Source organism: Hyalangium ruber (genome assembly GCF_034259325.1).
In the GTDB taxonomy this organism is placed as follows: Bacteria; Myxococcota; Myxococcia; order Myxococcales; family Myxococcaceae; genus Hyalangium_A; species Hyalangium_A rubrum.
In genome coordinates this window covers 1-57,507 of sequence record NZ_JAXIVS010000019.1, presented here as the reverse complement: position 1 = coordinate 57,507, position 57,507 = coordinate 1, and the positions used below count along the sequence as shown (strand labels likewise).

Genomic DNA, 57,507 nt, shown 5'->3' with positions numbered 1-57,507 from the left:
ATCTTCCTGGGGGCCGTGCTGTGCGCCCTGGTGAATGGCGACACCCTGTTCACCGGCGTGGGCGTTGCCACGGGCAACACCCTGGCGGCGGTGCTGGGCGCACTGTTGCTGCGGCGGCTGGGCGTCTCGGTCTCGCTGAGGCGCCTGCAGGACGTCGTCGCGCTCATCGTGGGCGGCGCCCTGCTGTGTACGCAGGTCAGCGCCTTGATAGGCACCGCGAGCACCTGCCTGCTGGGCTCGGTGCCGTGGGAGCAGTTCTGGAGGACGGCGGGGGTGTGGTGGGGTGGGGACGCGCTGGGCGTCATCGTCGTGGCGCCCGTGCTGCTGCTGCGGCCGGTGCGGCCCCTGGAGCGGCGCTGGGAGGCCGTGGCCCTCGCGGTGGCCATCCTCCTGGTCTGCGCGGAGGTGTTCCTCGACGGGGCGGTGCGCCTGCCCTTCGCGTACCTGGAGACGCTCTTCTTCTTCCCGCTGGTCGTGTGGGCGGCGCTGCGTTTCAGCACCCGGGGCACGGCGTTCACCACCCTGCTCATCACCGTGCTGTCCGTGCTGGCCACGGTGAGCGGGCTGGGCCCTTTCGCCCAGGAGTCCCTGCCGACGGCGCTGCTGCTCGTGCAGCTCATCGTCGCCATCAACGCCGTCACCGGTCTGCTGCTGGCGGCCGTGAGCGCCGAGCGCCACAGCGCCCTGGCGCGGTTGGAGTTGCTGGCCACCGCCGTACGCGGGGTGAGCGAAGGCGTCGTCATCAGCGAGGTGTCGCCCGAGGGCCCTCGCGTCGCCTTCGCCAACGAGGCCTTCCGCTCCATGGTGGGGCGCCCGCTCGAGGCCCTGGTGGGGCGCTCGCCCAGCGAGCATTTCGGCAAGCTGGACCCGGAGACGCACGAGCGCCTGGATGCGTCCCTGCGCGAGGCGGGGCCCTTCCGCGGCGAGGTGCTGCTCACGCGCCCCGATGGCACCTGGGTGCGCAGCGAGCTGCAGCACTCTCCGGTGCGGGATGGGGGCGGGGCGGTGACCCACCTGGTCTCCATCCACCGCGACGTCACGGCCACCGAGGAGCTGCGGGCGCGCCTGCTGGCCGCAGAGCGCGTGGCCACGGTGGGCATGCTCGCCGCCGGGGTGGGCCATGAAATCAACAACCCGCTGGCCTACCTGGGGCTGAACCTGGAGACGGCGTTGCGGGGCTTAAGCCGGGACATGGGGCTCAAGGCGGAGACGGTGGCCAGTCTGCGCGGCGCGCAGGAGGCCACCGAGCGCATCCGGCGCATCGTCCAGGACCTGCGCATGTTCAGCCGGGAGGGAAGCGAGGAGCACGCCCGGGTGGATCTGCGCGAGGTGGTGAAGCCCGCGCTGCGGATGACGCGGCACCTGCTCCGGGAGCGGGCGCGGCTGGTCGAGTCCTACGAGGCGGTGCCCCACGTGCTGGGCAGCGAGGCGCGGCTGGGGCAGGTGCTCGTCAACCTGCTGGTCAACGCGATGCAGGCCATTCCGGAGGGAAGTCCGGAGCGCAACGAGGTGCGGGTGTTCGTCGACACGGCGCCGGACGGCAGGGCCCGGGTGCGGGTGGAGGACACCGGCCTGGGCATCCTCCCCGAGGTGCTGCCTCATATCTTCGAGCCGTTCTTCACCACGAAGTCCCACGCAGAAGGGACCGGGCTGGGGTTGTCCATCAGCCAGCAGATCGTCCGGTCCCATGGAGGGGAGGTCCTCGTGAGCAGCGAATCGGGAAAGGGTTCCGTCTTCACCGTCCTGTTGCCGGCCGCCTCAGCCCCGGTGGCGGGGGCGCTCCCCCACTACGCACTGCCGTCGCCCGTCGAAGGGGCGCGCCGGGGGCGCATCCTCATCATCGACGACGAGCCGCGGCTGGCCCTGTCCATGCGGCTGCTGCTCTCGCCCCACCATGACGTGGTCGTCACCACGCGCGGCAGCGAGGCGCTGGGCATGGTGTCCTCGGGGCAGCGCTTCGACGCCGTCGTGTGCGACTTGCAGATGCCGGACATGACGGGGATGGATGTCTACGCCCGGCTGAGCACCGAGGTGCCGGAGCTGGCCCGGCGGCTGGTGTTCATCTCCGGCGGGGCCTGTACGCCGACGGCGCTCAACTTCATCCGCCACGTGCGCAACCCCGTGCTGGAGAAGCCGGTACACCCCTCGCTGCTGCTGTCCACCATCGATGAGGCGCTGGCCCCCGTGCCCTTCGTCTCACATGGCGACAAGCCGCCGGTGTGACGGGGCCGACCCACGGCGGTCGGCCGTGGACATCACACGCGCAGCCACTTGCGGGCCGTGGGGCCCGCGAAGCGCATCACCCCGGCGACGAGGAAGAAGCGCACGGTGCGGCCGATGACGGCGGCCAGCAGGAAGCGGTCCAGCGGCACGGCCACCATGCCGCTGCCGATCGCCACCACCTTGAACGGGGTGGGCAGCACCGAGCACAGCAGCGCCAGCGCCCAGAAGTTCTGACCCAGCAGCTCGCCCAGCGTCGAGTCGATGCCGAAGCGCTGCACGCGCATGTTGAGGTCGATCTCCAGGAAGCTGACGGCCCCCGCGTTGATGAGGGTGCCCAGCCAGTAGCCGAAGAAGCCGCCGAAGAGGCTGGCCACCGTGCCCAGCACGGCGTAGCGCACCCACTTCTGGGGCTGGGCCAGCACCATGGGCACCAGCAGCGCGAAGGGCGGCACCGGGAAGAACGAGCCGTCGACGAAGGCCACCACCAGCATCGCCGCCACGGCGTGCTTCGTGGAGGCCAGGGCCTCTACCCGCAGGTAGAGTCGGCGGTACCAGGAGAGCTTCACGGGCTTGGCGGTGGCGGCCGCCGGGGCAGGGGACATGTCCGACATGTGGTCGCGCACCCTAGCGGAACCACAGCCGGTTTCCACCGCCCTGCGGGCCGGTGAGCGCCCGCCTGATTGGGATGCGACCAGCGCAACCCATCCTTATGAACAAAGGGAACGGAGAGGGTGCGCACCATGACGACAGTCCAGGAACGTGTAGCCCAGGCCGCGGATTCGCTGAAGGTCTTCCCGCTGCCCTCGGCGGTGCTCTTCCCTCACTCCGCCATCCCCCTGCACATCTTCGAGCCACGCTACCGGGACCTGATACGCGATGCGCTGGAGGGAGACAAGGTGATGGCGCTCGCCCAGCTCGAGCCGGGCTGGGAGTCGCGCTACGGGGCGCGGCCCCTCATGCAGCCGCTCATGTGCGCCGGCCTCATCGTCTGGCACGACGAGCTGCCGGACGGGCGCTACAACATCCTGCTCCAGGGGGTGTGCCGCGCGCGGCTGCTCTCCGAGCTGCCGCCGGACCGCCTGTACCGCGAGGCGCGCGTCGAGCTGTTGCCGGACCCGACGTACCACGGCCCGGAGGAGGAGCAGCTGCGGCAGGCCGTCTTCGAGCTGGTAGGCCGGGTGCCGCCCTCCTTCTCCGAGGGGTTGGTGCCTGCGGTGGCTCGTGCCAACGGGGGCGCGCTGGCCGACGTGGTGGCCGCCGCCATCATCCCCGAGCCGGAGCGGCGCCAGGCGTTGCTGGCCGAGCTGGACGTGCGCCAGCGCCTGCAGGAGGTGACCGATGAGGTGGGTGAGCTCATCGCCCGCCTCCAGCCGCTGCGGCCCGCGGGCCCGCTGAACTGAGGGCAGGGGCGCCCAAGGGGCTTGCGTCCTCCCCGTCCCAGGCATTTGCTGCGCCTGGACATGACACCGGCCTTTCGGCGCATGGAGCGCGCCGGGGCCTGAAGGGGACCTTTCACCCATGCGGCTCGTCAAGGTAGGGCTGGCCAGCGCCAATACGACCGTGGGCGCCTTCTCGCGCAACGTGGACCGGGCGCTCACGCTGGCGCGGAAGATGGCGGCCGAGGACGTCACCGTCGCCCTCTTCCAGGAGCAGCTCATCGGCGGCTACCCGGCCGAGGATCTGGTCCAGTGGCAGGGCTTCATCGACCACCAGTGGCCCCAGCTGGAGCGCTTCGCCCAGGAGACGGCCTCGCTGTCCACCGTCTTCGTGGTGGGCGTGGCGGTGGCCCACCAGGGCCTGCGCCTCAACTGCGCGGCGGTGGTGGCGGGCGGCAAGGTGCTGGGCCTGGTGCCCAAGGAGAAGCTGCCCACCTACAGCGTCTTCTACGAGGTGCGCACCTACGCGCGCGGCTATCCGGGCATGGCCGAGGTCCACCGGGGCGTGCCGCTGGGCGACTACCTGTTCCGCTTCGACTTCGGCACCCTGGCCCCAGAGGTGTGCGAGGACATCTGGAGCGCGGACGGGCCACAGCGGCGGCGCACCTACTCGGGCGGCGAGCTGGTGGTGAACCTGTCCGCCTCGCCGTTCCGCCTGGGCTTCGTGGACACGCGCCGGGAGCTCATCGCCACGCGCGCCGCGGACCACCAATGCACCATCGCCTACGCCAACGCGCTGGGCAGCAATGACGGCATCATCTTCGACGGCGGCGGCTTCCTGAACCAGAACGGCCGGCACGTGGTCGAGACGCCGCGCTTCCAGGAGGGCTACACCGCCGCGGTGGTGGACCTGGACCGAACCATGCGCCTGCGCACGGAGAACACCACCTGGCGCAGCGACCGCGAGGCGTGGCTGGCCGGCGGCGGCAAGCTGGTGCCCACGCTGGATTGCACGGCCTCCTTCCGCAGCCAGCGCGAGAAGCTCACCTACCCGGTGCCTGCGCACCGCAGCTTCTTCCTGCCCGGGCCGGATCAGCGCCGCAGCGCCCGCGAGGCGCTGTGCGAGGATCTGCTGGACGCGCTGGCGCTGGGCGTGGGCGACTACTTCGAGAAGACGCGCGCCTTCAAGGTGCTGGGCATTGCGCTGTCGGGCGGCCGTGACTCGCTGCTGACGCTGCTCATCGCCCACCGCTATGCCAAGCGCGTGCGGCCGGAGAACCCGGGCTCGCTGCTGCAGGCCTTCTACATGCCCAGCCGCTACTCCAGCGACACCACGCGCGAGGCGGCGGAGACGATCGCCCGCGAGCTGGGCGTGCCCTTCCAGGTGGTGCCCATCGAGGAGGCCTTCGACCGGGAGCTGGCCGTCGTGAAGCAGATGCTGGGCGACAAGGCCGTCACCCCCATCACCGAGCAGAACATCCAGGCGCGCCTGCGCGCACAGCGCATGTGGAACTGGTCCAACTCGTGCGGCGGCCTGTTCCTGCAGACGGGCAACATGAGCGAGAAGGCGGTGGGCTACACCACCATCGGCGGCGACCTCATGGGTGCCCTGGCCGTCATCGCCAACGTGCCGAAGACGGTGGTCATGTACCTGCTGGACTACCTGCAGGAGAAGACGGGCTACGAGGGCATTCGCAAGGTGCTGTCCAAGCCCGCGGGGCCGGAGCTGGCGCACAATCAGGTGGGCGAGGAGGAGCTGATGCCCTTCCCCATCCTGGATGCGTGCTTCTACCTCTTCGCCGGCGAGAAGCTCCTGCCCGCGGAGCTGGTGCAGGCCCTCTCCGCCATGTTCCCCGAGGTGGAGACCGCGCGGCTCCAGGGCTACGTGGAGAAGTTCGTCCGCCTCTTCCTGCAGTCCATCTACAAGTGGGTGCAGTCGCCGCTGTCGCTGCACATCGGCAACCTGGACCTCGACCGCGAGCGCGCGATGCAGATCCCCGTGGTCACCGGTTCGGAGTGGACGCGCGGGTAGGGCCAGCTCGGCCGACCGGCTGCTCACCGTCCAAGGGCGCTGGCGCTGGCTTCTTCCTGGCGCGAACCTTGCCGGAGGTGTCTGCGGGGCCAACCTTCATGTCGGTCAATCGACAACGGAGGGTTGGATGAAGACGAAGATTCTGGTTGGAGCAGTCGCGGCGCTCCTCTACGGCGGTGTGGCGCTTGCGGGTGGCAACAAGGACTGCCCACCGGGCTACGAGAAGAAAGACACGCAGGCGAGCATGGACACGGGCTCGCAGGCGGTGGAGGACCAGAGCCTGACAGTCATCGAGACCGAGCCGGTCGACTCATCCATCGGAGGGAGTGGACAGGCGGGCATCGATGAAGACGTGAGCGCCCGCAGCGAGGCCACCCTGGATGCCAACAAGGACTTCCACGGGGACGTCGGTGTCGGCGGCAGCGGACAGGCCGGCGAAGACATCATGCTGCGCTGCGAGCCGGTGAAGCGCGATGCCACGGGCGGTAGTGGCTGGAACGACAACTACGGCTCCGACATCGGCGGCAGTGGCGTGCAGAGCGAGCCGCTCCGTGAGCCGGAGATCACCCCGCCGGCCGAGCCGGTGATTCCTCCCGCCGCCCCGAGCGGTGCCTTCGCCCCCATCGAGGAGCGCGAAGAGGTGAAGGAGGACAAGACGAACATGCGCGGCCTCACCGTGATGGTGGGCGGCGGTGTGGAAGGCTACACCGGTGCGCTGGCTCCGGAGATCAACCCCGGTCCCTCGTACGGTGTGACGGCCGCCATCAAGCCCTCGAAGGTGCTGGGCATCGAGCTGGGCTACAGCGGCGCGGTGAACAACCTGGATAGCACGGCGCTGGGTGCCGACAGCGGTCCGGACCTGGTCCGTAACGGTGGCCAGGCGGCGCTGACCTTCGGTCTGACGGCCACTCCGGTGCAGCCGTACGTGCTGGGCGGCATCGGCTTCAGCGACTACAACTTCCGCGGTGCCGCTGCCTCGGGCTTCGGGGATGACCTGGTTGGTAACGTGCCGGTGGGCGCCGGTCTGCGCACCCACGTGGGCGACTTCACCCTCGACCTGCGCGGTAACTACAACTTCCTGTTCGACCAGGAGTTCGCGGGTGTGGATGACGGTCTGAACGAGAACGGCCGGTACAGCGGCACGCTGAACATCGGCGGTACGTTCTAGTCCGAGCACGAGCGAAACAGACGGCACGGCACCCTGGAAGCACGCGGGGTGCCGCGCCGTTTTCGCGTGCCGGGCGCGCTCGGCTCAGGTGGGTTCAGCCGGGGCGGGAGGGGAAGGGGGCGGATGGATGCGCACGCGCTTCACCTTCCGGGGAGAGGCCTCGAGCACCTCCAGCACGGTGCCGTCTTCCAGGCTCAGGCGCGTCTTCGCGGCGGGGATGGCGCCAGCCAGCGACATGCACAACCCCGCCACCGTGGACCAGCTCTCGCTCTCGGGCAGCTCCAGGCCCACCGCGCGGTTCACGTCCCGGATGGTCAGAATGGCATCGACCACCACGGTGCCGTCCGCCTCGCGGCGCAGTTGCTCGGGAGGTGTCTCGTGCTCACTGAAGATCTCCCCGACCAGCTCCTCCACGAGGTCCTCGATGGTGGCCAGGCCGGACATGCCTCCCTGCTCGTCCACCACGATGGCCAGGTGCATGCGCCGCGCTTGCAACTGGCGCAGCAGATCCAGCGCCCGCGTCGTCTCCGGGACGAAGTAGGCGGGGCGCAGCAGGTCCTCCAGGACGATCAGCTGCTTCTCGAAGGCCATGCCCAGCAGATCCTTGGCGATGACATAGCCGACGATGTTGTCCACCGTGCCCTCGTAGACGGGCATGCGCGAGTGCCCCTCTTCCAGGAGCATCTGCTGAATCTCCTGCGTGGAGGCGTGGCGGCGCAGCGCGATGACGCGCGAGCGGGGCACCATGACATCCACCGCCGTGAGCTCCGCCATCTCGAAGGCGCGCGAGGCGATGTCTCCGGTGCGCGGGTCCACCGTCCCCGTCTTGGCGGCCTCCTCCACCAGTTGTTGGAGCTCATCGGCGGACAGGCGCGACTCGGTGAAGGTGGTCCGGTCTCCGAACAGGCGCAGCACGACGTTGGAGCTGAAGGTGAGAAACCACACCACGGGCTTCATCAGCCGGGAGAGGCCCCGCAGCGGCTGGGCGATGAGCAGCGCGTAGCGCTCGGCGTACCGCAGCGCCAGGGACTTGGGCACCAGCTCGCCCAGCACCAGGGACAGGAAGGAGACGAACCCGACGACCAGCGCGAAGGCCACCTCCTCGGCATGTTGGGGGTTGACGCCCACCTGTTCCAGCACCGCCGCGAACCGCAGGGCGATGGAGGCGCCACCGAAGGCGGCCGCCGTGGCGCTGATGACGGTGATGCCAATCTGCACGGTGGCCAGGAACCGCTCCGGGTTGTCCCGGAGCGCCAGCACGGCGCGCGCGGCCCCGCTGCCCGCGTCCACCAGCTCCTGCAGCCGCGTCTTCCGGATGGAGAGCAAGGCGATCTCCGCGCCCGCGAAGATGCCGTTGGCGAGGACCAGCACCAGGATGAGGATCAATTCTGAAGCGATGACCGCGACTCCTTCTCCATAGGGGGGCAAGCGTACATGCGCCGTCTGGGACAACCGGTATCTACCGCGCGCCGGCCGGAGGCAGCATGGAAAAGGGAACACTCGGGTAGGGAATACGGCGCGAGCGTCCAGGGCGCGTTAAGGTGAAGCTTCTTCCTTTTTCCCAGGAGGCCCGTGGATGGGCTTGCAGGTGGACGACGTGAAGGTAGGGACCGGCGCCGAGGCGAAGGCCGGCAAGACGGTCACGGTGCATTACGTGGGCACGCTCACCAATGGCTCCAAGTTCGACAGCAGCCGGGACCGCCGACAGGGGTTCTCCTTCGAGCTGGGCGCGGGTGAGGTCATCCAGGGGTGGGACCAGGGCGTGGCGGGCATGAAGGTGGGCGGGTTGCGCAAGCTCACCATTCCGCCGGAGCTGGGGTACGGCGCGCGCGGCTTTCCGCCCGTCATCCCTCCCAACTCCACGCTCATCTTCGAGGTGGAATTGTTGGACGTGAAGTAGGCGAGAGCGAGGCCAGACATGGCGACGATCGAGATCAGCAAGGACAACTTCAAGGACACCGTGGGCAAGCAGGGCATCGTCATGCTCGATTGGTGGGCGTCGTGGTGCGGGCCGTGCCGGGCCTTCGCCCCCATCTATGAGCAGACGGCCGGCAAGCACGCGGACATCACCTTCGGGAAGATCGACACCGACGCCCAGCAGGAGCTGGCCGGGGCGTTCGAGATTCGCTCCATCCCCACGCTGATGGTGTTCCGGGATGGCATCCTCCTGTTCGAGCAGGCCGGGGCGTTGCCGGCCGCCGCGCTCGAGGACCTCATCTCCAAGGTGCGGGCGCTGGACATGGAGGATGTGCGCAAGCAGGTGGAAGCACAGCGCGCGGCGCAGGAGCCGCCCAAGGCCTGACGACGTGCTCCGGGCGGTCCTCTTCGACATGGATGGGGTGCTCCTCAAGAGCGAGGAGGCCTGGGCGCACGTGGTGGCGGCCGCGGGAGAGCATTTCCGCGGCCGCGCCGTGAGCCGGGAGGAGTTCCAGCCCACCTTCGGCCAGGGCACCGAGGCGGACGTGCGCGTCTTCGGCCTGCGGTGTACTCCGGCCGAGCTGGACCGCTTCTATGTGGAGCACTTCCCGCGCTACGCGCAGTCCGTGTGGGTGAATCCCGAGGCGCGGCCGTTGTTGGAGACGCTGGGGGCGCGGGGCCTGCGGCGCGCGGTGGTGACGAACACCGTGTCCCCGCTGGCCGCCACGTTGCTGGAGGCGGCGCGCTTGACTGACTGCTTCGAGTCCGTGGCATGCGCGGACCTCGTGGCGCGCTCGAAGCCCGCGCCGGATCTGGTGCTGTACGCGCTGGAGAAGCTGGGCGTGGCCGCCGGCGAGGCGCTGATGGTGGGCGACTCGCGCTACGACCGGGGCGCGGCCGGGGCCGCGGGCGTGCGCTTCGTGGGGCTGGGGCTGGACGGGGATGCGCGCATCGAGCGGCTGAGCGAGCTGATGGCCCAGCTCACGGTTCCTGCTGGAGCTTATTGAGGTAGGCGACGAGCGCGTCCACCTGCGCGTTGGAGAGCAGCTCCTCGGGGAAGGCGGGCATGGTGCCCACGCCCTTGCGGATCTGCAGGTGCATGGCGGCGCCCGGCAGTGGCTTGTTGTTGAGGGCCGGGCCCAGGCCCGCCGCGCCTCCCGGGTGGCAGTGGTGGCAGTGCTCCATGAAGAGCCGCTCGCCCTGTTGCTCCTGCTCGGTGAGCTGCAGAGGGGGGCCGAAGGGAACGCCGCGTCGTGCCTGGCCACAGGCGGTGCCCAGGGCTACTACGGCGAGCAGCGCGGCGGGGCCGCCGAGGTGTCTCATGTGCCCTCCGGAGCGCGGGTGACGCGCCAGAGCACGCCGGTCTCCTTATAAGGATGGATGTTGCCCTCCCCGTCCAGGGTCATCACCCCGAAGTCGACGATGTAGAGCGCTCGGCCGCTGGGGTCGAAGCGGGCATCCATGGGGCGCTCGAGGCCCGCTCGGCCCAGGCGCGAGGCGGGGCCTCCGCTGCCCTTGTCCAGGTTGGCCGCGAAGTCGTGGATGGTGCCGGTGGCCACGTCCACGCGCACCACCTTGAAGCCCACCGGGCCGAACACCTTGCCCGTGTTGGGCGTCATGTCGCCGAACTGGGCGATGAAGGCGTGGCCCACGTGGCCGAACTCCGGGCTGCGTGAGAAGTCGAAGCGGTTGGAGGAGGAGTGAACTCCGAGGCGCGCCGTTGGCTTGGGCGGGGCGCTCGTCGGAGGAAGCTGGAGCAGGGCCCTCGGCGCGTTCTGCTGGCCGGGAGGCTTGTGCCACTCCTGGCTCACCGCCCGGTCTCCGGAGAAGTCGGGCCAGCCGTACCAGGTGTCGGGCGTCACCTCCCAGAGCAGGTCGGGCGCGCCGTAGAGCGGACGGCTGCCGCGCATGTCGTAGCCGTTGTCGGTGGCGTACAGCCGGCCACTCGGAGAGAACGCGAGCCCGTAGGGGTTGCGGAAGCCCCACGCCACCAGCTCCGGCGCGGTGGCGCCTGGGGGCAGGCGGAAGATGGCGCCGGAGCAGGGCACCTGGCCGGCGATGGTCTGGCCGCGCTCCGTCGGGGTGCCGAAGGGGACGTAGGCGCCAGTGGTGGCCTTGTCGTCCGGGTCCGGCGTGAGCGGGTTGTCGCTGGTGTAATTGGTGCCGTTGAGGGTGATGTCCTGGCAGGGGATGTCGTGGAACTTCGGGTGGCGGCCGAGCCAACCCATGTGCGCATTGTCCGGCCCCACCACGCCCGCGTTCGTCGCCGTGCCCACGCTGAAGTACAGAGCTCCGTCCGGGCCGATGGCGGGCCCGTTGGTGTGGTGGTCTCCCAGGCTCGGCAGGCCCGAGAGGAGCGGAGTGAGCTGCCCGTCCGGCGTCACCCGGACGATGCGGCCTCCGTCCTTCTGTCCGCCCTCGGCGATGTAGAAGGCGCCCTGGTGGAAGGTGACGCCGGTCCAGGGCGGGTGGTCTCCGCGCGCCACCACGGTGCGCTGGCCGTCCTTCTCGATGCGGACGAGCCGGGCCTCGGTGAAGTCCTCGCCGTAGCTGTAGCCGGCCTCGATGACGTGCGGGGTGCCCGCGTCATCGAAGGCCACTCCGGTGGGGTAGGTGAGGCCAGTGGTCACCACCTCCAAGCGGTAGCCGGGTGGGAGCGCCACGTCCGCGGGTTCCATGCGGCGGGGTGGCTTGAACTGGGTTTCGCCGCCACCTCGCGAGGAGATGAGGCCGTAGCAGCCGGCCAGCGGGAGCAGGGCAGCGGACACCACGGCCAGCCGGGTGAAAGCGGAGGAACGCATAGGAGCGCGGGCGCCTCGAAGACGGGAGGAAAGGCGGGCCCGACGCTAGAGAGGGGGCGCTGGGTGGACAAGGCACCCGAGCGCGAGGGTTGTCTCCGAGACGGCGCGCCGGACCGAGGTGTCCGACGGCGGGCACTTCTTCAGAACGCCGCGCCCAGGCGCAGGAGGTTGATCTGGAAGTCCAGCGCGGGCGCTACGTCCTCGCGCTCCGAGGCGTAGCCCGCGATCTCGGGCCCCAGCATCATCCCCGTGTACGCGCCCTTGGGGTTGTTGAAGCCCAGGCCCGCGCTCAGTCCCAAGCCGACGCTCCCGTAGAGCGGGCCGAGGACGAATTGCCAGCCCGCCTCCACTCCCGCCTTGAGCTGGAAGGCCGTGCCGCCCTGATGCTGGATGGCGTCGGCCTCGTAGAAGTAGTCGACGTCATTGATCAGCACCCCGATGAGCTTGGGCTGCACGAAGAAGCCGGAGAGCAGCCCGCGCGACGAGTAGGTTGGCCCTCCCGAGAGCGAGACCGCCGTGAAGGAGCTTCCGACATTCTTGTCGCGCTCCATCAGCCCGCGCGACACGTTCAGCTCCAGCGCCAGCCCGCGCTGCTCATCGAGCGGGAAGCTCACGCCCGCGGCGACGACGACCTGCTGGCCTTCGCCCGCGAGCAGGGTCAACCCCAGCGGCCGGATCCAAACGGCACGGCGCGGGGACTTTGAGGCGGAGGGCTCGACAGGCGCGGTGGGCGCGGGCTCCACCTGCGCCGAGGTCGAGAGCAGCACGGTGACGAGCAGGGCGGAGAGGTTCATGGCGCGGAGGCCCGAGCATAGGCCATTTCCACGGAAGCACTGGAGCCTCGGGCCTCTCCGGGCGGGAGCGCCTGCCCCGGAGGCGCTCCGGACAAACCTGTCAGACATCATACAAGTTTGGCCGGAGCGTCGCCGGGCCTCGGGTCGGGGCAGCAGGGGTTTAGACGGCCAGGTTCTTCAGGCGCACGTTGAGGTGGGTGCTGCCCGTGCCCAGCGTGCTCGCGTCATCCGTGGGGATGACGTAGCCCTGATCCGCGCCCACCAGCTTGCGGTAGTAGTCGACGATCCCCGGGTCCTGGACGTTGGACGTGGTGGTCTTCTTGATGCCGTACGTCTGGCCGTTCGCGTCCTTCGCCTTGATGGCGTCCGGGGCGGACGCCAGGAGGTTGTCCAACGTGCCGGACTTCCGGCCGCCGCCCTCTGGCTCGATGGTCATGCTGGCGTTGAGGCCTTCGATGTAGCTCACGTCGTAGTAGGTCTGGTTGCCGCCGCCGTTGAACTTCACCTCGCCCAACGTCGCCGCCGCGCCATCGCCCGAGGTGCTGCGGAAGTTGCCCGACCAGCCCTGCGGGAACGCCACCGTCTGCGTCTTGCCCGGCTCGATGGTCAGCGGATCCATCGGCTTCTCGCCCGCGTTCGGCGTGAACTGGATCGTCATCGGCTTGGTGCCGTCGTTGGTGAAGGTCATCGTGTTGCCCTCCTTCTTGGCGTCGCCGGGCGAGCCGATCGCCTGGGCCTGGGAGACCGGAGCGCCCGGCTCGGCGGGAGCAGGCTGAGCGGCCGGGGTGGGCTGCTCGCCCGGGGTTCCCTGCATGGCCGGGGCAGGCTGCTCACCCGGGACGCTCGGAGCGTTCTTCGCCCCCGGGGCCGACGGCGGGGTCTGCGCGCCCTTGACGGCCGGTGTACCCTGGAGCCCCGGGCCGCCCTCACCACCCAGCAGCCGCGCCGTCTGCGAGAGCACCTGCGCCAGCCGCGCGAACACCTGAGCCACCTCCTTCAGGTTGTTCACCTGCTTCGGATCCATCATGGGGGAATCGAAGCCGTCGGACTGGAGCATCCGACGCATGTCCAACCCCTGCCCGCGCCGGGTGCCCCCGAACTGCGAGGAGTCCAGGGAGCGGAGGCCGCGCGTCTCAGCCTGGGAGACGCGGTCGGAGGAGAGGGCGGGAACGGAGGGGCGGGAGACAGGGGGCAGGGCCATGACGGGTTTCCTCTGGGGTAGGAGACCCGCGCTCAGAGAGCATGTGGCATGCCATGCTCCACAACCGCCTCGAAACGCACCCTTCCGAGGGAAACCCAGGGGCGCCGGGACCGCGGGAGCGCCAAAATCCTGGTCACTCCCGTTACCGCCTGGTCACTGCAGTTACCACCCGGCTAGCTGGCCTCGCCCGCGCCCAGGCGGCGGCTGCCGATGCCGGTGCCGTTGCCGAGGTTCGCCGTCTGGTCCAGGTTGCTCCGGGAGAGCGCCTCGCGCTCCTCCTGCGTCGCGTTCGGCCGGTTCTCGATGAGCATCATGCCACCGGTGCCGTTGTGCTTGAGGCGGGCCGCATCCATGGCGCCCAGCAGGTCGCGCGCCGACACCCAGTACGAGCCGTTGACCGAGTCCTTCACCCGGAACTTGTCGTCCATCGGGTCATTGCTCAGCTCGCCCTTGTTGTAGCCATCGATGGTGACCCAGTGCAGGGCCCCCGTCTCCTGCTTCTTCTGGCCGTCCGGGAGCAGGGAGTTGGTGAGCGCGGTGGAGTCCACCATGGCCATGCCCATCTGGCCCGACTTCAGGCCTTCGCTGATGGCCGCCGGGTCGTAGTTCGACATGCCGCGGGTGACGGCGATGCCCATGGAGCCCAGCATGGCGCCCATCTCCTCGGGCCGGGCGCCGTCATCCAGGTTCACCTCGAACCGGTCCTGCACGGCCTTGCTGGCGGCCGCCGTCGTGGAGCGGACCTCCTCGCGCTTCTGGTCGTCCGAGGCGGGCGCCACCTTCGCGTCCTTCGCCTTCTTCACCTGCGCGAGGCTCGCCTCGCCGCAGTTGACGTCCGTCGTCTGCGCCACGGGCCCCTCGTCGCTCTTCCACTGCCGCTCGGCCTGGGCGCCCTCGGCCTCGTTGACCAGCTGGGAGCCGGCCAGGACCGGCAGCGCCGGCACGTTCAGTGCGGGAAGGCCCGGACGGGAGGTGGAGCTGGCCTCGAAGGTGTCCCGGTAGTACTCCGAAGAGCCCGGGGCCGTCTTTTCAGGCACTTGCGGGGACTTCTGAGACGGGGACGTCGTCTCCACGGAGCGCGTCCGCAGTGAGATCAGAGAAGGAATCAGGGTGTTGAGGTTCACGCCCATGGCTGCCTCCGGGGGGATAGGTGCCGCAATGCGCCGTTATGGATTATCGGCGGGGGGACCGTAAAGGTTGTGCGGAAAGTTATAGCAAGCCGCGTGCCCAGTGGGGTTGGCCCGCGACGTGCGAGTAGACTGGGCCCATGCAGGACACGGATGACTCGGGCTTCTCCGGCCCGGCACCAGAGCCAACGAAGACAGAATCCATCGCGGAGGCCGCCGCCGAGCCGAGCCCCCCGCCGCGCAAGGGCCCGGAGACAGGGCCGACCGCCATGCCCGGGGAGCTCGCCGGGCCGCGGCGGACGGAGACCGACCGGGTAGGGCGGTTCCTCCCGCTCCGGGTGCTGGGCGAGGGCGGCATGGGCGTGGTGTACGCCGCCTATGACCCGGACCTGGACCGGAAGGTCGCCCTCAAGCTGCTGCGCGTGACGGGCGGGGAGCGGGATCTGGAGCTGGGGTACTCGCGGCTGTTGCGCGAGGCGCAGGCCATGGCCCGCATCTCGCACCCCAACGTCATCCCCGTCTTCGAGGCGGCCCCCTGGCAAGGCCAGGTCTACGTGGCCATGGAGCTGGTGGACGGGGGCACGCTGCGCGAGTGGGTGCGCTCGGAGCCCCGCTCCTGGCGCGAGGTGCTGGAGAAGTACCTCGCCGCGGGCCGGGGGCTGGCGGCCGCGCACGCTGCGGGCCTGGTCCACCGCGACTTCAAGCCGGCCAACGTGCTGGTGGGACGCGACGGCCGCGTCTTCGTCACCGACTTCGGCCTGGTCCGCGCGGTGGGCGAGTCCGGCCGGGACGAGGGCGGGCGCTCGCTGCTGGCGCCGCTCCCTTCGAAGATGCTGAGCGAGCCGCTCACGCAGACCGGCATGGTGATGGGCACGCCCGCATATATGTCGCCCGAGCAGTTCCGGGGCGAGGTGGTGGACGCGCGCTCGGATCAGTTCAGCTTCTGCGCCGGGTTGTACCGGGACCTCTATGGGCAGCGCCCCTTCGATCCGGATCAGCTCTCGCGGTTCGCGGCGGCGCGGTCCTCGAAGGGCCCGGACACGGGAGGCCCAGGCCGCACCGTCTCGCTGAAGAAGCCCGACGAGGCGACGCCCGCCTCTCCCATCCTCGAGCCTCCCCGGGACGCGCGGGTGCCCGCCTGGGTCCGCCGCGCGGTGATGCGTGGGCTGTCGCTGGAGCCGGCCGACCGCTTCGCCTCCATGGAGGCGCTGCTGGAGGCGCTGTCCCAGGAGCAGCGGCTGGCGGTGAAGCGCCGGCGGTTGGGCGTGAGCGTGGCGCTGGCGGGAGTGCTGGGCGTGGCGGGCGCGGGCGCGTGGTGGAACTCGCGGGTGTGCGCGGGGGCCGAGGGGCTGCTGACGGACATCTGGGGCCCCACGGCGCGGCAGCGGCTGGCGGCGGCCTTCGAGGCCACGGGCAACGTGGTGGCCGGCGAGCGGGCCCAGCGCGTGGGCGAGCTGCTGGACGCCTACGCGGGCGCGTGGGCGCGGCAGCACACCGAGGCGTGCGAGGACACGCGGGTGCGGCAGGTGCAGACGGAGGAGCTGTTGTCCCAGCGGGTGGTGTGCCTGGAGCGGCGGCGCAAGGACTTGCGGGCGGTGGTGGAGGCGCTGGCGGGCACGGACCGGGCGGGAGTGGACAAGGCGCTGGATGCCGTCTACGCGCTGCCTTCGCCCCAGGACTGCGCGGACCTCGAGGCGCTGAACGGGCAGCAGCCCCGACCGGCGGACCCCGCCCTGCGCGCGGAGCTGGAGCAGCTGGAGGGCCAGGTCTCGGAGGTGAAGGCGCAGCTGGACCTGAGCCGCTACCCGGTCGCGCTGGAGAAGGCGCGCGCGTTGGAGCCGAAGGTGCTGGCCACGGGCTACCTGCCGCTGATGGCGGAGGTGCGCTTCCACCTGGGCTGGCTCCAGGCGCTCAAGGGCGAGAAGGAGCAGGGCGCGGGAGTGCTGGAGCAGGCCGTGTATGACGCCGAGGCCGGGCGGACGGACCGGTTGGAGGTCTCCGTGCTCAACAAGCTCCTCTATGTGGAGGGGGAGCGGAAGCGCTTCGAGCACGCCACGCGCTGGGCGCGGTTGGGCGAGGCGACGCTGCAGCGGCTTGGCGGGGACGCGGTGCTGGAGGGAGACCTGCTGGTGAACCAGGCCAACCTCGCCCTCATGCAGGATCAGCCGCAGCAGGCGCGCGGGCTCTTGGAGAAGGCCTCCGAGCGGCTGGCGCGGGTGCTGCCGTCGGGGCACCCCAAGCGGGCGCGGGTGGCCTTCACGCTGGGGCGGACGTTGCTGGAGCTGGGCGCCTTCGCCGAGTCGAAGCAGGTGCTGGAGGACGCCCTGCGCCAGACGGAGGCCGCCGTGGGCCCGCTGCACATGGACACGGCGCGCCGGCACATGGCCCTCTCCATGGCGCTGCGCGAGCTGAAGGAGTACCCCCAGGCGCTGGAGCACGCCCAGGCGAACGTGCGCATCCAGCGCAAGCTGGTGGGGCCCACCTACCTGGGGCTGGCCGAGGCGCTGGACGAGGAGGGCATGAGCCTGCTCGCGCTCAAGCGCTACGAGGAGGCGCTGAAGGTGTACGAGGAGGCGCTGGCGGTGAAGCGCCAGAACCTGGAGGAGGGGGACGAGCTCTTCCAGTACTCCTATGACGGTGTCGGCCAGGCGCTGCTCGGCCTGGGGCGGACCCGCGAGGCGCTGGAGCCGCTGCGGCTGGCGGTGACGTTCACCGACGCCCAGGAGGACTCGCTGGGCGAGTCCGGCTTCGCCCTCGCGCACGCCCTATATAAGGAGGGGCAGCCCGAGGAGGCCCGGACCGAGGCGAAGCGCGCCTATGAGCGCTTCACCTCCGCCGGCCGCACCGCGCAGGCCCAGGAGGTGCAAGCCTGGCTCGACGCGCTCCCTCGATAGAGGAGCGCCCCAGGCTCACTCGTCGCCGTCCCCGTCCTTGGCGGCGAGCCCGTGCTTGTGGAGCAGCTTGCGCAGGTAGAGCCGGGCGATGCCGGCCTCGCGCGCGGCGCGGGAGATGTTGCCGCCGCAGCGCTCGATGAGGCCCTGGAGGTAGTCGCGCTCGAAGCCCTCGATGAGCCGCTCCTTGGCCTCCTTGAAGGGCAGATCCAGCTTGGCGGCGCTCCCGCCGGAGGAGCGCTCGGCGGCGGGGATACGCGCTGGCTCCATGTCCGGCAGGGCCTCCTCGCCGAGGTTCACCACGCGCTCCACCACGTTGCGCAGCTCGCGCACGTTGCCCGGCCAGGGGTACTGGAGCAGCAATGCGCGCGTCGCTTCCGACAGGGCGCTGGCGGGACGGCCGGCGCGCTCCAGCACGGTGTCGATGAGCAGCGCGATGTCCTCGGGCCGCTCGCGCAGCGGGGGCAAGGTGACGCGCAGCACGGCGAGCCGGTGGTACAGGTCCGCGCGGAACTTCCCTTCCTGCACCGCCTTCTCCAGGTCCACGTGCGTGGCGGCCAGCACCCGCACCTCCAGGGCCCGGTAGTCATTGGCGCCCACGCGCTTCACCTGGCGCCGCTCGAGCACACGCAGCAGGCGTGGCTGAACTTCCGGCGGGAGCTCGCCCACCTCGTCCAGGAAGACGGTGCCGCCGGAGGCCCGCTCGAAGGCGCCCGCCCGGTCCGACTGCGCTCCGGTGAAGGCGCCCTTCACGTGGCCGAAGAGCTCCGACTCGATCAGGGAGGGAGCAATGCCGGCGAGGTCCACGATGACGAAGGGCCCCTTGGCGCGTGGGCCCTGGGCGTGGATGGCCTCCGCGCACAGCTCCTTGCCGGTGCCCGTCTCTCCTTGAATGAGCACGTCCGCGCCGCCCGGGGCGAGCCGCTCCAGCAGGGTGAACACCTCGCGCATCCGCCGGCTGCTGCCCACCAGCCCGCCGAATTGGGTGCGCTCGGAGGGAGGGATGACCCGCTCGCGCGAGGTCTCCGGCACCAGCTTCATCTCCGTGGCGCCCACCTTCAGCACCGCGCCCGGGCGCACCTCCAGCTCCGTGAAGCGCATGCCCTCGCAGAACGAGCCGTTGTGCGACTCCATGTCGGTGGCCCGCACGCCCGACTCGGACACGTCCAGGCGCAGGTGCTGGCGCGAGACGGCCTTGTCGTTGAGGACGATGTCGCACTCGGGCGACTTGCCCAGGCGGTACGAGCCGGGCGCCAGCAGGTGGCTCTGCCCCACCTGGGCTCCCGACAGCACGAGAAGCTTCAGCCGCAGCGGGCCGGAGCGGGCCTGCATCACGGAGACCGTGTGGTCTCCGCCCTCCTGCTCATCCTCATCCGGTGCATGTGCCACGGCGGCGCAGGCTAGCACTCCCCGGCGAGCGACCACTGGGCCTGAGCGAGGTGGTCACTCCAGTTTCCAGGTGGTCATGGGCGTTTCCAGGGGAAATGTCCGCTGTACGGAGCCAAGTGCCCGTAAACAGGCGCGAGTGTGGGTCAAAGGGGGTGAATTCAGCATGGCACGCGAGACGCAATAGGTCCGGACATCCCCGCTGCATCGAACCGGAGCCCGCCATGTCCATCGCCCCCATCTCCCAGCGCCCTGTCGCCACCGCTCCTGCTCCTGCTCCCATCGAGCAGAAGCCCGAAGAGAAGAAGAACGAGAAGGTAGCGAAGGCGGAGCAGAAGCCGGCTGAGAAGAGCAAGGACAGCTTCGAGACGGCCCCCGCGGCCAAGAAGGACATGCCGAAGCTGATGGCCACCGCGGACCTCAAGGACTTCAAGCCGCTGAGCACGGAGAAGCCGCCGCGCCAGAGCGTCTCCGGCGAGGACAAGGCCAAGCAGGAAGTGGACGTGAAGACGGTGGGCGAGCGCCGCACGGAGATCGACGACGCGCAGAAGAAGCTGCGCGAGGAGAGCACCAAGAAGGCGGACGAGCTGTTCGCCATGGCCGACGGCAAGAAGCCCGCGCCGAAGGATGCCGAGGTGAAGAAGCTCTCGGACAACGAGGTGGAGCTGGTGCGCCGCAACGAGAAGAAGGAGGTGCTCGAGCGCACGGTGGTCACCCGGGGCAAGGACGAGGCCATCACCCTGGACTCGGCGAGCTATGCGGACGGCATGAACCGCCGTGAGCGCGTGGAGACGGGCAAGGACAACCGCACCCTGGTGCAGCAGGCCGAGTGGAAGGGCGAGAAGAACGAGGCCGAGGCGCTCAAGTCCTTTGGCGACATCGAGAAGGCGCGCGACGCGGGCGTCACCTACACGCGCAACGAGGTGAAGCACAACAAGGACGGCGAGCTGGAGCTGGACGAGTTCGCGCAGGCCGATGGCTCGGTGACGGGCAGCCGGAGCGTCTTCAAGCAGCAGAAGGGCGGCAAGAGCATCGACGACAAGCTCGAGGGCCCCTTCGACTTCAAGAAGCCGGTCGACAAGGCCGAGACGTTTACCTACTCCATCCCCGCGCCAGGGAAGGACGGCAAGCAGGAGCACCCGCACTACAACCGCACCCAGTACTTCTCGCAGGACAAGGTGCAGGCGACGTCCTCGGTGGACCGCACGCTGGACGGGCACACCAAGTACGCCGGCAAGGGCGCGCACACCTTCGAGGACTACGCGAAGGTGCGGGACCAGTACGCCAAGCACGGCGGAGAGAAGTACGACGCCGACGACGGCACCAAGAAGGGCAAGTTCCCCAAGCGCTGGTTGGTGGAGGTGCAGAAGGACAACAACAGCGTCGACATGCAGACCTTCATGGAGGGCTCGCCCAAGAACTCCACCATCACCCACCGCACCCGCAACGGCAGCGAGGTGAAGGAGACCTACGAGGGCAAGGCCATCAAGCCGGGCGACAAGAAGGGGGAGCTGGGGGACGTGAAGGGCGAGGCGACGCGCAAGTACGCCCAGGACGGCTCGCTGGAGAAGATGGACGCCAAGGGCGTGGAGGCGGACGGCACGACGGTGGAGAACCACTACAACAGCAGCCGCAAGCCGACGGACAAGGGCCTGGAGCTGAAGGAGTCGCTGGAGACCAAGCGCAGCAAGGACGGCAAGACGCAGAGCGCGCTGCAGGAGAACACCTCGCTGCTCTCGGGCCAGGGCGCGCAGCTGGTGGACTCGCGCAACACGGTGACGGACGCCGAGGGGCGCAAGGCCGTGCATGAGACGAACAAGGACGGCGAGAAGATGACGCTGACGGGGCCGGGGGGGCGTGACCCGCGCGACATCTCCAACCCGGACGACCTGAAGGACGACCCGAAGGGCAAGGACCTGCTGCTGGAGTCGGGCCTGCTGGCCACGAAGACGGCGCAGGACTACGTGAAGAACGGCGGCTCCAACGCGCTGGGGCTGCTGCAGACCCTGAGCACGGACGCGAACAAGCTCCCGCTGGGGAAGGCGGCGAAGGTGCTCGGCAACGAGACGCTGCGCAACGGCCTGCAGGGAGCGAAGGGCGCGACGGGCGCGGCGGGCGGCGCGCTGGGCGTGGCGGCGGGCGGCATGCAGATGGCCGAGGGCATCCGCAACAAGAACCTGCCGGACATCTTCGCGGGCCTGACGGACGCGAGCCTGGGCGCCTATGACGTCTACGCGGGCGGCAAGTCCTTCTACGACGCCATCAAGGGCGTGTCGGACATGGCCACGTCGGCGGCGGGCGCCACGGGCAGCATGGATGACGCGGCGAAGGCGCTGGGCTCGTGGGCCAAGGCGAGCGGCGTGCCGATGGGCAAGCTGGGCGCGGCGGTGAGCTCCTCGGTGCTCAACTCGGTGCAGGGCATGGGCGGGATGGCGAAGGTGGCGGGCATCGGGGTGAAGACGATGAACACCTTGAAGGCGATGGGCGGGGTGGCCAACGTGGCGGGCGCGGTGGCGGGCACGGGGCTGGGCGTGAAGGACATCGTGGACGGGGCCAAGGCGGGGGATAAGCACCAGATCGCCAAGGGCGCGGTGGGCATCGCCGGCAGCATCGGCGGCGCGGTGGCGGCGGGTGCCATCGGTGGGCCGATCGGCATGGGCATCGGCCTGGGAGTGGGTCTGCTGACCTTCGGTATCGGGAAGATCCTCGACCTGGCGGCCGACCGCGAGCACCAGATCTCCAAGCTGAAGATCGGCTGAGGCGCTTTCCTCTCCCAGTGTGTCACGGCGTGACCGGGCTTGTTCCGATCCCGCCGGCTGCTACAAGGGCGCCTCTACTCAGTCGAGGCCCCGATGGACTTTGCCGAGCTCGCTCTTTCACCGCCGCTGCTCCAGGTCCTCGCGGAGCTGGATTTCCAGACCGTCACACCCATCCAGGCCCAGAGCATCCCCGTCTTGTTGCAGGGACGCGATCTCATCGGCCAGGCGCAGACGGGCAGAGGAAAGACCGCGGCCTTCGCGCTTCCCATCCTGCAGAAGGTCCAGCTCCAGAAGCGCCGGGTCCAGGCGATCGTGCTCTGCCCCACGCGGGAGCTCTGCGCGCAGGTCGCCGGAGAGGTGCGCCGTCTGGGCCGCAGGTTGCCCGGACTCCAAGTCCTCGTGCTCGCGGGAGGCCAGCCCATCCGGCCCCAACTGGAGGCCCTGGAGAAGGGCGCCCATATCGCCGTCGGAACCCCGGGCCGCGTGCTGGACCTGCTCCAGCGGGAAGCACTGGAGACGCGCCAGCTCGCCACCGTGGTGCTCGATGAAGCCGACCGGATGCTCGACATGGGCTTCAGCGAGGAGATGGAGCAGATCCTCCAAGGCCTCCCGACCAAGCGTCAGACTGTGCTCTTCTCGGCGACGTTCCCTCCCACCATCGAGGAGATGAGCCGCGCGTTCCAGAAGGAGCCCGTGCGCATCACGGTGGTTGAGGCGGACGCGGCCCCCGACATCCAACAGCTCGCCTACGAAGGCGCGCCCGAGGGAAAGACGGCGCTGCTGCTGCGAATCCTGCGGCACTACCAACCAGCCTCCGCCATCGTCTTCTGCAACCACAAGGCGACGGTCGTCGAGCTGACGCAGGCGCTCGTCGATGCCGGCGTGAGCGCCGAAGGACTCCAAGGCGACCTGGAGCAGAGCGAGCGCGACCGCGTCATGGCGAAGTTCCGAAACCACAGCATCCGGATCCTCATCGCCACGGACGTGGCGGGGCGAGGCATCGACGTCGAAGCCCTGGATGCAGTCATCAACTTCGAGCTGCCCTTCCAGGCCGAGCCCTACGTCCACCGCATCGGCCGTACGGGACGCGCGGGCAGAAGAGGTCTGGCCATTTCCCTCGTCGGCCCGCGAGACGAGCGCAAGATCGAAGCCATCGAGCAAGCCACTGGCGTCAAGCTGGAGCGCGCCAGCGTGGAGGCGCTGCCCCCGGCGGACGCAAAGGGCGGAGTGCCGCTCCAGTCCGAGTGGGAGACGCTCTACATCTCCTCCGGGCGCAAGGACAAGATGCGCCCAGGAGACATCCTCGGTGCCCTGACGGGAGAGGCCGGCGGGCTGAGCGCCTCCGACGTCGGCAAGATCGAGATCCAGGATCACCTGTCCTACGTCGCCGTCTCCAAGCGAATCGTGCGCGTGGCGCTCCAGCGCCTGCGCGACGGCCGCATCAAGGGCCGCAAGCACCGCATCGAGTGGGTCAAGTAGACGTCATCGATCTTGATCCAGATAGGCGATGAACCGGCCGTAGAAGGCACCCTGCGCGCGTGCCAGGGCCTGAGTGAAGGCGATGATTCGCTGACGCTCCTGCTCCTCGGGAAGAGCAGCGGTCTTCCAGAGGTCTCGCTGAAGAATCCTGCCGGACTTGCCCTGGACCAGCGCGCGCACGAGCAGCGCGGTCTCCTGAACATCCACCTTAAAGGCCACGCAGTCCTCGAGCTCGGGGCGTGGCGCGGCCTCTGCTTCACCCAGCAATTCGAGCGGGAAGGGCTGCGCGGGCTGCTGGCTGGGCTCTACCTCCATGTACCCGAGTTGGATGAGCGCCCAGGTGTCCGTGTCGGGAAGCGCGACGTGGATCTCTCCCCGAGGAGGCTCGGGAGGATCCTTCACGATGAGGATGCGCTTGATGAGGTCCTTGTGAGCGCAGGCCAGAGCACCGATCGCGCTCCATGCCTGAAGCCGCGTCTCGCTCCAGTTCTTGGGAGGGCTCGAGACGTTGCCACAATGACTGAGGAGATCGATCCGCGAGACCTCGGTGAGCACCTTGTACATGGCCAGCATGATACGCACGGAGCCCGGGAGCGAAGACAGGGTCAGACGTTTCATGCATCATGTTCGGTCCGCTCGTCAGCGTAGCGGGCGGGTTGTCTCTCCCTACCCCCAAAGGAGTGGCTGTTCATGCGAATCCCCTGGCGCACACGCTTTCTCGGACCCCTGTTGTGTACCCTCGCCGTTGGCTGCGGCTCCCTCGAGGAGGGCGAGCCCTTGCCAGAGGTGGAGCCGCTGGGTGAGTCCAAGGCCCCGGTCGTCTACGGCACCGACAACCGCACGGACGTGTACGCCCACGCGGACGCCACGCTGCGCATCCGGGCCCAGCAGTCCACCGTGGCGCTCATGCGCCCCGGCGTGCTCAACACCTCCAGCTCCAGCAACGTCACCTTCAGCGCGCAGACGCTGGGCGCGTACTACAACCTGTGTACCACCGAGCGCTTCCGGGACGACCTGACGCCGGCCTTCTGCTCGGGCACGCTGATCGACGATGACCTGGTGCTCACCGCCGGTCACTGCATCACCAGCGCTTCGGACTGCTCCAACACGCGGTTCGTCTTCAACTTCTACCGCACGGCTTCCGGGACGATGCAGACGGTCACCACCGCCGACGTCTTCTCGTGCCAGAGCATCGTCGCGCGCGCGCAGGGCACGGTGAACGGGCAGAACCTGGACTACGCCGTCGTCCGGCTGGACCGGGCGGCCGCGCCGCGCTTCACCCCGGCGCCGGTGCGCCCGGGTAACAGCGCCATGGCGGCGGGGCAGCCGGTGGCCGTCATCGGCTCGGGCAGCGGCATTCCATACAAGATCGACTCGGGCGGCTCGGTGCGCGACGCGCGCGCGGGCACGCTGGACTACTTCGTGGCCAGCACGGACACCTTCGGCGGCAACTCGGGCTCGGGCGTGTACGAGCTGAGTGACTACACGGTGGCGGGCATCCTCGTGCGCGGCGAGACGGACTACGTCTCCAACGGCAGCTGCCGCGTGGTGAACGTGTGTACCGAGACGGGCTGCCGCGGCGAGGACATCACCTACGTGCGCCCCGCCATCAACGCCTACTGCCAGGTGGCGGGCAGCATGCGGCTGTGCGGAACCTCCGAGCCGCCGCCGCCTCCTCCTCCGCCGGAGAATGGCCTCAACTACACCGCGACCAACACCGACAGTGCGCAGCAGAACACCGTCAACCAGGTGCTGGCCCTCACGGCGGGCCAGAAGATCACCCTGGGCACCTGCGGGGTGACGGGCAGCGCGTTCACCGGGGACACCTACCTGCGCCTGTTCGGCCCGGGTGGCACCGAGGTGGCCGGCAATGACGACGCGTGCGGTGGCCGGGGTTCGAGCCTGAGCTTCACCGTGCCGGCGGGCGGGAGCGGCAACTACGAGGTTCGCGCCGGCTGCTACTCCAGCGGCAGCTGCACGGGCACCGTGGTGTGGGAGATCGTCACGGGCACGCCGCCCTCGGGGGGCTCGTACACCTTCAGCGCGAGCAACACCTCCGGCGCCACCAAGAACACGGTGAACAAGGATGTGGCGATCAGCGCCGGTCAGGCCATCACCCTGGGCACCTGCGGAGTGACGGGCAGCGCGTTCAGCGGCGACACCTACCTGCGCCTGTTCGGCCCGGGTGGTACCGAGGTGGCTTCCAATGACGACGCGTGCAGCGGCGCGGGCTCGAACCTCGGGTACACCGCCACGACGAGCGGCACGTACCAGATCCGTGCCGGCTGCTACTCCAACAAGAGCTGCAGCGGCACCGTGGCCTGGATGCTCCAGTAAGGCCTGAGCGGGAGCGGGCGGTGGGCTTCCTCCGCTCGCTTCCAGCTGTGCCCGGTTAGCGGAAGGTGCCTCGGACGAGATCGAGCACGAAGGCGGTACCCGGGGCATTCGCCGTGCCCACCTCGAGCCGCACCTCGCGCTGAGTCCTCGGGAAGGTGAACGACACCGTGCGGCTGCGGACGGTGCCCGTGGAGGTGTTCTCGAAGGAAGTCTCCGGCGCGAGCAGCTGGCCCGAGCCGTCCTTCAGACGCAGCACCGCCTTATGGCACCCGGGCCCCGAGGCGCCTCGATTCTTCAGGGTGACGTCCACGGACAGGCGTGAGCGCGGCGCCTCGAGGGTTCCTCCGCCCTCCGCCTGGAGTTCGACCTGCTCGACCTCGGCGGTGCTTGGCTGAGGGCCACACGCGGCGGTGTCTCCCAGGGAGACCTCGCGGCCCATCGCCACGCGCACATCCTTGGGCAACAGGAAGGGCCGGCTCTGCGACGCGGGGCGTAGGGTGATGACCTCGGCCACCTCCTCGGGGGGCACGGAGCTCGAGCGGGACGCGGGCTTCGGACGCGAAGCGGGAGGTATCTCCGGCGTCGTGGGAGTCGGAGGCGTCGTGGGCGTCGCCTCCAGGACGGGCGGCGGCGGGGGCAGCTCGACCTTGGGAGGCAACGTGCGCGCCGGAGGAGGAGGCGGCGGCATGGGAGGCTCCGAGTCGAACATCAATGCCGTCATTGCTCCGGTGACCGTCAGGGCGGCCGCCGCGAGTGCCACCAGGATTAGCTGTCTCTGCGAGGAAGGGGGGCGCGTGGAGACGGGCACTGGACGCTTCTGCTCGAGCGCGTCGAGCGCCTCCAGAGCGGCCCGGGCGGAGGGGAAGCGCTGGCTTCGTTCCCGCTCGGTGAGGCGCGCCAGGAAGGCCTTCATGCCCGCGGAGGCGTTGACCGCTTCCTCGAAAGCGATCTCCATGCCCGAGCGGAGCAGCGCGTCGGGAGACTTGCGGGACAGCAGGTGGATGAGCGTGGCTCCCAGCGCATACAGGTCACTGGTCTCGTCCACGGTGCCACCGAGCTGTTCGGGCGGCATGTAGCCGAACGTTCCCACCAGCGTGGAGCGGTGCGTGGCCCCTCGGACCAGGTCTCGCGCCGAGCCGAAGTCGACCAGGGCCAGCTCACCATCCGGCCGCCGCATGAGGTTGGCGGGCTTCAGGTCTCGGTGGATGACCTGGGGCGAGAGGTCGTGGAGGTAGACGAGGACCTCGAGCACCTGCCGGGCGATGCGGCGCACCTCCGGCTCCGAGAAGCGGTGCTGCTCCAGCTCCTCGAGCAGGGAGTGGCCCTCGACGAACTCCTGAGCGAGATAGAGGCGGGTGTGGACACCGCTACCCTCGCGGAAGCTGGCCAGCAGGCGGGGAATGCGCGGGTGCTTCAACTGACGGAGGAACTCCGCCTCTCGCTCGAAGCCCTCGAGCCGCTCGGCGTCCGGGACGAGAGCGAAGAGCAGCTCCTTGAGCGCCACCCGCCGCCCCTCCCGCTCGGCGAGGAACAAGCGGGAGTGTGGACCTTGCGCCAGCTGCCGGAGGATGCGGAAACCTCCGGGAGAGACCGGCGCTCCACAGGACTCGCACCGTGGGCCCTGGAGCGGGCTCGTGCAGGCGGCGCAGGTCTGCCCCTCCTGCGGGGGCGGGCTCGATCGGGTGTGCTCTCTCATACCGGGTTCAGCCTATCCTGTTCCCGAGACCGGCCCCAGGTCGCACGCCGGGAGGAGGAGCCATGCGGAAGCTCGGGTGGATCAAGGCCATGCTCGGCATCATGCTCGGCGTCATGCTCGGCGCGGTACACGGGACGGCTTGGGCGGCCGACTGCGAGTGGAAGCCTCCGAAAGAGCCGCCGACCTTCTCCCTGGTGGCATGGCGCGGCGCCGAGCTCTCCTTCTCGGCGGACCCGAAGTGGTTCAATTGCGCGAAGAAGGCGGGAGGGGAGCTGGCCGCGCAGTTCATCGTGAGCGGCGAGAACGAGAAGCGCATCGTGCCCGCGCGTCGTCCCATCACCAGCTTCAGCGCGCGGGAGATGCTGTCACTCAAGGACATCTGCGCGCAGGGGCCGGGGCCCAAGACGGTGCAGGTCACGCTGGTGGGCAAGGGACAACTGGCGCGGCTCGACTTCACCTCCGAGCCCGCGCAGCACTACTGCCCGCGCTGCGAGCTTGGCCGCGGGATCGAGTCGTTCGTGCTCCACACCGACCAGGCGATGACGCCGAAGGGCATGTACACCTTCGAGGCGACGGTGAACGAGTCCTGGCACAAGTGCGCGCGAGAGGGCTCGACGCTCGAGCTGTGGCTGTACGCGGCGCCGACCCGGCTGGAGGCCGAGCAGCTGAAGGAGCCGACGCACAAGATCGCGGGCCTGGAGCACTCCCCCCGGATCAAGAAGTCCTTCGCGCGCACGCCCATCTGCGAGGGTGGGGTGCAGTGGCTCGGCTACGAGCTGCGCGGCACGGGCGAGCTGCAGCTGGCGCACGAGGGGCGCGGGGTAATCGAGGCGCGCTGCACCCGCTGATGGGCGCTCGGGCCTGAGCGGCCCCTCCTTGCCACGCGTGTCGGCTGTGCCTATAACGCCGGCAATCCTGCCACCCAGCGCCTCGATGGCGGCACGTTCAGTGCCGTAGGGCGTTTGGCGTGGTGCGCCCTGGCGACAGCTCCCACGTCGACCCCCGTCGCTGGGAGTTGATGCGCATGAACATCAGGAGCTTCTGCCGAACCCACTTCAAGCACTTCAACGCAGCGGCGCTCGTCGACGCGGCTGACGGCTACCTCCGGCACGTGGATTCCGGCGGAAAGATGCTCGTCACGCTGGCGGGCGCGATGAGCACGGCGGAGCTGGGCATTTCGCTCGCGGAGATGATCCGGCGCGAGAGGGTTCACGCCATCTGCTGCACCGGCGCGAATCTGGAGGAGGACCTCTTCAACCTCGTCGCGCACGAGTTCTATGAGCGAGTGCCCCACTACCGCGATCTCACGCCGAAGGATGAGCAAGCGTTGCTCAAGCGGCACATGAACCGGGTGACCGATACCTGCATCCCGGAGATGGAGGCCATGCGCCGCATCGAGACCGCGGTCCTCGAGGAGTGGGTGGCGGCTGACCGGAGTGGACGCCGCCACTTCCCCCATGAGTTCCTCTACCGCGTGCTACGCGGGGGCCAACTGGCTGGCAGCTACCAGATTGATCCCAAGCACAGCTGGCTCCTCGCGGCCTGTGAGAGGAACCTGCCCATCTGGGTGCCGGGCTGGGAGGACTCCACGCTTGGCAACATGTACGCGGGCCACTGCATTGCCGGAGACGTGCAGAACGTCCACACCGTCCGTACCGGGATCGAGTACATGGCCACTCTCGCTGTCTGGTACACGGAGACCTCGGCCCAGAGCCCCATTGGCTTCTTCCAGATCGGCGGCGGTATCGCCGGGGACTTCCCCATCTGCGTGGTGCCCATGCTGCATCAAGATCTCAGGATCGCGGACGTGCCGCTCTGGGCGTACTTCTGCCAGATCAGCGACTCGACGACGAGCTACGGCTCGTACTCGGGCGCGGTGCCGAACGAGAAGATCACCTGGGGCAAGCTGGGCATCGACACTCCGAAGTTCGTCGTGGAGAGCGACGCGTCCATCGTTGCACCGCTCATCTTCGCCTACGTCCTCGATCAGTGAGGCGGCTCACCGGGCACGGCTCAGAGCCACGAAGAGGCAGCCTCCCAGCCCCACCACGCCCCGATGCACACGGAAAGGGCGCCCGCCGCGCCGAGTACGAGCGCGCGCGCGGAGCCCTGGCCGACGAGGCGGCGAAGGGGCAAGCCCGCGAGCCCGGTGAGCACCGCCATGCCACCTACGGAGCCCAGCCCAAAGGCCACGATGTAGAGCAAACGCGCCGTGGCCGTTGGCAGGTCGGCCAGCACCAGTGCCGTGAGGGCACCGCTGCCCGCCAGACCATGCATGAGGCCCACGAACAGTGGGCGGCGGGCGAGCGCCCAGCGGCCCACGTGGATGTGCTCGGCATGTCCCGCGTGCGTGTGCCTCGTGCTGCCGTGCTGGTGGGTCGTCGCCATTCCGCGCGTGCCCTCCCGCACAGCTTGAACGAGGGCACGCGTGCCGAGCCCTACCACCATGACCGCTACCGCGAACTCCAGGATGCTCGCCACCTGTTCCGGCATCTCGGTGCGCAGTACCGCGAGAGACCCGCCCACCAACAGAAGCGCGAGGCTGTGGCCCACTCCCCACACCGCGCCAAGCAACAGGCTCTCCCGGAAGGGACGCGCCTTCTCTACCGTGAGGGTTGAGACGGCGGCGAGGTGGTCGGGCTCCAGCGCATGGCGCATGCCCAACGTGAGTCCCAGCAAACAACCGCCCAGTAGTGCCAACATGTGCTTTCGCCTCGCCCAAGGCCCAGAGGGAGACTCCCGCGGGGCAGGCCACGCACCTGACGGGAGGCGCGCTCTACGGTCCGACAGGGAAGTGGCGGACCGCCATCAAGACGCCAGGTGGCTGGGGGCAGTGCCTACTGGTAACGCATGGGGAGTGTCAACGGCCAGGCACCTGGGTAGAACTCCCCTCATTTCTTCTCTCGGAGCCGTCCATGACCTGCTGTACCCGCTTCCTTGCCGTCCTCGTGCTGATGGCTGTCTCCAGCTGTGCGGGAGTCCAGCATGATCCCTCTCCCGAGCGCGAGGCGCTGTCCCGCGTTGCCGCCGTTCATGGAGGAGCAGGTCCCTGGGTCGTCGCCGGCTACCGAATGGGCGTGCATGCGCTCCAGGAACTCGGGCTATCCGCTGGCAACTTCAACCTGGAGGTCGTGCATCACAGCCCCACGCAAGTGCAGTACGCCTGTGTCGCCGACGGTGCGGCGGCAGCCACGGGCGCCAGTCTCGGCAAGCTCAACCTCTCTCGCGTAGACACCACGAGCCCAGACGGCGTCTTCACTACCTTCCGAGACCGCACCACGGGGAAGACGGTCACGCTCAAGCCCGCCGCCCGTTTCACCGAGCGCTATCTGAATGTTCCGCGCGAGCGCCTGGCGGAAGCGGGCCGCGAGGTGCTGACGCTGCCTGCCGCCGAAGTGTTCGAGGTGGTCACGGCACAGTAGAGGGAGAGTAAGCCGGCTCCCGTTCGCTGCGCTGGCGTGCCTGCCTGGAGCCTGGTGGCGCTCGTGACAGATGGCCCCCATCCTGAGCGATCTGTTCGGGCGGCGCGCTCGTGCCTATCAAAAAGGTACGGACGGAGGGCGCATGGCCATGGACGTGACAAGGACACCGAAGAGCGGGCCCTCGGTGAGCGAAGCCCCTGGGGTTCTCTTGAGCACCCAGGAGGAGGCTCCCTCGCATGTCGTCTGGCTCGAAGCGCTCTCCTGTGAGGACACCCCCATCGCGGGAGGGAAGGGCGCCAACCTGGGCGAGCTGACCCAGGCCGGTCTGCCCGTCCCTCGGGGCTTCGTCATCACCGCCGCTGCCTTCCATGCCTCCCTGGAGTCCATCCGCGCGAAGCTGACGAGCCTCTGGCGGCGCATCGACCCAGACGCGCCGGAGTCGCTCGCTACCTTGTCCGAAGAGCTGAAGCAGCTCGTGCGCAAGGTCGAGCTGCCGGCCCCGGTGCGCACGGCGCTGCTGTCCGCCTACCGCAAGCTGGGCAAGGAACGCGCGGTCGCCGTCCGCTCGTCCGCCACCTCGGAGGACACCGCCAACACCTCCTTCGCGGGGATGCACGAGACGTTCACCAACGTCGCCGGAGAAGAAGCGGTGCTCGACCGGGTGCGCGAGTGCTGGAGCTCCGCCTACGGCCAGCGCGTGCTGGCCTACCGCAAGAGCCAGGGACTCTCCGAGGAGCCCACCCTCGCGGTGGTGGTGCAGGAGATGGTGGACTCGGCGCGCTCGGGGGTGCTGTTCACCGTGGACCCGTCCAGTGGCAATCGGGAGCGCCTCATCATCGAGGGCGCGTTCGGGCTCGGGGAGGTCGTCGTCGGCGGGCAGGTGGAGCCGGACACGTACGTGGTGGACAAGGAGCACATGCGGGTGCTCGAGGTCCGCGTGGGGCACAAGGACTTCAAGATCGTCCGCGAGGGCCACGGCCAGGAGCGCCGCATCGAGCTGGCGCCCGAGGAGGCCAGGCACCGGGTGCTGAAGGACGAGGAGGTGCTGGAGCTGGCCCGGCTCGGCATGCGCGTGGAGCAGCACTACGGCTCGCCACAGGACGTGGAGTGGGCCGAGGAGGGCGGGCGCCTGTTCCTCGTCCAGTCGCGCCCCATCACCACGCTGACGGAGCCGGTGAAGCCGGAGGCGCCGAAGACGGAGGGGAAGGCGAAGGCGCTCGTCACGGGCCTGGGAGCCTCGCCGGGCATCGTGTCCGGCCGGGTGCGCGTGCTGCACAAGCCGGAGGAGGGCAAGCAACTGCGCCAGGGCGAGGTGCTCGTGGCGCCGATGACTTCGCCGGACTGGGTACCCACCCTGCGCCGCGCCATCGCCATCGTCACCGATAGCGGAGGCATGACGTGCCACGCCGCCATCGTCAGCCGGGAGTTGCGCATCCCCTGTGTGGTGGGCACGCGCGTGGCCACGCGCGTGTTGCGCGACGGCGAGGAGGTGACGGTGGACGGAGCCACGGGCCAGGTGCGCCTCGGGCTGGAGGCGCCGACCGTCATCGCCCGACCCGGGAAGGTCTCGGCGCAGGGCGCTCCGGCTCTGGAGGCGAGGCCCGGGGAGCCCGAGCCGCTCGCCACCCGCATCTACGTGAACCTGGCCCTGCCCGGGCAGGCGAAGGAGGTGGCGGCGCTGCCGGTGGACGGAGTGGGGCTGCTGCGCGCCGAGTTCATGCTCACCGATGCGCTCGGAGGCGTACACCCCAAGCGGCTGCTGGCCCTGGGACGGCGGAAGGAGTTCGCGGACAAGCTGGCGGACTCGTTGCTGGAGATCACCCGTGCGTTCCGTCCGCGTCCGGTCGTCTACCGAACCACGGACTTCCGCACCAACGAGTTCCGCGGGCTGGAAGGCGGCGCCGAGTTCGAGCCCACCGAGGCCAACCCGATGATCGGCTACCGAGGCTGCTACCGGTACATCCGCGAGCCGGAGGTCTTCCAGCTCGAGTTGGAGGTGCTCGCCCGGGTCCGCGAGGAGACGCCCAACCTGCACGTGATGATCCCCTTCGTCCGCACGAAGTGGGAGCTGGAGGCGTGCCTGGAGGCCATCGAGCAGAGCCCGCTGGGACGGCAGCGAGGGCTGGAGCGCTGGGTGATGGCGGAGGTGCCCTCGGTCGTCTACCGCATCCCCGAGTACGCGCGCCTGGGCATCAGCGGCGTGTCCATTGGCTCCAATGACCTGACGCAGCTCATGCTGGGCGTGGATCGCGACTCGGAGGTGTGCGCGGAGCTGTTCGACGAGTCGGACGCGGCGGTGCTGGACGCCATCATCCACATCATCCGGGCGAGCCACGAGGCGGGCATCACCTGCTCCTTGTGTGGCCAGGCCCCCTCCAATCGCCCCGAGTTCGCCGAGCACCTGGTGCGCGCGGGCATCACCTCCATCTCCGTGGATCCCGGCGCGGTGGGAGCCGCGCGGCGGGTGATCGCGGCGGCGGAGCGGCGCCTGCTGCTGGAGGCCGCCCGGAGGCACTGAGCCCGTCCCACCGGAGCTGCGTTCAAGGTAGCGCGGGAGACAGGCGCCTCCTGGGTGCGGGCGTCCACGTCGGACTGCCAGCGGAGCAGCATCATCGACGGTCGCCTGGAGGGCAGCCAGGGGAGCGGGTCGTTCCCGCGTGCATCTGGCGTTAGCCATGAAGAACTCATCACAACCAGCAGAAGGAGGTGGTCGGACGTGGAAGGCTTCATCAGCACGCCCCCTCACTCCCCGCAGATCGAGGCGTTGGAGACCCGCATCCTCCTGGTGGACGACCACCCTCCGAACCTGCTTGCCCTGGAGGCAATCCTGGAGCCCCTCGGGCAGCGTCTCGTCAAGGCCACCTCGGGCCGTGAAGCGCTGCGTTATTTATTGACCGAGGACTTCGCCGTCATCCTCCTGGACGTGCAAATGCCGGACCTGGATGGCTTCGAGACGGCGCACCTCATCCGCCAACGCAAGCGCACGCGCTACACCCCCATCATCTTCCTCACCGCTCACAGCCGCGAGGAGACGGATCAGGTCCACGGCTACGAGCACGGCGCGGCCGACTACGTGGTGAAGCCCTTCAACCCGGACGTGCTGCGCTGGAAGGTCGAGGTCTTCGTGATGCTCAACCTTCAACAGCAGCAGCTCCAGCGCCAGGAGGCCGCGCTGTGGATGCTGGAGCGAGAGGTGCTCGCCCGCCGCAGCGAGCACCGCTTCCGCACCCTGGTGGACGCGCTGCCGCTGTTCGTGTGGGCGATGCTGCCGGACGGGGCCATCACCTATACCAACCGCTGCTGGCTGGACTACGCGGGCCTGGAGCCCGCACAGGGGCGCGACTGGGAGGCGATCGAGTCCGTCTTCCACCCGGAGGACCTGTCGCGCGCGCGGGCCGCGTGGGCCGAGGCGCACCGCACCGAACGCGGCACCGAGGTGGAGTACCGCCTGCGCCGCAGCCACGACGGCGCCTATCGCTGGTTCCAGGGCCGCATGCTCCCCGAGCGGGACGAGCGGAGCGCGTTGACGGGGTGGGTCATCACCGCGACGGACATCGACGACAGCCAACGCGCCATCGAGTCGCTGCGGGCCACCAGCGAGGCCAAGGACGTCTTCCTCACCATGGCGGCGCACGAGCTGCGCACGCCCCTGCAGGCGGCGCGGGGCTTCGTCCACCTGGCGCGGCTCAAGAGCGGCACCGGAATGAGCCCGGGGGTGGATCGCGCGCTCCAGGGCCTGGCGCGCAGCGTGGACCGGATGGCGAAGCTGGTGGAGAACCTGCTGGACGTGGGCCGGCTCCAGCGCGGAGACATGGAGCTGCAGACGCGCCTGGTGGATCTGCACGCGCTGCTGCTCGAGGTGGCCGAGCACATCCAGCCGCTCGCCGAGCACTCGCGGCGCATCGAGATCCTCGCGCCCGAGGGGCTGGTGCTGGCCGGAGACCCGGAGCGCTTGGATCAGGTGTTCACCAACCTGCTGTCCAACGCCCTGCGCTACTCACCCGAGGGCGGCACCATCGTCGTGAACGCGCGAGAGGAAGCGGGGCAGATCCACATCACGGTGAAGGATCACGGCCTGGGGATTCCCCCGGACAAGCTGCGGCACATCTTCGAGTGCTTCGGCCGGGCCCACGGCACGGCATACGGAGGCCTGGGGCTGGGGCTCACCATCGTCCGCGGCATCGTCGAGCGCCACGGCGGGCGCATCTGGGCGGAGTCCAACGGGCGCTCGGGCGAGGGCAGCATCTTCCACGTCGTGCTACCGCGAGAGCCGCGCCTGCCCGCGTAAAAAAACGCCGCGCAATCGGCAGGGGGAGTGACCGATTGCGCGGCGAGGATCCGGCGGTATTTGACGCCGACGGATGTACAAGGAGCAGAATACCGAAAACGGGGCCGTCTTAGAAAGCCCGTATTACTCAGCCCGCCTTCTTTTCACGGGAGCGCGCCTTGGCGTGAGCCTTGTCGAAACCCTCGTAGAAGCGCAGGGCCTGCTCACCCACGGCCTGGATGTGCTGGTTGTTGAGGTAGGCGGTGACGGGCGCGGCCACCAGGGGCATGGCGCGGCCCAGCGTGGGCAGGCCGCCCTTGACCAGGAGCTTCGCGGCCAGGCCCCCGAGCACCTTGGGGCTGGAGCGCTGCATCGGGCCCAGGCCGTTGGCGTAGCCGAACAGATCCAGCAGCTCGCCCCGGGCGCGGGCGCTCTTGAGGTTCACCTTGTAGAGCGTGGCCACGTCCACCAGGAGGATGATCTGCAGCCACGACATGAAGACCAGATCCGCGGGCACGGAGATGAGGCCGAACACGCCGCTGACGCCGCCCACCATGCCGGCCATGGCCTTCTTGCCGTCGATGAGGTGCTGGGCCAGCTCCTTGGGGCCGGCGGAGGGGTAGCGCTTCTCGAGGTCGGTGATGCGCACGCGCGAGCGGCCGAGCTCCTGCAGCACCACATCGGACAGCTTCGCGCCGGCCAGCTTCTTCAGCTCGGCGGGGGACAGCATCTTCAATGCGGCGAAGCGCTCGACGAATGAATCGTAGAAAGCCATGGTCTCTTAATAACCCCGCTCGGCCAGATAGAGGTCCACCAGCGCCCCCTCCTCGTACCAGGCGTGGCGCATCTCCGCGTTGAACCAGCGGGAGTCCGGCCGGGTGCCGCGGATCTCCAGCTTCACGCGGTTGTTGCCAGTGTCGACGACGGCCGCGCGCGCCTTGCAGGCCGGGCCGGGCTCGTCTCCGAAGCCGCCCTCGATGCAGACCTCGTCGCCCACGGCCAGGCGCCGGGTGTACTCGGTGCCCAGGTAGCGCGCGTCGTCACAGCCCGGGCGAGCGGCGCTCTTGCCATGGGCGGAGCAGCGGTCCACCTGGGGCGCCTTGTAGACGGGGACGTTGGAGCCGAAGACGGGGTCCTCGTCATGCGGGTCGGGCTTGGTCTCGATGGAAGAGCACCCCACCAGCGCGAGCATCAACCCCCCAGCCACCCACATCCGACTCATCGTGTCGTGCCTCCGGGGCCAGGAGCCCCCCGCCAATGAACTGAACGCCCCGAGCATGGCAGAGGGCGCGTCGGGGGGCAAAGCGCGCCCCCGGGGGCTCACTTCCGGAACTGGACGAGCTGGCCGAGGTTGAGCGGCAGGCTCTGGGCGCCGGAGGTGACGCGGCCGTTGAGGCTGAGCTGGGCGTTGCCGGAGCGCAGCGCGCTGGCGGCGGAGGCGGCGCGGGCGAAGTTGATCTGCAGGGGCAGGGTGATCTGACGGGTGCCGCGGCCATCGAGCATGCCGAGGTCCCCGGTGGACAGGGTGCCCACGCTGGCGCCCGCCACCTTGAGGTCTCCGGCGATGCCGGCGACGGGCAGGGGGAAGCTGTTGCGGTTGGTGACGGTGAGGGGGAACTCCACGGTGGCGCCGCTCAGGGAGATGTTGGCGATGCGGGGCGCCTCGAACTGGACGTTGGGAACCTTGGGGATCTCGAAGGTGCCCTCGCGCTCCAGGGGGAAGGAGAGGACGCCGATGGGGGTGTCGATGCCCACGCTGCCCTGGACCTTGAAGGCGGCGGCGTCCTTGGTGAGGAACGTCTCCACCACGGGGACGATGTCGGCGAAGCGCACGTTGGCGGGGAAGACGAGCTCGCTGCTGTCGCGCGCCTTGAGCTGGATGCCCTTGCGAGGCGCGCCGGCCACCACCTGCTTGCCCTCGACGAAGAAGGCGTAGTCCACCTTGGCCAGGGACAGGCCGAAGGTGTTGGGGTTGTCCACCTGGTAGACGACATCCACGGTGGCGTCCGAGAGAGAGGCGCTCGACAGGCGCGCCGTCTTGAAGGTGACGCGGGGCTTCTTGAAGAGCTGCTTGAGCGTGGCGCAGCCGGTGAGGACGACGAGGGACAGGGCCAGCAGGACGAAGAGCGGTCGTTTCATCATCATGCCGTAGGGCTTAGCATGGGAGACGAGGCCCTGAGGATAGAGGCAGCGGGTGCGCTGGGAGTCCCAGGGTGGTAAGTCCGGGCGCGTAAGAACGACGGAGGCTGCGCGTGGCCGGCGAAACCCTCAACTCTCATCCCCGACCTCTCCCAGGGGGCGAGGGGGCCTGGCGGCTCGCCGCGCTCGTGGTGGCCGTGGGGCTGCTCGTGGTGGCCTGTCGCCGGAGCGGCGAGACCCAGTCCGAGCGGAAGCTGCCCCTGTCGCCCTGTCGGGTCGAGGGCATCGAGTACCAGGCTCTGTGCGGCACGCTGGAGGTGTTCGAGGACCGGGCGGCGAAGCAGGGGCGAAAGATTGGTCTGCGGGTGGTGGTGGTGCCGGCGCTGGCGGCCACGCCGGAGCCGGATCCGCTGGTGCTGCTGGCGGGAGGGCCGGGGCAGGCGGCCTCGGAGGCGCCGGTGCTGAAGATGGTGGACCGCATCCACCGCAACCGGGACATCGTGCTGGTGGACCAGCGGGGCACGGGCGGCTCCCATCCGCTGAAGTGCAACCCGGATCCGCCCGATGCGGGGTTCGCGGCGAAGTTCGATGACGCGTTCCGCGAGGAGGACTTCCGCAAGTGCGTGAAGGGCTATGACGCGGATCCGCGCCTGTACACCACGCCCATCGCCATGGAGGACCTGGACGAGGTGCGGGAGGCGCTGGGGTACTCGAAGCTGAACCTGTGGGGCATCTCGTACGGGACGCGGGCGGCGCTGGTGTACATGCGCCAGTACCCGGAGCGGGTGCGCACGGCAACGCTGGATGGCGTGGCGCCGCTGAGCCTGTACCTGCCGCTGACCATGCCGCGGGATGCCCAGCGTGCGCTGGACCTGCTCTTCGAGCATTGTGAGAAGGACGCGGCGTGTTCCAAGGCCTTCCCGGAGCTGCGCGCGCGGGTGAAGGCGATGCTGGACCGGATGGAGCAGGAGCCGGTGCGGGTGACGGTGAAGGATCCGCTCACGGGCGTGCCGGAGGAGATCACCCTGAGCCGGCGTGTGTTCCTGCAGATGTTGTTCGGCCAGCTGTACTCGCCCGAGGTGGCGATGCTGGTGCCGCTGATGCTGGATCGGGCGACGCAGGGGGACTGGGCGCCGTTCGTGGCGCTGAGCCAGGGCGTGTCGGGAGGACTGAGCGACACGGTGAGCCACGGGATGTTCTTCTCGGTGGTGTGTACGGAGGACGCGCCCTTCATCACGGACGAGGCGATCGACCGTGAGGCGTCGGGCACGTGGCTGGGGCCGCAGATGGTGCGCAACATGCTCGAGCCGTGCCGGGTGTGGCCGAAGGGGACGGTGCCGGAGAAGTACCGGGAGCCGGTCACCTCGAAGGCGCCCGTGCTGCTGTTGTCGGGAGAGCTGGATCCGGTGACGCCGCCCGCCTGGGGGGATGAGGCGAAGAAGACGCTGCCCAACAGCTTGCACGTGGTGGTGCCCGGGGTGGGGCACAACACGATGGGGCTGGGCTGCATCCAGTCGTTGATGGCCGACTTCGTGAAGCAGGGCAGCGTGGAGGGGCTGAAGTCCGAGTGTGGCCCGGAGCTGACGCGCCCGCCGTTCTTCACCTCGTTCGCCGGTCCGGTGCCGTGAGGGGAACTTCCCATGATTGAAGTGCGCAACCTGCACAAGCGCTTCGGCAAGGTGACGGCGGTGGAGGACGTGTCCTTCTCCGCCGCCGATGGCGTCGTCACCGGCCTGCTAGGCCCCAACGGCGCCGGCAAGACGACCACCCTGCGCATGCTCTACACGCTCATCCGCCCGGACCGGGGCACCGCCAGCATTGACGGCATCGACGTGGCCCAGCGCCCCATGGATGTGCGCCGCGCCATCGGCGTGCTGCCGGATGCGCGCGGCCTCTACCCGCGCCTCACCGCCCGCGAGCACGCGCGCTACGCCGGAGAGCTCCACGGCCTGTCCGGCGCCGCGCTGGAGAAGCGCGTGGACGAGCTGGTGGAGCTGCTGGACATGAAGGACATCGCCAACCGGCGCACCGAGGGCTTCAGCCAGGGCGAGCGCATGAAGGTGGCCCTGGCGCGCGCCTTGGTCCACGGGCCGCGTAACGTGCTGCTGGACGAGCCCACCAACGGCCTGGACGTCATGAGCACTCGCGCCGTGCGCACCCTCATCCGCCGGCTCAAGACCCAGGGGCACTGCGTGCTCTTCTCCAGCCACGTCATGCAGGAGGTGGCGGCGCTGTGTGACCGCATTGTCGTCGTGGCCCGAGGGCGCGTGGTGGCCGAGGGCACGCCGGACGAGCTGCGCGCCCGCACCGGCAAGGAGAACCTCGAGGAAGCCTTCGTGTCCGTCATCGGCACTGATCAGGGGTTGATGCAATGAGGAGGCTCATCGCCACCGTCTTCCGCAAGGAGATGAAGGACCACCTGCGAGATCGGCGCTCGGTGCTGAGCGCGCTGGCCGGCCCGCTCATCGGCCCGCTGGTCTTCGCGGTGATGTTCACGCTGATGGCCTCCTGGTTCCGCGAGGGCAAGCCGCTGGAGGTGCCGGTGGTGGGCCGCGAGCACGCCCCCAGCCTCATGGCCTTCCTCCAGCGCCACGGGGCCACCCTCACCGAGCCGCCCGCCGACTACGAGGCCCTCATCCAGGCCGGCAAGTTGGACGTGGTGCTCATCATCCCCCCGGACTACGGCAAGGACTTCAGCTCGGGGCACACCGCCTCGGTGCAGATGGTGGTGGACAACTCGCGCAACCAGGCGCGCTCCACCGTGCGGCGCCTGCAGAACCTGCTGGGAGGCTACTCGGGCATGCTGGCCAGCCAGCGGCTCTGGGCCCGGGGCGTGTCCCCGGAACTGGCCAGCCCCGTGCGCGTGGACGAGGTCGACCTGGCCACGCCCGAGCGCATGGCCGCCAACGTCCTCAACATGATTCCCCTGTTCCTCGTCTTCGCCGCCTTCATGGGCGGGATGAACGTGGCCATCGACGCCATGGCCGGAGAGCGCGAGCGCGGCTCGCTGGAGCCCCTGCTCATCAACCCCGTGCAGCGCGGCGCGGTGGTCGTGGGCAAGTGGCTCACCACCGTGGTGCTCGCCTGCGTGGCGGTGGGCGTGTGCATGGCGGCTTTCCTCGTTGTCGTCCACCGCGTGCCTCTGCAGGACCTGGGCGTGAAGGCTCGCTTCGACTCGGTGGCGGTGCTGGGAATGATTGCCGCCGTGGTGCCGCTCACCTTCTTCGCCTCGGCGGGGCAGATGCTGGTGTCTACCTATGCGCGGTCCTTCAAGGAGGCGCAGACATACCTGCAACTGTTGCTCTTGCTGCCCATGATGCCGGGCATGGTGCTGGCCCTGTCTCCAGTGCAAAGCCAGCCATGGATGTTCACCATCCCCGTCTTCAGCCAGCAATTGCTGGTGGGAGAGGTGATGCGAGGCCAGCCCGTCGGAGTGCTGCCCTTCCTCCTGGGAGCGCTGGGCTGCGCGGTCGCGGCGGCCCTCTGCCTGGCCCTCACCACGCGGTTGCTCGCCGAGGAGCGCATCATCTTCGGTCGCTCCTGAGCGTGACGCACCGCGTCCAGACGGCGCTGCGACTCCGAGTGCGGGCAAGGACTTCCGTTTCTCAGTGGATGGTGTGAGTCTTTGGCGCATGCGGCCATCCCTGACGCCAGTCCCCCTGGGCGTCGAACCCATGACGCGCTCCATCCTCTTCGAGGGCCTGTTCGTTCACGGGCTGCCGCGCAACGAGGCTTTCGAGGCGGAATTGCGCCAGGCGGGCTTCGACCGGGGCGACTTGCTGCCGCAGTACCCGCTGCGGCTGTTCCGGCAGTGCATGGACATCGCCTGTCGCCACTTCTACCCGGGGCTCCCCGTCGAGGAGGGCCGGCGGAAGCTGGGCCACCACTTCGTGCAAGGCTTCACCCGCACGGTGCTGGGCGGAGCGGTGGCGGTGGGCATGCCGCTCATCGGCCCGGTGCGCTTCCTCAAGAAGTTCCCGGAGCACCTGCGCTTCGACACCTCGCCCATCCTCGTCCAGGCGGTGGAGGTGGGCGAGCGCAGCTTCCGCATGGAGTTCCGCACGGGCGTGGGCCTGTCGCCCCACTTCCTCCGGGGGATGCTGGAGGAGGGCCTGAGGATGACGCGCGTCAACCCCACGCTCCGGGTGGTGCGCCACTCGCCTATCAGTTTCGATCTGCACATCACCTGGTAGTTCCAGGTACCGCTGTGTTTGGGAGCGTGCCCTCCCAGGTCGTGGCCGTGGCGTGCGCGAGGCCAACCCTTCACAATGGGCGGCCATGACGCCCGAGAGAGAACTGCCCCTGCCTCCCGTACCGAACTCCGTGGCCACGAGCCAGGGCGAGCCGCGCTTCGGCAGGTACCAGGGCGAGCTGCGAGAGGTGGACCTGGGGCGGCTCAAGGGCCGCTGGGCGCCGGCGATGGCGGCGCGTCTGCTCAAGCGCAAGCGCTGGCTCTACACCTTCGCCGCCACCCCCGAGGTGGCCGCCTTCTTCGCGGTGGTGGACCTGAGCTACACCTCGAGCGCCTTCGCGGTGGCGGTGGACCTGAAGGAGCGGCGGCCGCTGTGCGACGTCAGCTTCCTGGGCGCGCCGGGGCCGCAGGCGGAGGTGGGGGACAAGCCGGGCGCGGGGCTCTCCGCCTCCTTCCGCACGTTGGGAGGCCGGCTGTCGGCGCGGCGCGGCGAGGATGACGAGCGCTTCCAGCTCGAGGTGGACGTCAGCCGCCTGCGCACGGGCAGCCTCCAGTCCTTCCAGTGGCGCGGCGAGCTGTTGGTGGCGGGCGGGCCGCCCGCGCTCACGTTGATCGCGCCCGTGGATGGGGACGGGCTGGTGAACGTGACGCAGAAGCGCAGCGGCCTGCTGGCGCTGGGCAGCCTGGAGGTGGGTGGCCGGCACTTCCGGTTGGATGGCGGAGTGGGCGGGCAGGACTACACGCAGGGCTACTTGTCGCGGCACACCGCGTGGCGCTGGGCGTTCGCCGCGGGTCGCCTGGCGGACGGCACCCCTATCGGCTTCAACTTCGCGGAAGGGTTCAACGAGGGCGGGGGGGACAACGAGAACACGCTGTGGGTGGGAGACCGGATCTACCCGCTGGCGCGCGCGCGCTTCGAGTACGACCGCAACGAGCTGTTGGATCCGTGGCGGGTGACGACGGTGGATGGGGCGGTGGACCTGCACTTCAAGCCCATCTATGTCCACCGCGAGGAGAAGGACCTGAGACTGGTGGTGAGTCACTTCGCGCAGCCGGTGGGGCTCTTCGAGGGCACGGTGCGTGCGGGAGGCCGGACGTACCACCTGTCCAACGTGCCCGGCGTCACCGAGGACCAGGACATGGTGTGGTGAGCCTCGGGAGGCGCCCAGGCTTCAGCACCGCGCTTCGGGCCTGCTAGGCTCGCGCGAAGACCTTGTCCTCGCTCCAACCTGGCACCGTCGTCGGCCGCTACCGCGTCGTCCGCCTCATCGCACAGGGCGGGATGGCGGAGGTGTACCGCGCGGAGCAGACGCTCACGGGGGACATCTCCCGGCCGGTGGCGCTCAAGGTCATCCGGCCCGAGTACTCCGAGTCGGCGGACTTCCGGGAGATGTTCCTGGATGAGGCGCGCACGGCTTGCACGCTGAGCCACCCCAACATCGTCCACATCTACGAGGTGGGGGAGGCGGACGGCCTCCTTTATATGGCGATGGAGCTGGTGCCGGGCGCGCCGCTGTCGGTAGTAGCGCGGGCGCTGCACACGCGCGGCGAGCGGCTCACGGACGAAGGGTTGCTGGCGGTGGGCATCTTCACCTGCGCGGCGCTGGAGGCGGTACACGCGACCAAGGGGCTGGTCCACCGGGACGTGTCGCCGCAGAACATCCTGCTGTCGCCCAAGGGGATGTTGAAGCTCATCGACTTCGGGATTGCCCAGGCGGCCACCAACCGCAACTTCACCCAGGCGGGCACGACGAAGGGCAAGGCGGGGTACTTCTCGCCCGAGCAGGCGATGGGCAAGAAGCTGGATGGGCGCAGCGACCTGTTCTCGCTGGGGATTACGCTCTACCAGCTCGCCGCGGGCACCACGCCGCTGGACGTGAGCAGCAACGTCTCCGAGCGCCACGCGGCGCTGGTGAAGGGCAAGTGGGAGTCACTGGAGCGCGTGAGTCCCGGGCTGCCCCAGGGCTTCTACACGGTGGTGGGGCGCGCGCTGCAGGTGCGGCCGGAGGACCGGTACGCCGACGCGGCGACGATGCGCGAGGAGCTGGAGGCGGTGGCGCTGGCACGCGGGCTGTCGGTGGGCCCGTCCTCACTCGCGGGCTACGTGCAGGAGCAGGCCGGAGCCTTCTCGGTCATCCCGACGGGGGTGAAGCGGCTGCGGCCCTCGGTCGTCAATGTGCCCAGTGTGCCCTCGCGCACGAGCGTGCCGACGGTGCTCGCGAGGCCCCAGGTGCGGGCAGCCCTGGGGGTGGTGACAGCCCTGCTCCTGGTGGGAGGAGGGCTGGCGGCATGGCAGCTATCCCAGGAGCCGAAGCCGCCGCCGCAGGAAGCGCGCACGCCGCCGCCTGTCCCCGAGCCCCCGAAGCCAGAGGCGCCACCCGCGATGGCCGCCGCCGAGGCAGCCCCCGCTCCCGCGAGCGAGCCGGTCGTGGCGGCGGAGGCGCCCCGTGACAGCGAAGAGGACCTGGTGGCGCCGCTCAAGCCGGGCCGGGAGCGCTCGCGCCGGGAGACCCGTCGCCCCGCCAAACCGGTGGTGGCCGCACCCGCGCCGACCGAGGAAGCCGCGCCCGCCGAGCCCGTGCCCGAGGAAGTGCTCACGGGGGAGGGCACGCTGCGCATCCGCGCGACGATCAGCGGTCCGGTGGAGGTGAAGTTGCCCGGGCGCCCGCGGGAGCGGCTGCCCGTCTCCATTCAGCGCATGCCCGCCGGGAGACACGCGGCGGACTTCTTCATGGAGGATGGGCGCACGGCACGCTGCCGCCTGGTCGTTCGCCCCGACCGGCGCACCATCATCGCCTTCAACGGGAAGACCTGCCCAACGGAGTAAGAGGGTGTTGGGATGGAGCAGACGGGTAAGCATCTGGCACCATCATCCTGTGCCTAACCGCCTGATGGACGAGCGCCACAGCCTGTAGTCGCTCGCTTCCGATAAACCCCCTCTTAATGGGAGCAGACCTTTAATGCATGCAGAGCTTTCATCATCAGGCCAAGGGCTGTAACCAATACTCAATGAGTGGACGAAGCCGTGAGGGATTGTAGATCTTCTCCATGAGCCCCGCTGTTTGCAGAACAATATCTCGAAGGACTGGGTCTTTTTCGCGGCGCTCTACTTGAAATGGTCGCTGCTTGCCGACTGCGCGGTAAGCTCGTTCCATGTTAGAGGCAAAGTCCTCTGGATGGGCGTCCGCATTGCGCAGATATCCGCACGCCCGCACTTCCTGTTTTAGGCCAAAGGTCTTTAACTCTTTCCAACTCGACTCACGCTTGAGTATGCGCTCTGCATGAAGCAGGTAATTGGTTCCTTGCTGGCGGAATTCGTCAATCAAATGAGAGTGCTGCGTGCGGATGATATGTTCGAAGCAGTTTTCCAGAAACGACGCAATCGAGGTTACTCGCAGTTCATCCGACGTAACAATGCCTACCTTGCATGCCCATATGTCAGGCGCAGCAGTTCGAATAAACTTACCAACAACTGCATCCTCTGTAGCAAATGTTGTTAGGCGATCCTGGAACTCCGTAAGGCGGCTTGTGAGCCGGAGATCGTCCTTAAGTTGGTCAAAGCGTTCGCGAATAATGCGAGGAGTTGGCCGACGGGTAGGGTCTTTCGCAGTGAGATCGTCTAGTAGTTGCCTAAGGCCCTTTGATGGATCTTGCTTAAGGCATACCTTTAGAGTCTTTCCAAAGGAGTACACGTCTCCCTTGGTCGTCCAACTGCGCGACGTATTTTCGTCACGCACCTCAGGAGGTAGGAACTCGGGGACACCTGCAACGGACTCTGGGCCAGTTTGCAGTTCTGACAAGGCGCGAGCGAGTCCGAAGTCAATTAATACTGGCTCTCGGGTCTGTGTTTTGATGAGAATATTGTCAGGTTTGATGTCGCGATGAACTACTTCCATTGCGGCAAGTAATTCGATTACCGACGAGAGGCTTGCGCCAATAGTGATTGCCGCAAGATCCGTAAGGGACTTGCGCTCAAGTTTTGCACCTTCAATCCATTGGTAGATGACAACGCCGAGATTTGAGTCGTCATCCGCAATTCCTGCGCGCACAAGTTTGGGCAGGTGTACGAAGGCTTTCCCCCAGTCAGCGGCCTCGTAAGTGGCGGCTTCATTCAATTTTTCAAGCAGTGTCACCTCATGGATGAAGCGATCGCGGGTCCTAGGCTCGATAAGTTGAATACAACGAACGGCAAGAGTCTGTGTGCCTTCATTTGCTCGATAAATGCGTGCTTGGCCTCCACTAGTGACAAAGTTGTCTGATTCGTCAACCGAGCGAGGCCTTCGAATCTTCTGAAGCCCCAGTCGATATAGCACCTCTACCTCGTCTTCTGATCCAAATGGATCTGAAGCAGTGGCTCGGTTGAGCAGAAGGCGCTCTAGTATAGGCGTGGTGAAGTGCCCGTCTTGAGTCACTACGCCCATCTCTCGGAGTCGCTTCATACATTCGGCAACCCGTGAGCTTAGGATTTCGTAGTGCGGGCTCCAACTTTGCAGAATTTGCTGTAAGCGTTCTTGGAGCTTATCGTGGGGCGTCCGTTCGTCGCGCGCGCGCACCCATGCTAGAGCAACGGGATACGCGTCGCTTGGTTCCCAATCATTTCGATCGTTCGCTTCATTTAAAATGTCCCGAACATAGGTCCAGAGGTGTTGATCTTGGCCGTTCCGATCCTTTGCTACAAGCCTGTCGGCAGCAGCATTAACGTCATCTAAAACGAACCAAGCACGACCACGTTGGCGGCAGTGGTTGAGTATTTCGCTCAAAAGCTTGTCGAGAATCCAGATGTTGCCTGCAAGATCAACTAAGCGCTGCCTCGCATCTGATGAACTCTGGACGCCCTCGCCCTGCTCTGCAGCTTTGCGCAGAACAGGAAGTAACTCTTCCTCACGAATTGACTCGGACGAAATCTTGCCTTGGATTGCGCCGAGAAGATTCGCGCCCACTAATGCATCAAGATGTGCTTGACCGACAAGACCAAGGCGAATTGCCGCAGTCTGTGGTGTGCGAACACCCCAACTCTTCTCCAGTCGCTCCTTGATACGTTCGGAAAGCTGCCGAGCTCTTTTGGGCTCGATGCTGTTAAAAAGTGCCTGCGCTTCATCAATGAGAATATAGATGGTGCGCACTCCCAACGCTGCAGCCTCTTGGCGCACCTGATCGAATGCGTCTCTGCGAGGAAGAAGACCATCCTCAAGCTCAGCATGGACTGGACGCTTCAGGCGAGCCTCTAGCGCACCACATACGAGACGCCATATCCCCGCGACATCGTGTCCACTTGCTGTCACATCCTCCAAAACGATCACGTCTTTTAGTGCGGCGGTCTTCTGGACAAGCGCTCGCAGTAGAGTGGTCTTTCCAAAACGCCTAGGAGCATGTATGATGAGCGATTTCTCGCCAGCCTTCACGAGCGACAAGACGTCCTGGAAGCGCCGTTCAATACCCAATGGGCGCTGAAGCATCTCGTCTGGATCGACGTTCTGTGGGAACGGAGATTCCATGACGGGTAGTTCGGTTATCAAATCCCTCCAGGTAAGTTCTTGCTCGGCGGCTTCATGTAACGCAGCGCCGCTAAGACGAATGCGTACTTTAAGATTCCGCCCGCGCACCTTATCAGCTTCTGCACGCGTAATTGGGATAAGAATTTCGACATCCTGACGCGCACTACCGTCCGTGATGTGGACAAGCCGCTCCAAACGCATAACGCGGGGGATAACTTGTTCTCGCCACTGACTTGGAATGTTGGTGAGCTGCTCGGCTTGGATATTAAGAGAAAGATCCACCGGCTGAGTCGGAGCTGGGCGTAAGGTAACGCGTACGGGGAGTGCTACTGTCCCGTATTGCTGGGCCGAGTCTGCGCGAAACCAAATCAAGCGTGCAGCATATGCTTGGGCACTCATTCCAGATTGGCGTGAAAGTGGATGTGAGATTTCTGCTTTGTACTGCTCGGCAGGTTTGGGCGAGATAGGTTCGGAGTTGGATGGGAAACTTAGATTCGTAAGTGCAAAAATTGCGTGCAACGAGTCTACATTCCGAGTGAACGGAAAGCGCTCGCGAGCTCTAGAGATGGTTTCGATACTCAATTTCACATTCATGTCAAGAGAACGAATCTGCTCTAGGACCGCCTGAAGAACGTTCGCATGGACATCGCCTCTCAGGTCAGCAAGCTTCACATAAGCTGAGTGGCAGAGTTCAACCGTAGCACTCCGCTCTGGAGTGGTGAGTGCTTCGTTGAGAATCTCTTGCTGACGAGTCTGGTCGAATACTTCAACCATCGCTGAGAGCATGCTGGCGAGTTGTGAACGGTGATGAAGTTCCTCGTCGGCGGCTGACCATGCGGTCTTGAGGCGCTGAAAAAGAGCACCCAGTTCATCAGGTTCGCGGAGTGCAGCGAGCTGAGCACGCTCTTCAGGGGAAAGTTCAGCGGACCACTTCAAGGCACGGTCTAGATCGTCCAGCAACACACTGTCTGCTGCTACGGAAGCTAGGCGAGTGATTGCTGAGCCGCGTTCCTGGGCAGAAAGTACTCCTGGCCAAGCCCATGCTGGCAGCACGCCACGGTCGAGTTCGTGAACTAGCGCTGCTGCACGTCTAAGCCGTACCCAATCCCCAACGTCGGCAAGGCGTTGATAATCGCGATCTGTAATTGATACATCTTCAGCGATTGAAAGTTCTTGGGCAAGAGCCGCGCGTTCTCGGGCAATGGTAGCAACTCGGTCTGCATCTGGGACTGAAGATAATAAGCGTGTTGCATTTTCGGCTACTGCAGCGAGTGCAGCACGAAAAGCTTCGCAGGAGCTTGGACTTGTAGGGTCAGCAGACCATTGCTCCTCGGCATGTGCAAGGTGTGCCTGCGATGTAGCGAGTGTTTGAGCTTCGTCCGATACTTTCTTGCGCTGGAGAAACTGTTGAAGTGCTCGAAGGCTTGTTGCTTTAGGAGGAAGTGCGATTGGTAGCCCAAGCGACGACGGCGCTCGAATGGGCTGGTCTGCAGGAGATAACTCAGTGCCTGTTAAATCCGGCGGAGAAGGAACTTCGGCATACGCCACTCCCACCTCGTGCAGATCAGGAGATGTATGGAGGAGGGGAGTAGCAGCGGACTCCGTCGATGCTAGCGCTGTAAGCCGGGGTGAAACTGCTTGGTTTATTGCTGCTGGTGCATTGGCCGTATTAGTAAGGCGCAGTAGCGCTACGCGATCTCCGATTTCCCTGCACGTCTTCTTGTAGAAAGGCCGAGACATAACGGGCTGATCAAATGTCATGGCCAGCACGTCTATGATCGGACTCACGACACTTCGGCGTGCTTCGGGATCTTGGATTCGTTCGTGTTGAACGACTCGATCAATGACGGCTGTCAAATCGTCATAACTTCGTAGAGCCGGATTCCTGTTGAACGCTTTGCGGAAGGCTTCCTTTAGCTCGCGAACGCGATCAATTCGCCCGCGAAGAATAGGAAGCGATGCCCTCTCGGAGGACGTAATCGGCTCACTTACGTAGATCTCCATCAAGAGTTGTGCGGCACGAAGCTCGGTTAGCGCCAAGGTTCTCCTCTTTCCTCAGATGCCTCTCTGAGCAGACCAAGAGGAGCCTATTTGAAGCAAGAGCTAGGTTGCACGAAAGTGAAGGTTTGCAACCCCCAGTTCATGGATGCAAAAGCTCCGCGTCGAACTGCTTACTGAGGTGGCTCCGCTGTGACCTGCATGTAGCGGTTAGGCCTTCATTGTCTCCAAAATCTCATGTCATGCGCGCATTGCGACGGCCCTCGAGGATCTTGAGGAACGAGCGGCTGCGCAGCTCCTCCAGCGTGAGCCCCGTCGCTTGCGCCTCCTGCTCGGTGATGGCCCCGCAGGCGATGCCGCGCAGGAAGGAGTTCAACAGGCCCTGGCCCGTGGCCGCGTCGTCGAACACGTCTCCGAGCAGCGTCGCCTGTGCCGCCTTCTCGATGAAGGACTTCAGCCGACGCGAGGCCGCGTCCATTCCCTCCAGGAAGAACGCGTACACCGCCGCGTAGCGCACGGGCAGCTGCGCCGGGTGCAGGTCCCACCCTTGGTAGTAGCCCAGCCGCAGCGAGTGGCGCGTGTGCTCGTACGCCAGCCGCCACGCCCGGTGTACCACCTCGCGGTTCTCCTCCAGCTGCGCCATGGAGAGGGACTGGTTGCCCTGCGGCTTGTGCGGAGGCACCGGCATCACATTGGTGGCCCCGTCCGAGAGCGCCACCTCCGTGCCCGCCAACGCCACCTGCGTGAGGTGCCGCGCGAAGTCACAGGCCGGGTGCAGCATGCTCTGGTGCGCCGCCGTGATGTTGAGCGAGGCCGTGTAGTCATACACGCCCAGGTGCGCCGCCACGCAGCGCCCCTCCGCCGCCGCCACCAGCCCCGGCAGCGCCAGCCGACCCTGCGCGTCGAACAGGGACTGGGGCGTCTCCACCATCAGCTCCAGCTTCAGCGCGCCGGCGGGCAGCCCTCCGTCCTTCTCCAGCACCTCCAGCATGCGCACCAGCGCCGCCACCTGCTCGGGCGCAATCACCTTGGGCAGGGTGACGACGAAGTTCTCCGGCAGCTTTCCGCCCGTGCGCGCCAGCAGCGTGGTGACGAACAGCTCCAGCGTGCGCGCGGCCCGAGGGAACAGCTCCTCGGTGAGCGACTTGATGCGGATGCCGATGAAGGGCGGCAGCAGGCCCTCGGCCAGGCCCTTCGCCACCTCCTCCGCCGTGGAGACGGCGTGCCCGTCCTCCTCCGCGTCCGGCCGGTGCCCGTAGCCGTCCTCGAAGTCGATGCGGAAGTCCTCCACCGCCTCGCGCTCGAGCTTGGCCACCACGCGCTCATGCACTTGCTGCGCGAAGCCCCCGCTCAGCGGCAGGTCCAGGCACTCGGTCAGCTCCGACACGGTGGGGGCGTACTCGCGCAGCGCCGCGAGCGCCATCTGCCCCATCTTCCGCGCCGTGCCGGCCTTGAAGAGGTGCGCGCCGCCGTACACGGTATGCACCGGCTGGCGGCGGGCGGACTCACCCGGATACGTCCGGGCATAGGCGTGGTTTGCCTTCGCCAGCGCCTCACGCGCCGTGGGAATCCGGGAGGACAGGCTCGTGGGCATAGGCAGAGGGGCTCAGCTCCCCCGGTACGTGGAATAGCCGAAGGGGCTCAGCAGCAAGGGCACGTGGTAGTGCTCATTCGGGGCGGACAGCTCGAACACCACCGAGACATACGGATAGAAGCCGCGCGTGGCATGTGCCCGGAAGTACTCCGCCGTGTCGAATACCATCCGATAGATGCCCGCTTGAAGGCTCGTGCCCGCGGGCAGGAAGTCCTTCACCCGCCCATCCGAGTTGGTGGTGCCGCGCGCCAGCTCGCGCCAGCCGGAGCCCTCCTGCACTTCCAGGGTGATGGGGACGCCGGCCGCCGGGCGGCCCCACTGCGTGTCGAGGACGTGGGTGGACAGGGTGCTCATGGCGAGGTGAGGAGCTTCTCCAGTCGGATGCGGGTGATTTGGGCCTGCTCGCCGGCGGCGATGCGCAACTCCAGCGCCGGCGGGTTCTTGATGCGCTCGCGCAGCTGCTCGAGGATCTCCTGCGCGCTCTTGCCCGTGGCGCAGATGAGGAAGATGAAGCCGAAGCGCTCCTCGTACTCGCGGTTGCCGTCCGCCAGCCCCTGCAGCACGTCCTCGCCAGCGCCCTGCACGCCCTTCTGCTCCTGCTCGCTCCAGGCGCCGCTGGCCTTGAAGCGCTCGCGCAGCTTGGACACATCACCGATGCGAGGGTGGTGCGCCATGGCCTCGCGCCAGTCCTCGGTGCTCGTCTGAGACCAGAGCCAGCCGGCCTCCGAGTACACGGCGGTGTCGGTCTTGAAGGGCCGCGCGCGCGCCATGGCCTCCGCCCAGCGGGTGGAGCCACAGCAGCGCAGGAACTCCGCCTTGGCCTCTTCCAGGGGCAGGCCATTGAGCCACGCGAGCTTGCTCACGCAGGGCGTCCGTGGACGCGCAGCCGGCTGATGCCGCCGTCCGGGAAGATGTTGAGGCGCACGTGGGTGAAGGGCCCCTGGGCGCGCAGCTCCGCCTCGAAGAAGTGCTGGTGGCTTGCCTGCAGCTTCGTGCGCGGGAGGATCTCCTGCCAGGTGATGTCCTTCGCGTTGGCGAAGTCGAGGAGGTCCTCCTTGAGGAAGCAGCCCTCCAGCGAGCAGGTGTCCGGGTAGTTGCCCTTGAAGTGGTTGGTGTCCACCTCAAGCTTGTGGACCGTGCCCGGCACGGCCAGCTTGACGACGATCCAGTCGAAGCCCGGCACGCGCTTGCGCCGCGTCTCCCAGCCCTCGCCCATGGTGGCCGCGCGGCCGGGGAGGATGAGGTTGTCCTTGAGCCCGAAGAAGGCGTCATTGCAGGTGACGACCATGCCGCCGTTCTCCGCCGCCGCCAGGTCCACCAGCTGGCCTCCGGCCAGCTTCGCGGGATCCGGCTTCACCACGCCATGCACCCGGAAGCGCGCCACGCCGCCGTCCGGATAGATGTTGAGGCGCACGTGCGTCCACCGGCGCTCGCTGGCCACCGGCAGGTAGTTCTGCGTGCCGCCCGCCAGCTTCGTCTTCGGGACGATCTCCGTCCACGCCGCGCCCGTGAGCGACTCGGGCGAGGGATTGCCCGGCGCCTCCAGCGCATCCACCGAGGCGTACTCGGGGAAGTTGCCGAGGAAGTGGTTGGTGTCCACGTTCACGCCGCGGATGACGCCCGGCAGCCCGAGCTGGAGGATGCACCAGTCGTAGCCCGGCACGCGCTTGCGGCGCGTCTCCCAGCCGTCCATCCACTTGCCGAACTCGGTGTACTTGTCCGGGATGAAGACGCCGCGCCCCGGCTTGAGCATGTTCTCCTTGGGGGCGAAGAATTCGTCGTTGGCGATGAGGGCGCGGCCGCCCACCTTCTCGGCGGCCAGATCGATGAGCTCGGCGAAGGCGACGCGCACCTTGCCTTCTTCGGGGGTCTGCATGGGGAGGCTCCTGTTGTGGATACCTTACGTCACCGAACGCGCGGCGCCAGGACGTCGCACCCACCGCCCCGTGGGACGCTGCGCGGGTTCACCGCGGGTATACACCGGCACGCCCCGCACGTATGTACGCTCCACCACGCCCTGCAGCTTCAGGCCCGCGTAGGGCGTGAGGGGGTGGCGGTGCAGCACCGCCGAGGGCTCGGGGGTGAAGCTGGCCTCGGGGTCGAACACCACGAGGTCCGCGTCCACGCCGGGGGTGAGGCTGCCCTTGAGGCCCTCCAGGCCGGTCAGGCGCGAGGGGTTGCGGCACATCCACCGCACCAGCGCCTCCAGCCCATGGCCGCGCGCGCGCATGCCCGTCCACACCGCCGGCAGGCTGAACTGGAGCGAGGCGATGCCGCCCCACGCCGCCGCGAAGTCGCCCCGGTCCAGGTGCTTGAGGCCCGGAGTGCAGGGCGAGTGGTCCGACACCACCATGTCGATGGTGCCCCGGGCCAGCGCATCCCACAGCTTCTCGCGGTTCTCCGCCTCGCGGATGGGCGGGGCGCACTTGAGGTGGGTGGCGCCGTCGGGGATGTGCTCGGCGTCGAAGGTCAGGTAGTGGGGGCACGTCTCCACGGTGAAGGGCAGGCCCTCTCGCTTGGCGGCGGCGATGTCCGGCAGCGCGTCCGAGGAGGACAGGTGGACGATGTGCACGCGGGTGCGGTGCTTGCGGCACAGCTCCACCATCATCCGGATGGCGTCGTCCTCCCAGCGGCGCGGGCGCGAGGCCAGGTAGCTCTGGTAGGTGCGCGTGTCGCCCTGGGGCGGGCGCTCGTGCTCGGTGAGCTCCGCGTGGACGATGAGGGGCACGCCGCGCCGGGCGAGGATGGGCATGGCCTTGTCCAGGTCCTCGCGGGTGACATGGGGGAACTCGTCCACGCCCGAGTGGATGAGGAAGCACTTGAAGCCGGTGACGCCGGCATCGACCATGCCCTCCAGCTCGCCCGCGTTGCCGGGGATGACGCCGCCCCAGAAGCCATAGTCGATGGCGCAGCGGCCCTCGGCGGTGGCGGCCTTGGTGCGCAGCGCCTCCAGCGTGGTGGTGGCGGGGATGGAGTTGAGCGGCATGTCCACCACGGTGGAGATGCCTCCGGCGGCCGCGGCGCGCGTGGCCGTCTCGAAGCCCTCCCACTCGGTGCGACCCGGCTCGTTGATGTGGGCGTGACAGTCCACCACGCCGGGCATCACCACCTGCTCGCCCACGTTGGTGACTTCGAACCCCTGGGGCACATCCTTGGGGGAGAGCAGCGCCTCCACCCTCCCGTCTTTCACCACTACGGCCGCCTCGCGCACGCCGCCGTCGGTGACGACGCGCCGACTCACCAGGACCCAGGGGCTTCCGCTCACGGTTCGAACTCCTTTACGTCGTATGCCATCAGGGACTCGAAGTAGGCGTCCTTGTCCTCGACATAGAGCTGGCGGGTGATGCCGTTGACCAGCTTGGGCAGGCTGTACTTCATGCCGGAGATGCTGGCTCCACCGAAGCCCAGCGAGAGCAGGCAGCCGAAGGTGTAGTTGTAGACGGAGGAGAGGTACGGCGCGTGGCCCGGCACCTTCTCCTGGAACTCGAAGCTCGGCCCCAGGTACGGGTGGCGCCCCAGGTCCCCATTCGCCTCCTGGGGCGGAGGGCTGTAGCGGTCCTTCCACAGGGCGATGTCGCCGATGAGATTGGCCAGCTCCGGACGCAGCGACAGGTCCGTCACCGTGCCGCTGCCGACGATGAGCTTGTCGAAGGTGTACGTGCCGTGGGGCGTGGTGACGCGGGCGGCGCCGTCCACGGCCTGCACGTCGAGCCACGGGCTGTCGCCGTGGATGTGGAAGTTCGGGAAGGCGCGGGCGCGGTGGTAGGTGTCGTGCGGCGGCAGCTGCCCCATCTCGAGGATGCGGCGGATGAAGCGCCAGCGGTCCGCGTCCGGCAGGTCCGCGTGGTGCTTGAGGAAGCCGACGAACTCGGCCCAGCGGTAGGCATTCACCGTGGGCAGGCTCTTGCGGCGGTAGAAGATGCGCACCTCGGCGGCGCCGCGCTCCAGGGCCACCGAGGCGTTGTCGAAGGCGGAGGCGCCCGCGCCAAGCACGCCAATGCGCTTGCCGCGCAGGGCCTCGAAGTCGATGTCATCCCGCGTGTGGGCCCACAGCTCGCGCGGCAGGCGGGCGATCTGCTCCGGAGTCTCCCAGCGGCCCGAGCCGTCGATGCCGGTGGCGAGCACCACCTTGCGCGCCAGCAGCGTCTCCGTGGCGCCGCCACCCACGGGCTGCACGGGTACGGCGAAGCACCGGTCCTCGGCGCGCCAGGAGAGGGCCCCGGCGCGGGTGCTGCAGCGCGTGGGGATTTGCAGGAAGCGGCGGTACCAGTCGAGGTAGTCGGCCCACATCTCCTTGGGGATGAGGCCGAGCTGCTGCCAGGCGGCCTCGCCGTACTGGGCCTCGAACCACGTCTGGAAGCACAGGGTGGGCAGGTTGTGGTCCGGCCCGGTGAGGTGCTTGGGGGTGCGCAGCGTGTGCATGCGCGCGAACGTCTTCCACGGCCCCGCGAAGCCCGGAGGGCAGTCGTCCACCACGAGGAGGTTCGTCACCTTCTCGCGCATCAGCCCGAAGGCGGCGGCCAGGCCGCTCTGCCCCCCACCGATGATGAGCACGTCCAGCACGGGCTGGCCGTCGCGGGTGCGCCGCGGCAGCACCCAGGAGCGCTTGGGGTATTCGAGCCGCTCCAGGTCCTTGCGGAGGGTGGCTTCGAGCGAGGCGAGGCCAGGGCCAGACCTGGCGAGGGGGCTTGGGGACTCGAGAAGCATGGGGGTAGTCAAATCACGCTCCACCCCTTCTCCGCCAACCAGGTGTTGAGGACAAGCGCCTGGTTGGTGGAGTGCCCGACGGAGGGGTAGCCTGAGGACTGAAACATTTTATTCCATGTTTCAGCCCAAGGCCAGAAAGCCTCACTCCTTGGGCCAGTCGGGGTAGGCGAGCTCCATCAGCCCGTTGGCCCAGGTGGCGTACGCGGCCTCGTCGGCCAAGGTGTAGGAGCGCCCGAAGGCCTTGAGGAAGTACGTGCCCCAGTCGGGCTGGCTGCCGTCTTCATCCTTGAAGCCGTACTCCTTGGCGAGCTGCCAGGAGCTGTAGACACGTCCGTTCTTGGCGGAGACGTTCGGGTCCGCCGCCAGCGCGGCGACGGCCCGGCCGACATAGAAGGGTGTCTCCGAGGCGATGAAGTGACGGTCCTTGGCGGCGCCGTCGCGCCAGTTGGCCTCCGTGACGCCAAAGCCCTCGAGCATGGCCTCGGAGCGAAGGAAGCCCGGTGTCACCGCGAGCGAGGTGATGGGGTGGCGCCGAAGCTCCCAGGACATGGCGAAGGCCAGGCGGATGACCGACATCTTGACCAGGTCATAGAAGAGGTTGCCGCGATAGCCGAAGGAGTCCCCGTCGGTGATCTCGACGATCAGCCCCCGGTTGTGCTCGAGCATGAGGGGCACGGCGTAGCGGCTCGTGAGGATGTGCGAGTAGATGCCACGATCGAGCATGAGCCGCCCCTGCTCGGGCTTGAGCTTCCAGAAGGGGACGCTGAACTCGGTGAGGTCGTCGCCGCCCCAGACGTCGTTGACGAGCACGTCGAGGCGGCCCTGCTCGCTCTTGATGCGCTCGCACAGAGCGACGACCTCGGACTCGACGGTGTGGTCGGTCCGCACCGCGATGCCGCGGCCGCCCCGGGCGGTGACGAGCTCGGCGGTCTCCTCGATGGTCTCGGGGCGGGTGCCGGTGGCGGGGCGGCCCCGCACGCTGCGCCCGGTGCAGTACACCGTGGCGCCCGCTTCACCGAGCATCGTCGCGATGCCGCGTCCCGCGCCGCGCGTGGCTCCGGCGACGAGGGCGATGCGTCCTTCCAGTGGCTTCATGGCTCTTCTCCCAAACGAGGTGAGGCGGACCTGCCTCACCGCTCGTTCAGGCACCGTAGCCGGGCATCCCTGACAACCTGTGTCAGGGATGGGTTCCGCTGTTCTTTGAGGAGCAGAGCGCCGTGCTCCCCTGTCCACTGGCCTGCGGCTACAGCGCGCCCTTGTTGAGCAGCCGGTTGGGCGTGCCGACGGGGTTGTTGCAGACGACGCCGGCGATGGCGGTGTTCTTGATCCACAGGTCAACGGTGGCCGAGGCCGCGTTGCCATAGGTGGCCTTGTAGAGCGCGCCCACGCCGGTCACATGCGCGGCGGCGGTGGAGGTGCCGCCGAGGGTCATGGTGCCGCCGTTGCTCCACGTCGTGGGGATGAGCGCGCCGGGCGCGTACAGGTCGACGCAGGTTCCATGGTTGGAGGAGGCGGTCTTGCAGTCGTTCTTGTCCGTCGCGGCGACGGTGGTGGCGGCGGTGGCGCCGGCGGGCGAGAAGTTGCAGGCGTTGGAGTTGCTGTCGCCGGCGGGCACGGCGATGAAGACGCCCGCGTTGGACAGGTTGGTGACGGCCGTGTTGAGCGCGGCGGAGGCGGCGCCACCGAGGCTCAGGGTGGCCACGGCGGGCGCGAGGTGGTTGACGCGCACCCAGTCGACGCCGGCGATGACACCCGAGGTGGTGCCGGAGCCGTTGCAGTCCAGCACGCGCACGCCGCGCAGCTTCACGCCCTTGGCCACGCCGTAGGTGGTCGAGCCCACGATGCCCGCGATGGCCGTGCCGTGGCCGTTGCAGTCGGCGCCGGTGCCACCGAAGGCGTCAAAGACGTTGGTGGCCCGGCCACTGAAGTTGACGTGATTGGCTTGGATGCCGGTGTCGATGATGTACGCGGTCACGTTGGACGCGGTGCTGGAGTACGTGTAGCTCAGGCTCAGGGGGAGCGAGGCCTGGTCGATGCGGTCCAGGCCCCAGGGAGGGTTGGACTGGGTGGCGAGGGGCCGCATCACCGCGTCCTGCTCCACGTACTCCACGTTCGGGTCGCGGCGCAGGGCGGTGAGCTGGGCGGGGGTCAACGTGGCCGCGAAGCCATTGAGGCTCGAGTACACGTGACGGGGCGAGACGCCCGCGAGGGCCGCCACGGAGCGGGCCTCGGCGGAGTCCTTCATCTTGACGATATAGGCGTCGGCGATGCCCTGGCCGGACGGGGCCATGAGCAGGGGAGCCTGAGACTCACCCAGCTCCTCGGCCTGAACGTCCACCTCGGTACCGCCGCAGGCCGCGAGACAGAGAGCAGCCCCGATGAACGTAAGACCTCGCCGTGCCCCGTCGTGACGGGTTCCCCTTCTCGTGAGACCACCTGCGGCCACACACCAGGAGGTGGTCCGTGGAGTTGGAGAAGGACTTGGAGCAGTTCCGTCAGGAGGCGC

General features: G+C 68.1%; 45 protein-coding genes (1 of these 45 only partly in view). 22 read left to right on the top strand and 23 right to left on the bottom strand.

The features are described 5' to 3' along the window. Positions 1-2,223, top strand: the 3' portion of a protein-coding gene (espC, locus tag SYV04_RS38270) for a serine histidine kinase EspC (protein WP_321551008.1). It extends 216 nt beyond the left edge of the window; only the last 2,223 of its 2,439 coding nucleotides appear in the window; its start codon lies beyond the left edge, outside the window; its stop codon occupies positions 2,221-2,223. Between the two features lie 32 nt (positions 2,224-2,255). Here the strand turns inward: espC and SYV04_RS38265 are convergent, their stop codons facing one another. Next, positions 2,256-2,834, bottom strand: coding sequence for a YqaA family protein (locus SYV04_RS38265; protein ID WP_321551007.1), 579 nt, complete (start codon positions 2,832-2,834; stop codon positions 2,256-2,258). 129 nt (positions 2,835-2,963) lie between these two features. Between SYV04_RS38265 and SYV04_RS38260 the strand changes: the two genes are divergently transcribed. The 3 genes from SYV04_RS38260 to SYV04_RS38250 all read left to right on the top strand — a co-directional run bounded on the left by SYV04_RS38260 (position 2,964) and on the right by SYV04_RS38250 (position 6,799). Continuing rightward, the gene (locus SYV04_RS38260) at positions 2,964-3,623 is read left to right on the top strand and encodes an LON peptidase substrate-binding domain-containing protein (protein ID WP_321551006.1); all 660 of its coding nucleotides are present in this window, start codon (positions 2,964-2,966) and stop codon (positions 3,621-3,623) included. 118 nt (positions 3,624-3,741) lie between these two features. After that, positions 3,742-5,631 (top strand): NAD(+) synthase, encoded by a 1,890-nt coding sequence (nadE, locus tag SYV04_RS38255; protein ID WP_321551005.1) that lies wholly within the window; start codon positions 3,742-3,744, stop codon positions 5,629-5,631. Between the two features lie 127 nt (positions 5,632-5,758). After that, a complete protein-coding gene (locus SYV04_RS38250) occupies positions 5,759-6,799 on the top strand; it encodes an outer membrane protein (RefSeq protein WP_321551004.1) in 1,041 nt (346 codons plus the stop codon). Positions 6,800-6,883: 84 nt separating this feature from the next. Here the strand turns inward: SYV04_RS38250 and SYV04_RS38245 are convergent, their stop codons facing one another. After that, positions 6,884-8,170 (bottom strand): hemolysin family protein, encoded by a 1,287-nt coding sequence (locus SYV04_RS38245; protein ID WP_321551103.1) that lies wholly within the window; start codon positions 8,168-8,170, stop codon positions 6,884-6,886. 205 nt (positions 8,171-8,375) lie between these two features. Here SYV04_RS38245 and SYV04_RS38240 point away from each other — a divergent pair, with 205 nt between their 5' ends. Genes SYV04_RS38240 through SYV04_RS38230 form a run of 3 tightly spaced genes read left to right on the top strand, consistent with a single transcriptional unit; the run spans position 8,376 to position 9,723 of the window. Then, positions 8,376-8,699 carry an FKBP-type peptidyl-prolyl cis-trans isomerase gene (locus SYV04_RS38240; RefSeq protein ID WP_321551003.1) on the top strand — a complete coding sequence of 108 codons (324 nt, stop codon included), beginning with the start codon at positions 8,376-8,378 and terminating at the stop codon, positions 8,697-8,699. An 18-nt stretch (positions 8,700-8,717) separates the two neighbouring features. Continuing rightward, the gene (gene trxA / locus SYV04_RS38235; protein ID WP_321551002.1) at positions 8,718-9,101 is read left to right on the top strand and encodes a thioredoxin; all 384 of its coding nucleotides are present in this window, start codon (positions 8,718-8,720) and stop codon (positions 9,099-9,101) included. A gap of 4 nt (positions 9,102-9,105) precedes the next feature. Continuing rightward, positions 9,106-9,723, top strand: coding sequence for an HAD family hydrolase (locus SYV04_RS38230; RefSeq protein ID WP_321551001.1), 618 nt, complete (start codon positions 9,106-9,108; stop codon positions 9,721-9,723). Here SYV04_RS38230 and SYV04_RS38225 read toward each other — a convergent pair. The 5 genes from SYV04_RS38225 to SYV04_RS38205 all read right to left on the bottom strand — a co-directional run bounded on the left by SYV04_RS38225 (position 9,698) and on the right by SYV04_RS38205 (position 14,549). Next, a complete protein-coding gene (locus tag SYV04_RS38225; RefSeq protein WP_321551000.1) occupies positions 9,698-10,039 on the bottom strand; it encodes a c-type cytochrome in 342 nt (113 codons plus the stop codon). The two genes, SYV04_RS38230 and SYV04_RS38225, sit on opposite strands and share 26 nt — an antisense overlap. Further along, positions 10,036-11,517: a PQQ-dependent sugar dehydrogenase gene (locus tag SYV04_RS38220; protein WP_321550999.1), complete on the bottom strand. Its 1,482-nt coding sequence runs from the start codon at positions 11,515-11,517 to the stop codon at positions 10,036-10,038. The genes SYV04_RS38225 and SYV04_RS38220 overlap by 4 nt, the downstream gene beginning before the upstream one ends. A 140-nt stretch (positions 11,518-11,657) precedes the next feature. Further along, positions 11,658-12,311, bottom strand: coding sequence for a hypothetical protein (locus SYV04_RS38215; protein WP_321550998.1), 654 nt, complete (start codon positions 12,309-12,311; stop codon positions 11,658-11,660). Between the two features lie 160 nt (positions 12,312-12,471). Next, positions 12,472-13,512 (bottom strand): hypothetical protein, encoded by a 1,041-nt coding sequence (locus SYV04_RS38210; protein WP_321550997.1) that lies wholly within the window; start codon positions 13,510-13,512, stop codon positions 12,472-12,474. 173 nt (positions 13,513-13,685) lie between these two features. Further along, positions 13,686-14,549, bottom strand: a complete 864-nt coding sequence (locus SYV04_RS38205; protein ID WP_321550996.1) for a hypothetical protein — start codon at positions 14,547-14,549, stop codon at positions 13,686-13,688. Positions 14,550-14,779: 230 nt separating this feature from the next. Between SYV04_RS38205 and SYV04_RS38200 the strand changes: the two genes are divergently transcribed. Beyond that, on the top strand, positions 14,780-17,533 hold the full coding sequence (locus SYV04_RS38200) for a serine/threonine-protein kinase (protein ID WP_321550995.1): 2,754 nt from the start codon (positions 14,780-14,782) through the stop codon (positions 17,531-17,533). A 15-nt stretch (positions 17,534-17,548) separates the two neighbouring features. Here the strand turns inward: SYV04_RS38200 and SYV04_RS38195 are convergent, their stop codons facing one another. Continuing rightward, positions 17,549-18,862 carry a sigma 54-interacting transcriptional regulator gene (locus SYV04_RS38195; RefSeq protein WP_321551102.1) on the bottom strand — a complete coding sequence of 438 codons (1,314 nt, stop codon included), beginning with the start codon at positions 18,860-18,862 and terminating at the stop codon, positions 17,549-17,551. A gap of 278 nt (positions 18,863-19,140) precedes the next feature. On the opposite strand from SYV04_RS38195, the gene SYV04_RS38190 reads away from it, so the two are divergent. Beyond that, the gene (locus SYV04_RS38190; RefSeq protein WP_321550994.1) at positions 19,141-21,675 is read left to right on the top strand and encodes a hypothetical protein; all 2,535 of its coding nucleotides are present in this window, start codon (positions 19,141-19,143) and stop codon (positions 21,673-21,675) included. A gap of 93 nt (positions 21,676-21,768) precedes the next feature. Next, positions 21,769-23,154: an ATP-dependent RNA helicase DbpA gene (gene dbpA / locus SYV04_RS38185; RefSeq protein WP_321550993.1), complete on the top strand. Its 1,386-nt coding sequence runs from the start codon at positions 21,769-21,771 to the stop codon at positions 23,152-23,154. Between the two features lie 3 nt (positions 23,155-23,157). Here dbpA and SYV04_RS38180 read toward each other — a convergent pair whose 3' ends face one another. Beyond that, positions 23,158-23,772: a hypothetical protein gene (locus SYV04_RS38180; protein ID WP_321550992.1), complete on the bottom strand. Its 615-nt coding sequence runs from the start codon at positions 23,770-23,772 to the stop codon at positions 23,158-23,160. 72 nt (positions 23,773-23,844) lie between these two features. Between SYV04_RS38180 and SYV04_RS38175 the strand changes: the two genes are divergently transcribed. Further along, a complete protein-coding gene (locus SYV04_RS38175; protein WP_321550991.1) occupies positions 23,845-25,491 on the top strand; it encodes a trypsin-like serine peptidase in 1,647 nt (548 codons plus the stop codon). 55 nt (positions 25,492-25,546) lie between these two features. On the opposite strand, the gene SYV04_RS38170 is transcribed toward SYV04_RS38175, so the two are convergent. Further along, complete coding sequence (locus tag SYV04_RS38170) at positions 25,547-27,187, bottom strand: serine/threonine protein kinase (RefSeq protein WP_321550990.1); 1,641 nt, start codon at positions 27,185-27,187, stop codon at positions 25,547-25,549. 62 nt (positions 27,188-27,249) lie between these two features. Here SYV04_RS38170 and SYV04_RS38165 point away from each other — a divergent pair, with 62 nt between their 5' ends. Both SYV04_RS38165 and SYV04_RS38160 read left to right on the top strand, forming a co-directional pair. After that, positions 27,250-28,035, top strand: a complete 786-nt coding sequence (locus tag SYV04_RS38165; protein WP_321550989.1) for a hypothetical protein — start codon at positions 27,250-27,252, stop codon at positions 28,033-28,035. A gap of 170 nt (positions 28,036-28,205) precedes the next feature. Beyond that, a complete protein-coding gene (locus SYV04_RS38160; protein ID WP_422724016.1) occupies positions 28,206-29,180 on the top strand; it encodes a deoxyhypusine synthase family protein in 975 nt (324 codons plus the stop codon). A gap of 20 nt (positions 29,181-29,200) precedes the next feature. Here SYV04_RS38160 and SYV04_RS38155 read toward each other — a convergent pair whose 3' ends face one another. Next, positions 29,201-29,890: a HoxN/HupN/NixA family nickel/cobalt transporter gene (locus tag SYV04_RS38155; protein WP_321550987.1), complete on the bottom strand. Its 690-nt coding sequence runs from the start codon at positions 29,888-29,890 to the stop codon at positions 29,201-29,203. A gap of 212 nt (positions 29,891-30,102) precedes the next feature. Here SYV04_RS38155 and SYV04_RS38150 point away from each other — a divergent pair, with 212 nt between their 5' ends. From SYV04_RS38150 to SYV04_RS38140, 3 genes are all read left to right on the top strand, one after another. Continuing rightward, positions 30,103-30,609, top strand: coding sequence for an FmdE family protein (locus SYV04_RS38150; RefSeq protein ID WP_321550986.1), 507 nt, complete (start codon positions 30,103-30,105; stop codon positions 30,607-30,609). A 148-nt stretch (positions 30,610-30,757) separates the two neighbouring features. Continuing rightward, positions 30,758-33,127, top strand: a complete 2,370-nt coding sequence (ppsA, locus tag SYV04_RS38145; RefSeq protein ID WP_422724015.1) for a phosphoenolpyruvate synthase — start codon at positions 30,758-30,760, stop codon at positions 33,125-33,127. Between the two features lie 198 nt (positions 33,128-33,325). Next, positions 33,326-34,897 carry a sensor histidine kinase gene (locus SYV04_RS38140; RefSeq protein ID WP_321550984.1) on the top strand — a complete coding sequence of 524 codons (1,572 nt, stop codon included), beginning with the start codon at positions 33,326-33,328 and terminating at the stop codon, positions 34,895-34,897. A 127-nt stretch (positions 34,898-35,024) separates the two neighbouring features. Here SYV04_RS38140 and SYV04_RS38135 read toward each other — a convergent pair whose 3' ends face one another. The 3 genes from SYV04_RS38135 to SYV04_RS38125 form a co-directional block, all read right to left on the bottom strand. Continuing rightward, complete coding sequence (locus SYV04_RS38135; protein ID WP_321550983.1) at positions 35,025-35,651, bottom strand: hypothetical protein; 627 nt, start codon at positions 35,649-35,651, stop codon at positions 35,025-35,027. A gap of 6 nt (positions 35,652-35,657) precedes the next feature. Next, complete coding sequence (locus SYV04_RS38130; protein ID WP_321550982.1) at positions 35,658-36,098, bottom strand: hypothetical protein; 441 nt, start codon at positions 36,096-36,098, stop codon at positions 35,658-35,660. A 98-nt stretch (positions 36,099-36,196) separates the two neighbouring features. After that, positions 36,197-37,018, bottom strand: coding sequence for an LEA/WHy family protein (locus SYV04_RS38125; protein WP_321551101.1), 822 nt, complete (start codon positions 37,016-37,018; stop codon positions 36,197-36,199). Positions 37,019-37,128: 110 nt separating this feature from the next. Between SYV04_RS38125 and SYV04_RS38120 the strand changes: the two genes are divergently transcribed. The 6 genes from SYV04_RS38120 (at position 37,129) to SYV04_RS38095 (ending at position 44,034) form a co-directional block, all read left to right on the top strand. Then, a complete protein-coding gene (locus tag SYV04_RS38120) occupies positions 37,129-38,643 on the top strand; it encodes an alpha/beta hydrolase (RefSeq protein ID WP_321550981.1) in 1,515 nt (504 codons plus the stop codon). Positions 38,644-38,655: 12 nt separating this feature from the next. After that, the gene (locus tag SYV04_RS38115; RefSeq protein WP_321550980.1) at positions 38,656-39,390 is read left to right on the top strand and encodes an ABC transporter ATP-binding protein; all 735 of its coding nucleotides are present in this window, start codon (positions 38,656-38,658) and stop codon (positions 39,388-39,390) included. Then, complete coding sequence (locus SYV04_RS38110) at positions 39,387-40,559, top strand: ABC transporter permease (protein ID WP_321550979.1); 1,173 nt, start codon at positions 39,387-39,389, stop codon at positions 40,557-40,559. Before SYV04_RS38115 ends, SYV04_RS38110 begins: the two co-directional genes overlap by 4 nt. 88 nt (positions 40,560-40,647) lie before the next feature. Further along, positions 40,648-41,208, top strand: a complete 561-nt coding sequence (locus tag SYV04_RS38105; RefSeq protein ID WP_321550978.1) for a DUF2378 family protein — start codon at positions 40,648-40,650, stop codon at positions 41,206-41,208. Between the two features lie 85 nt (positions 41,209-41,293). Continuing rightward, positions 41,294-42,358 carry a DUF2804 domain-containing protein gene (locus SYV04_RS38100; RefSeq protein WP_321550977.1) on the top strand — a complete coding sequence of 355 codons (1,065 nt, stop codon included), beginning with the start codon at positions 41,294-41,296 and terminating at the stop codon, positions 42,356-42,358. A 62-nt stretch (positions 42,359-42,420) separates the two neighbouring features. Beyond that, a complete protein-coding gene (locus SYV04_RS38095) occupies positions 42,421-44,034 on the top strand; it encodes a serine/threonine-protein kinase (RefSeq protein WP_321550976.1) in 1,614 nt (537 codons plus the stop codon). 154 nt (positions 44,035-44,188) lie between these two features. On the opposite strand, the gene SYV04_RS38090 is transcribed toward SYV04_RS38095, so the two are convergent. The 9 genes from SYV04_RS38090 to SYV04_RS38050 form a co-directional block, all read right to left on the bottom strand. Further along, complete coding sequence (locus SYV04_RS38090) at positions 44,189-48,742, bottom strand: protein kinase domain-containing protein (protein WP_321550975.1); 4,554 nt, start codon at positions 48,740-48,742, stop codon at positions 44,189-44,191. Between the two features lie 193 nt (positions 48,743-48,935). Further along, entirely contained in the window at positions 48,936-50,294 is a 1,359-nt protein-coding gene (locus tag SYV04_RS38085) for a DUF6986 family protein (RefSeq protein ID WP_321550974.1), read from the bottom strand. Between the two features lie 12 nt (positions 50,295-50,306). Further along, positions 50,307-50,648, bottom strand: a complete 342-nt coding sequence (gene uraH, locus SYV04_RS38080; protein WP_321550973.1) for a hydroxyisourate hydrolase — start codon at positions 50,646-50,648, stop codon at positions 50,307-50,309. Continuing rightward, positions 50,645-51,157 (bottom strand): 2-oxo-4-hydroxy-4-carboxy-5-ureidoimidazoline decarboxylase, encoded by a 513-nt coding sequence (uraD, locus tag SYV04_RS38075; protein ID WP_321550972.1) that lies wholly within the window; start codon positions 51,155-51,157, stop codon positions 50,645-50,647. The genes uraH and uraD overlap by 4 nt, the downstream gene beginning before the upstream one ends. Next, the gene (gene alc, locus SYV04_RS38070) at positions 51,154-52,170 is read right to left on the bottom strand and encodes an allantoicase (RefSeq protein ID WP_321550971.1); all 1,017 of its coding nucleotides are present in this window, start codon (positions 52,168-52,170) and stop codon (positions 51,154-51,156) included. The genes uraD and alc overlap by 4 nt, the downstream gene beginning before the upstream one ends. A gap of 24 nt (positions 52,171-52,194) precedes the next feature. Further along, the gene (gene allB / locus SYV04_RS38065) at positions 52,195-53,559 is read right to left on the bottom strand and encodes an allantoinase AllB (RefSeq protein ID WP_321550970.1); all 1,365 of its coding nucleotides are present in this window, start codon (positions 53,557-53,559) and stop codon (positions 52,195-52,197) included. Continuing rightward, a complete protein-coding gene (locus SYV04_RS38060; protein WP_321550969.1) occupies positions 53,556-55,013 on the bottom strand; it encodes an NAD(P)/FAD-dependent oxidoreductase in 1,458 nt (485 codons plus the stop codon). Before SYV04_RS38060 ends, allB begins: the two co-directional genes overlap by 4 nt. A 129-nt stretch (positions 55,014-55,142) precedes the next feature. Beyond that, positions 55,143-56,096 carry an SDR family oxidoreductase gene (locus SYV04_RS38055; protein WP_321550968.1) on the bottom strand — a complete coding sequence of 318 codons (954 nt, stop codon included), beginning with the start codon at positions 56,094-56,096 and terminating at the stop codon, positions 55,143-55,145. A gap of 148 nt (positions 56,097-56,244) precedes the next feature. Then, a complete protein-coding gene (locus SYV04_RS38050) occupies positions 56,245-57,339 on the bottom strand; it encodes a S8 family peptidase (RefSeq protein ID WP_321550967.1) in 1,095 nt (364 codons plus the stop codon). Between the last annotated feature and the right edge of the window lie 168 nt (positions 57,340-57,507).

Excerpts from the sequence above, each read along its gene's own strand:
- SYV04_RS38265 (WP_321551007.1), bottom strand. The coding sequence starts at position 2,834 with ATGTCGGACATGTCCCCTGCCCCGGCGGCCGCCACCGCCAAGCCCGTG.
- SYV04_RS38260 (WP_321551006.1), top strand. The coding sequence starts at position 2,964 with ATGACGACAGTCCAGGAACGTGTAGCCCAGGCCGCGGATTCGCTGAAG.
- nadE (WP_321551005.1), top strand. The coding sequence starts at position 3,742 with ATGCGGCTCGTCAAGGTAGGGCTGGCCAGCGCCAATACGACCGTGGGC.
- SYV04_RS38250 (WP_321551004.1), top strand. The coding sequence starts at position 5,759 with ATGAAGACGAAGATTCTGGTTGGAGCAGTCGCGGCGCTCCTCTACGGC.
- SYV04_RS38240 (WP_321551003.1), top strand. The coding sequence starts at position 8,376 with ATGGGCTTGCAGGTGGACGACGTGAAGGTAGGGACCGGCGCCGAGGCG.
- trxA (WP_321551002.1), top strand. The coding sequence starts at position 8,718 with ATGGCGACGATCGAGATCAGCAAGGACAACTTCAAGGACACCGTGGGC.
- SYV04_RS38225 (WP_321551000.1), bottom strand. The coding sequence starts at position 10,039 with ATGAGACACCTCGGCGGCCCCGCCGCGCTGCTCGCCGTAGTAGCCCTG.
- SYV04_RS38220 (WP_321550999.1), bottom strand. The coding sequence starts at position 11,517 with ATGCGTTCCTCCGCTTTCACCCGGCTGGCCGTGGTGTCCGCTGCCCTG.
- SYV04_RS38215 (WP_321550998.1), bottom strand. The coding sequence starts at position 12,311 with ATGAACCTCTCCGCCCTGCTCGTCACCGTGCTGCTCTCGACCTCGGCG.
- SYV04_RS38210 (WP_321550997.1), bottom strand. The coding sequence starts at position 13,512 with ATGGCCCTGCCCCCTGTCTCCCGCCCCTCCGTTCCCGCCCTCTCCTCC.
- SYV04_RS38200 (WP_321550995.1), top strand. The coding sequence starts at position 14,780 with ATGCAGGACACGGATGACTCGGGCTTCTCCGGCCCGGCACCAGAGCCA.
- SYV04_RS38195 (WP_321551102.1), bottom strand. The coding sequence starts at position 18,862 with ATGCAGGCCCGCTCCGGCCCGCTGCGGCTGAAGCTTCTCGTGCTGTCG.
- SYV04_RS38190 (WP_321550994.1), top strand. The coding sequence starts at position 19,141 with ATGTCCATCGCCCCCATCTCCCAGCGCCCTGTCGCCACCGCTCCTGCT.
- dbpA (WP_321550993.1), top strand. The coding sequence starts at position 21,769 with ATGGACTTTGCCGAGCTCGCTCTTTCACCGCCGCTGCTCCAGGTCCTC.
- SYV04_RS38180 (WP_321550992.1), bottom strand. The coding sequence starts at position 23,772 with ATGAAACGTCTGACCCTGTCTTCGCTCCCGGGCTCCGTGCGTATCATG.
- SYV04_RS38175 (WP_321550991.1), top strand. The coding sequence starts at position 23,845 with ATGCGAATCCCCTGGCGCACACGCTTTCTCGGACCCCTGTTGTGTACC.
- SYV04_RS38170 (WP_321550990.1), bottom strand. The coding sequence starts at position 27,187 with ATGAGAGAGCACACCCGATCGAGCCCGCCCCCGCAGGAGGGGCAGACC.
- SYV04_RS38165 (WP_321550989.1), top strand. The coding sequence starts at position 27,250 with ATGCGGAAGCTCGGGTGGATCAAGGCCATGCTCGGCATCATGCTCGGC.
- SYV04_RS38160 (WP_422724016.1), top strand. The coding sequence starts at position 28,206 with ATGCGCATGAACATCAGGAGCTTCTGCCGAACCCACTTCAAGCACTTC.
- SYV04_RS38155 (WP_321550987.1), bottom strand. The coding sequence starts at position 29,890 with ATGTTGGCACTACTGGGCGGTTGTTTGCTGGGACTCACGTTGGGCATG.
- SYV04_RS38150 (WP_321550986.1), top strand. The coding sequence starts at position 30,103 with ATGACCTGCTGTACCCGCTTCCTTGCCGTCCTCGTGCTGATGGCTGTC.
- ppsA (WP_422724015.1), top strand. The coding sequence starts at position 30,758 with ATGGACGTGACAAGGACACCGAAGAGCGGGCCCTCGGTGAGCGAAGCC.
- SYV04_RS38135 (WP_321550983.1), bottom strand. The coding sequence starts at position 35,651 with ATGGCTTTCTACGATTCATTCGTCGAGCGCTTCGCCGCATTGAAGATG.
- SYV04_RS38130 (WP_321550982.1), bottom strand. The coding sequence starts at position 36,098 with ATGAGTCGGATGTGGGTGGCTGGGGGGTTGATGCTCGCGCTGGTGGGG.
- SYV04_RS38125 (WP_321551101.1), bottom strand. The coding sequence starts at position 37,018 with ATGATGAAACGACCGCTCTTCGTCCTGCTGGCCCTGTCCCTCGTCGTC.
- SYV04_RS38115 (WP_321550980.1), top strand. The coding sequence starts at position 38,656 with ATGATTGAAGTGCGCAACCTGCACAAGCGCTTCGGCAAGGTGACGGCG.
- SYV04_RS38110 (WP_321550979.1), top strand. The coding sequence starts at position 39,387 with ATGAGGAGGCTCATCGCCACCGTCTTCCGCAAGGAGATGAAGGACCAC.
- SYV04_RS38105 (WP_321550978.1), top strand. The coding sequence starts at position 40,648 with ATGCGGCCATCCCTGACGCCAGTCCCCCTGGGCGTCGAACCCATGACG.
- SYV04_RS38100 (WP_321550977.1), top strand. The coding sequence starts at position 41,294 with ATGACGCCCGAGAGAGAACTGCCCCTGCCTCCCGTACCGAACTCCGTG.
- SYV04_RS38085 (WP_321550974.1), bottom strand. The coding sequence starts at position 50,294 with ATGCCCACGAGCCTGTCCTCCCGGATTCCCACGGCGCGTGAGGCGCTG.
- uraH (WP_321550973.1), bottom strand. The coding sequence starts at position 50,648 with ATGAGCACCCTGTCCACCCACGTCCTCGACACGCAGTGGGGCCGCCCG.
- alc (WP_321550971.1), bottom strand. The coding sequence starts at position 52,170 with ATGCAGACCCCCGAAGAAGGCAAGGTGCGCGTCGCCTTCGCCGAGCTC.
- SYV04_RS38055 (WP_321550968.1), bottom strand. The coding sequence starts at position 56,096 with ATGAAGCCACTGGAAGGACGCATCGCCCTCGTCGCCGGAGCCACGCGC.